The sequence below is a fragment of the Streptomyces sp. NPDC046215 genome (genome assembly GCF_040646215.1).
GTDB lineage: Bacteria > Actinomycetota > Actinomycetes > Streptomycetales > Streptomycetaceae > Streptomyces > Streptomyces stramineus.
Genome location: NZ_JBEYZW010000054.1, coordinates 1 through 48,803 on the forward strand (window position 1 = coordinate 1; position 48,803 = coordinate 48,803).

A 48,803-nucleotide genomic window follows, 5' to 3' on the forward strand; every position below is an offset into this window, starting at 1 on the left:
GCGGGGGGCTTTGCTCGGCCCCCACCCCCCCCAACCCAAACCCCGCCGGCAGGCTACGGCTGCAACCCCTTGCCCCGCAGCCACGACAGCGGCGCGACCGGCGCCCCGCCGCCCGGTCTGACCTCCATGTGCAGGTGCGGGCCCGTGACATTGCCCGTCGCGCCGACCCGGCCGATGACATCGCCCGCGTCGACCTTGCCGGAGGTGACGACCATCGACGACAGGTGGCAGAACCAGACCTCCGTCCCGTCGTCCAGCGTCAGCACGACGCGGTAGCCGTACGCGCCCGCCCACCCGGCCTGGGTGATCGTGCCGGCGCCGACCGCCTTGACGGGCGTACCGGTGGGTGCCGCGAAGTCCTGGCCCGTGTGGTTGGCGGACCACATGTTGCCGGACTGTCCGAAGCCGGCGGTCAGGGTGTACGAGCCCACGGGGAGGGCGAACGAGCCGGTGCTGCGGGAGCTCTTCCCCGACCCGGAGCCGCCGCTCTGCGCACCCGAAGCGGAACCGGAAGTCGAGGAACCGGAGGACGACGTGCCCGAGCCTTCGGCCGGCCCGTCCGCTCGGGCCCGCGCGGCGGCCTCCTTCTTCTCCGCCCGTTCCTCCGCCGCCTTCTCCCGCGCGGCCTCGGCGGCGTCGGCCGCGGCCTTCGCCTCGGCCGCCCGGTCCGCGGCGGCCTTCCGCTGGGCCGCCCCGGCCGCCGACGCCCTGGAGGCGCGCGCCTCGTCGTCGGCGGCGGTCTGCTGGTGCTCGGCCTGCTGGAGTATGCGGGCGCGGAGCGCCTCACCCGCGTTCGCGGTGCCGCGGGCCACGTCCTCGGCGGACAGGCCCGCCTGGGTCAGCGGCTGGCCGGCACCGGGCTGTGCGGCCCCGCCGGCCCGGCTGCCGGAAGCGGAGGTTCCGGGGCGGTCGGCCGTCGTGGAGCCCCCGCCGTCACCCGCGCGCTCGCCGTCACCCGCGAGGAGGGTGCCCACGCCGGGGAGCTGGGCGAGGTCGGGCATGGAGATCCGGGCCGTCGGACGGTCCTGTGCGGTCGCCATGCCGCCCGCGCCGACCGCCGCGATGACTCCGACGCCGAGGACCGCGCCGCTGCGGGCCATCGTGCCGCCGCGCTGCTTGACGACGCGGTGCCGGCCCCGCACCGGGAACGCTGAGTCCGTCGAGGGGTTCCACTCGGCGCGCCGGGACTGCCCGGTCGTGCCCGTCACCGCGGCGACCGGGGAATCCGGCAGGGCCGGGGCGTCCGTGGGGCGCGGAGCGTAAGGCCGCACGAAACCGGGCTCGTACGAGGACTCGTGGAACGGCCCGCCCGACGTCTCGTACCCATTGCCGTACCCGGTGCCGGACCCGTTCCCGGACGAGGTCTCGTGCGGTGCCCCGAACCGGGGCCCCGGCGCGGGCTCGTACAGAAACTCACGCGTCGTTTCATCGGTCGCTTCATACGAATCCCCAGGTGACGGCTCGTACGAAAACTCATACGAAGCCCCGTACGGACTCGCTTCACGGGCAGGCTCGTTGGACGCCACGGAGGCGCACTCCTTTCCTTCCTTCTCGCCTACCGGGTTAGCTGACGGGTTCGGAGCAAGGAAGGTCTCCTACGGGCCCGCGTGCGGCCCGATTCACCCCAAGGTGGTTGGTTCCCCGGTTCCCGGATGCTGCTGGTGGAGCAGGTCGTGCTGTGCCCGTGGGATTCGGCGAAGGCGCGCGGTGCCGCCTCTTACGACGGTTGTGACAACCGCGCTGCGTTATCGAACGTTAATAGACAGGCCGGGTGATTTCCAAGCCGAAAGCATGAATCCGCCGGGCTGTCGCCGAGACTTTGCAAAGAACCGCAGGTGATCGGGCGTCAGTTCGCTATTCGGCGCAATGCGCACGGTCAAGGGCGGCTACGGACGGTGCCGACGGCCTTTTGCGCGGCGGCGGTTGGTGCGGCGGTGGCGCCGGTCGCCGCCGACGAGGACGCCCCGGCGGCGGGGTGCGGGCCGTCGCCGTGACGAATCGCCAGCAGGGCCATGTCGTCCGCCGTCCGGCCGCCCGAGTGCCGGGCGACGTCCATGACCAGCACATCCAGGAGCGTCTCGGGGCTCCGGAACTGGCGTCCCGTCAGCCGGGTCCGCGGGTCGTAGAAGACTCCGTCCGCGTCCCTCGCCTCCGTGACCCCGTCCGTGAACAACAGCAGCGTCGACCCGGCGGGGAACTCCCACTCCTCCACCCGGTCCGGCCACATGCCCAGGTCCCCCATGCCCAGCGGCAGGGCGGGCACCGCGGGGTGCGCCTCGCCGATCCCACCGTCCGGGTGCAGCAGCAGGGGCGGCGGATGGCCGCGGTTGACCAGGCGCAGCACGGAGTCGTCCGGCGATATCTCGGCCAGCACGGCCGTGGTGAAGCCCTCGACCTGATCCAGGTTCGCGCGCCGCGCGCCCTCCCTCTGCAGCGCGCGCTCCAGCCGTACCGCGACCCGCTCCAGGCTGCCCTCCTGCTCAGCGGCCTCGCGGAACGCACCGAGCACCACGGCCACCGCTTCCACCGCCTCCAGCCCCTTGCCCCGAACGTCGCCCACGACCACCCGGACCCCGTAGGGCGTGTCCTGGACCCCGTAGAGATCGCCGCCGATCCGGGCGCCGGCCTGCGCCGCCACGTAGCGCGCCGCCACCCGCAGCCCGCCGATCCGGGCCGGTGGCGCCGGCAGCACGGCCCGCTGCGCCGTCTCCGCGATCCCTCGGGCGGAGGCGAGCTTCTGATCACTGTGGTGGGCGACGCGGTTGATGCCCAGCGCGAGCAGGGAGACGACCACGACGGTGAGGATCTCGCTGACGGCCTCCCCGGTGTCGGCCGTGCGCTGCCGGACCGCGAGCCCGGTGGCGGTGGCCACGGCGGCCAGGCCGGTGACGGCGGTGGCGCGCAGCGAGTGCAGGGTGGCCGCGACCAGCGGGGCGGCGGAGAGGAAGGGGGTGCCGGTGTAGTGGACGGGGGTGAGCAGGTCGAAGACGACACCGGCGACGATCAGGACCGTCGGCAGCCGCCGCCCCGTACGGACCACGGCGCGCACCCTCCGTGCGAGACGCGAATGACGCGGAAGACGCGAGTGGCGCGGGAGACGCGAGAGACCCGGCCGGCCCCTCGGCGCGCGCAGGCTCCGGCGCCGCCCCGGCCGGGACGCCCTCTCCCGGGGCCGCGCCGGCCCCTCTGGCTTCCCCACCGCGCTCTCTCCTGACCGGCCGTCCCGCACGTCACCCCATTCACCTTCGCGGGTGGGGTGCGCCGGGGCGAACGGTGCTGCGCCAAGCGGGGGAGCTCCGCACAGGACTTCGCGGGCAACTGCACGGACGACTGCGCACACGACTGTGGGGCGCACGTCGCGTGCGCCCCACAGTCAATTCTTCGTGCCTGACCCGGGCAGCGCCCCGGTCAGGCAGTACCGATCAGGCGGTACCGATCAGGCCGTGGAGGACCGGCGGCCACCGCCGGTGCCACCGCCGGCGCCGCCGCTGCGGCGCGGGCGCCCGACCGCGTTGCCGGGGCGGGTGCCACCGGCGCGGCGGGAGCCGCCACCGGCGTTGCCGCCGCCGAAGCCGCGGAAGCCGCCGCCGCCACTGCCGGAGCCACCGGCGGGCGCGCCGGAGCCGCCGCCCTCGGTGCGCGTGCGGCCGCGGCCGCCCCGGCTCCCGCGCGAGCCGCCGGACGCGCCCGAACCGGAACCCGAACCGGAACCGCGCGAGCGGGAGGACTTGCCGGCGCCCTGCGGCTGAGCCGGGGCCGGGGGCGTGATCACGACGGCGACGCCGCTGGGCTCCCGGGCACCGGTGATCCGGGCCAGCTCCGGGTCGGACGGGTACGTCTTGATGACGTTCGGGGTGATCTGGGCCGTGGCCATCATCCGGCTCATCTCACGCCGCTGCTCGGGCAGGACGAACGTGACGACCGTGCCGGACTCGCCGGCCCGGGCGGTACGGCCGCCGCGGTGCAGGTAGTCCTTGTGGTCCGTCGGCGGGTCGATGTTCACGACCAGGTCGAGACCGTCGATGTGGATGCCGCGCGCCGCGACGTTCGTGGCGACCAGCGCGGTGACCTGGTCGGTGCGGAACTGGTCCAGGGTGCGGTTGCGCTGCGGCTGGCTCTTGCCACCGTGCAGCGCGGCCGCCCGGACGCCCTCGGAGAGCAGCTTCTTCACCAGGCGGTCGGCGCCGCGCTTGGTGTCCACGAACATGATCACTCGGCCGGCGCGGGCGGCGACGCGGGTGACGGAGTCCTTCTTGTCCTGGTCTGTGACGTGGAACAGGTGGTGGTCCATCGTGGAGACCGCGCCCACGGACGCGTCGACGGAGTGCGTCACCGGGTCGGAGAGGAAGCGGCGCACGAGGCGGTCGACGTTGCGGTCGAGGGTCGCGGAGAACAGCATGCGCTGGCCGTCCGGGTCGACCTGGTCGAGCAGCTTGGTGACCTGCGGCAGGAAGCCCATGTCGGCCATCTGGTCGGCCTCGTCCAGGACCGTGATCCGCACGTCGCCGAGCTTGGCGTCACCGCGCTGGATGAGGTCGGCGAGGCGGCCGGGGGTGGCGACGAGCACCTCGGCGCCGCGCGCGAGGGTCTGCGCCTGGCGGCCGATGGACATGCCGCCGACGACCGTGGCGATCCGTAGGTTGACGGCGGTCGCGTACGGGCTGAGCGAGTCGGTGACCTGCTGGGCCAGCTCACGGGTGGGGACGAGGACCATGGCGAGCGGGCGCTTGGGCTCCGCCCGGCGGCCCGCGGTGCGGGAGAGCAGCGCCAGGCCGAAGGCCAGGGTCTTGCCGGAGCCCGTGCGGCCGCGGCCGAGGACGTCCCGGCCGGCGAGCGCGTTGGGCAGCGTCGCGGCCTGGATCGGGAACGGCTCGGTGACGCCCTCGCGGGTCAGCGTGGCGAGCAGGCCGTTCGGCATGTCCAGCGCGTCGAAGGTCTCGACGGGCGGGAGGGCCGGGGTGGTGCTGACCGGCATCTCGAACTCGCCCTGGAGCGGAGCGGCGGGGCGGCGGCCCTGGGCGGGCTGGCTCCGGCGGCCGGACTGACCGCCGCGCGAGCGGGGCGGGCGGGCGGAGCCGGCGTCGGAAGAGGTGGAGCGGGCGGAGCGAGTCATACGGGGACCTTCCCTCAATGGGGGGCACGCCCGACATGAGGACTTCGCATCGCGAGGCCGTCCGGGACGGACGGGCGGCGGAAAAGCCTGGGCGCGCTGGTGCGGGGCGACAATGGGGCCCGCACCCAGTGGTGCGGGCCCCATTGCGTGATACGTCATGCGGTGCCCGGAAAGTTCTTCAGTCCTGGGCCACGAGGGCCGGCGGGACCGTCAGAGGGACCGGGCGGGCATTCGATCGTCAGGCGGCGGTGATGTTCTCCGCCTGCAGGCCCTTCTGGCCCTGGGTGACGTCGAAGGAAACCTTCTGGCCCTCGAGGAGCTCACGGAAACCGTTCGAGGCGATGTTCGAGTAGTGGGCGAAGACGTCCGGGCCGCCGCCGTCCTGCTCGATGAAGCCGAAGCCCTTTTCCGAGTTGAACCACTTCACGGTGCCAGTAGCCATGTCTATCTCCTTGTGAATGGGATGGGCCCCACACCGGACAGACCGGCTAAAAACAAAAATGCGCCTTCGGCTACATAACCGTCAGGCGCACACGAGTTCATGGGTACCACAACTGCAACTCGAACGACCATAGCACAGGACGGCGGCCCCCGTAACCCCCTGCCCGCCGCTCTCTCCGTGCACTGCCGCCCCACGACGACCGGACGGCCCCGGCTCCGGCCCGCCCCGGCTCCGGACTGCCCCGGCTCCGGCCCGGCCCCTACAGCTCGACGCCCTGGGCCCGGGCGTGCCGGTCCGCCGCGACCTCCGCCTCCGCCTCGTCGAGATAGACCTCACAGACGAGCCTGCCGTCGGCGTTCATGTTGTGCTCCAGCTCCCACAGGCTCACCTCGCCGCCACCCGCCAGCAAGAACGCGTGCTCGTAGAACCGGCACCAGGTGGCGTCCCGCCCGGGTCCCCGGCGCCTCGGCTTGGTGATGAGCGCGATGTGGTGACCGAGCGCCCCCTGGAGGAGCTCGGCCACCACCTCGCCGGGCCCGTCCTCGTTCTCCGCGCGGCGCAGCAGGCGCCGGGCGTGATCGGGCGAGGCGTCGGAGATGTACTCCCGGCGGGGCCGGGTGGGCCCCATGGCGAGCAGCAGCTCCTCCGCCAGCCAGGCCGGCAGCTCCTCGGCCTCGCTGCCGGGCCCGATGCCGCCGCCGATGCGGTCGTGCACCCGGCGCTCCGCGCGGTCGAGGGCCTCCTCGTGGGCGTAGAGCTCGTAGAGCAGGCGGCCGTCCGCTCCGGTGTCGTGCTCCAGCTCGTACAGCAGCAGGCTGCTGCCGTCGGCGAGCAGGAAGATGTGCCGGTAGGTGTTGCAGCGCAGCGGCCGTGCCTCGTCGTTGCGCTGGCGGTACGAGCGGAGCTCGGCCTGGTGCATCAGCGCGGTGCGCAGCCGGTCGAGCACCTGCTCGTCGATGTCGAAGCCGTTCTGGGCCCGGCTCAGCAACTCCTCGACCTGTTCGGAGGGCGTGGCTCCTTCGTCGCCCCGGGGGTGCTGCTCCGTGTGCCGTGCGCGGCTGTCCCTGTCGCCGGTCCCGCCCTCACCCGCTCGCGAACTCTCCATGCCTTCCGGCCTCCCGCCCTCGCCCCGCCCACCCCGCGCACTTACCGTAGCGGCGCGAACACAGCAGTGGTGCGCGGTTTCGGCGAACTGGTCGGAGCACGCGGCCGGGCGGCACAGTGGGCGTACGACGCCCTACGCGCCCGGTATTTCTGAGTTCGCGTCAGGAGCGGGGTGGCCCTTCGGGCCATGGGCACGCGAGGGGCACGCCACGTTCACATCACCGCCGCGAAACGCCGGAGCGCCCCGCCCGGCAGGAACCGGACGGGGCGCTCGACCGCAGGTCAGAGGGGGTAACCCCGACCTGCGTCATATAGGCCGTGCGGGACTCGGAAAAGCCCTGTCCAGGCAGCGGGGGGTCAGGGGGTGTCGCGGTCTTCTTCGAGGCGTAGCCGGCCGTCGAGGATGTGGTGGGCCACGTCCAGCAGCAGCAGGTGGTGGCTGAAGGCGTGGGCCCGCATCCGGGCCAGTGCTTCATCGACACCGACGCCGCTGCGTACGGCGGCGGCACCGGCCGCCTGGTGGACCAGGGGCGGGTACCCCTGCGGGCCCGGCTCCGGTGCCGCTTGTTCCCACCCGATCAGGGCGGGGTGGGCGTCCAGGGCCAGGAGCGCGAGGACCCGGGCATAGGCATCGAGCCGGGCCCGGCTGTCGTCGCTGAGGGGGTTCGGGGTGGTGCGGTAGAGGTCCATAACGCCGACGGGAACGTCTCCGACCAGCAGGGGCACCGCGGTGACGCTGCGGATACCGAGCTCGGCGGCAGTCCTGACGAAGACGGGCCACCGCTCCGGCGGCTCACGCAGATCCATCTCCACGGTGCGCCGGAACAGGTATGCCTCGGTGCACGGGCCTTCCCCGGCCACCAGCTGGGCGTTCTCCAGCCGGTGGCTGCGCTCGTCAGCGGCGTACGCCACGCTCCTGATCCGGCCGGAGGTGATCAGGCAGACTCCGAGGCCATCGGCCCGCACATCCCCCGCGCACGCCGTGCACCCGACGGGCAGGGACACCGGGCTTCCGGCGGCACTGGCCGTATCCACGACGCGCCCCCAAGCCATGACGTTTTCCCGCGCGTCCATCACACAGCTCCTTCACCCGCCTGGACTGCCCCAGGCAGACGGCCCCGCCCGCTATTCCAGCGTACCCACGGGATGATCCTGCTGCGGGTACGAGCCACGACCTGAGGTCGGCCTGCCGCTACTGGTGCCTCTCATGTCACCCGTGCCGGCATTCCGCCCTCATGCCGAGCGCCAGCCGCCGCGTCGCCGTGAGCGGTACCGCACCTGATGGTCGAGGCTCAGTAGCCGGCCAGGAGCAGTGCGGCGTCGGTGACAGCGACGGTGAGTGCTGGGTCGAGGGCTTCGGTGCGGCGTCCGCCCGCGTCGGCGACGGGGCCGGCCGCGTCCGCCGGAGCCGCCGCCGACGGCCCTGGCAGCGCCGGCGAGGATCTGGCCGGCCTCGATGCCTTCCTGGTGGAGGTTGCGCGAGATCGCGGCGACGATCAGGGCTTTGCCGTTGTGCTCGGTACCGAGAATGACGACGGCGGGGCCTCGGTGAACGCGGGCGACCGTGTCGGCAGCCAGGCCGCGAGTTCCTCCGGGTCGTTGCCGGTGACGCGCTGGGCGACGACAGCCACGGCCGGACGGCCCAGCCTGGTCGGCGAGGAAAGCGGACTTGCTGCCGCAGTTCCTCGGCCCGCAGCTTCGACAGCTGTTCCCGGCCCGCGACGAGCGCCTGGAGTCGCTCGCGCGGGGCCTCGGGGCATCGGTGGGCCGGGCGCCGAGGAGGCCGGCGAGTTCGTTCAGCGGGGGATGTTCGGTGTCGAGGTGGTGGGGGGTGTCGGGGCCGGTACCCGGGACGCGCCCGGCAGTTGACGGAAGCACCGCCGCTCACGCGGAAGCCCGAAAGCATGGCTTCGCCCCGGCTGGAGAAGCCCAGCCGGGGCGAAAAGATGCAGGTCACCGACGGCGCGGTGACCTCATCGGGCGGTAGGCCGTGTGGGACTCGAACCCACAACCAATGGATTAAAAGTCCACTGCTCTGCCAATTGAGCTAACGGCCCGCACCCCGCAGCATAGCCCGGCCGACGGCGATATCCCGAGTCGTATACGCCGTTGTCCGTGGCGGTGGCCACAACGCAGCGGGGCCCGTACGGCACCGAAGTGCCGTACGGGCCCCAAATCACCTGCGGTGATCAGCCGTTGCGCTTCCAGCGCGGCTTGTCGTCGCGGCGGCCGAAGGAGCCGGTCGCGGTGCCACCGCCACGGTGGTCGTCACGACGGCCGGCCGGGCGGTCGCCGCCGGAGCGGTAGCCGCCGGTGGAGGGGCGGTCGTCGCGGCGGTCGCGGTTGAACGGACGGTCGCCGCCGCCGGAGCGGAAGCCGCCGCCGGTGGAGGGGCGGTCGTCACGGCGGAAGCCACCGGACGGACGGTCATCGCGACGGAAGCCACCACCCTGCGGGCGGTCATCGCGACGGTCGTCACGGCGGAAGCCACCGGAGGGACGGTCGTCACGACGGAAACCGCCACCCTGCGGGCGGTCGTCGCGGCGGAAGCCACCGGACGGACGGTCATCGCGACGGAAGCCACCGCCCTGGGGACGCTCGTCACGACGGTCGTCGCGACGGAAACCACCGGAGGGACGGTCGTCACGACGGAAACCGCCACCCTGCGGACGGTCGTCACGGCGGAAGCCACCGGACGGACGGTCATCGCGACGGAAGCCACCACCCTGCGGACGGTCATCGCGACGCTCGTCGCGACGGAAACCACCGGACGGACGGTCGTCACGACGGAAACCACCGGAGCGGTCGTCGCGGCGGTCGAAGTTGCCCCGGTCGTCGCGGCGCTCGTACGCGGGCGCGGTCTGGGCCGGCACGGACGCGGCGGCCTCGGCGGCGGCCTCCGCCTCCTTGATCTCAGTGGCGGCGGCCTCGGCGGCGGCGGCCACGGCGGCCTGCGGGTCCTCGCCGCGCTCACGGGCGGCGCGCGCCAGGAGGCGGTCGGCCTCCTCGCGGAGCTCGGTCGCGCGGCGCTGCACCTTCTCCAGCTCGCGGCCCAGGTCCTGCACGTCGCGCTCGGCCTGCTTGGCGGCGTTGGACGCCGACTCGGCCTGCACCTCGGTGAGCGAACGGGCGCCGGTGATCTTGGCGACGTCCTCGTCGAAGGCGCCGGCACCGCTGACGAGGTGGCGCGAGGCGTCGACGCCCGCGTCCTCCATCAGGCGGAAGATCTGCTTGCGCTGGTGCGGCAGGGCCAGGGAGACGACCGTGCCGGACTTGCCGGCGCGGGCCGTACGGCCGGAGCGGTGCAGGTAGTCCTTGTGGTCACCGGCCGGGTCGACGTTCAGGACCAGGTCGATGCCGTCGACGTGGATGCCGCGGGCGGCGACGTCGGTGGCGACGAGGACGTTGACGTAACCGCCCTTGAAGTCCTCCAGCACCCGGGTGCGCGCGCCCTGCGTCATGCCGCCGTGCAGCGCGTCGGCCTTCACACCGGCGTCGAGCAGCTGCTCGGCGACGCGGTCGGCGCCCAGCTGGGTGCGGACGAAGATGATCGTGCGGCCCTTGCGGGCGGCGATGGCGGCCGTGACCGGCGCCTTGTCCTTCGGCTTCACGACGAGGACGTGGTGGGTCATCGTGGTGACCGCGCCCTGGGCCGCGTCCACCTCGTGGGTGACGGGGTTGACCAGGTAGCGCTTGACGAGGGTGTCGATCTCGTTCTCCAGGGTGGCGGAGAACAGCAGGCGCTGGCCGCCGGCCGGCACCTGGTCGAGGATCTCGGTGACCTCGGGCAGGAAGCCCATGTCGGCCATCTGGTCGGCCTCGTCGAGGACGGTGACCTGGACCTTGTCGAGGGTGGCGGCACCGCGGTTGAGGATGTCGCGCAGGCGGCCCGGGGTGGCGACGAGGATGTCGACGCCGCGCTCCAGGGCGTAGATCTGGTTGCCCATCGACGTACCGCCGCAGACGACCTTCATCTTCAGGCCGAGCACGTCGCCGTACGGCTGGAGGGCGTCCGCGACCTGCATCGCGAGCTCACGGGTGGGGGTGAGGATCAGGCCGCGGGGGCGCTTCTTCTCGGTGTGGCCGCCGGCCAGCGTGGACAGCAGCGGCAGGCCGAAGGAGAGCGTCTTGCCGGAGCCGGTGCGGCCGCGGCCGAGGATGTCCTTGCCGGCCAGGGCGTCCGGGATGGTCGCGGCCTGGATCGGGAAGGGGGTGGTGACACCGTTCTGCGCGAGCTTGCGGACGATCGCGTCGTCCAGCCCGAGGTCACCGAAGGTGACCGTCGGCTCGGCCGGGGCCGCAGGGGCCTCGGGGGTCTCGACGGCGTCGGCGGTGGTGTCGGCAGCAGCCTCGACAACGATCTCGTCGTTCTCGGGCATGACGGTCTGCTCAGTGGAAATAGACATGCGAAATGCGAAACCTTCCGGAGTTTCGGCACGCGCCCAAGCTCCGTGTCGGCTTCACAAATGACCGCCTCGATGCGGTCAGCCACGGCAAGGTAAGGAACGCGCCACACGGCGCGCTTCTGTCAGGCGCCGGGCAAATGGGATCAAACGATCTACCACCATACTCACCTCCCCACGGGGAGCGCAAGTCGCCCCCGGATGGCCTGCGCCACACGCCCGGCTCACGCCCCGTCTCCGGCGGCCTGCGCCGCGCTTCCGGTGACTCACGCCGCATGGCCGGCGTGCGGCGCGGGCTGCGGGGACGGCGGGGGCGGGGAACTGGGCGGCGGCGTGGGGTCGGGCTGCGGCGCGGGGCTGCTCGGCGGCACCGGAGGCGCCTGGGAGGGGGCCGGCGGGTGCCCCGGCTGCGGGGCGGTGCCGGGCCCCCCGCCCGGCGGCTTCGGCTTGGCCCCCGGCTTGCCGGGCCGCGCGGCCCCCGGGGACGCCGCGGGCTCCCCGGAGGGCGAGGCGGAGGACGACGCGGCCGCCGCCCCCTTGGCCGCCGGGCTGCCGCTCGCGCCCCGCGCCGCCTTGGCGTCCGCCCGGCCGGGGATCCGGCCACCGCCCGGCGCCCGCAGCCCGCCGTCCGGCTCCGGCCCGGCCTCGCGCTGCTTGCCCGAGCCCGGTGACGGCGCCGGCCGCTCGGGATCGCTCACGCTCATGCACCCCCCGAGCGCCAGGGCCGCGACGGCCACGGCCGCGATCCGGGTGACGGCTGCGTGAGCTGAGGTGGGGCGCATGGACGGGACCGCCTTCGGATCGCATGGGACAGGCTTCCTGCCCAACTGGCCCCGCCCCACCCAGGACACGCGCGGCACGCCCTCACCCCCGCCGGACCCCTGCCCCGGCGCTCGCCCGCGGCGGGCGGCTCAGCCGTAGCCCAGGGCGTGCAGCCGCTCGTCGTCGATGCCGAAGTGGTGCGCCACCTCGTGAACAACCGTCACTTCGGTCTCGTGCACCGCCTCTTCCCGGGTGGTGCACATCCGCAGCGTGGGCCCCCGGTAGATCGTGATCCGGTCCGGCAGCACCCCGGCGTACCACTCGCCGCGCTCGGTCAGCGGCGTCCCCTCGTAGAGGCCGAGCAGCTCGGGGTCGTCCTGCGGCGGCTCGTCCTCCACGAACACGGCGACGTTGTCCATCAGCCGCGTCAGTTCCTGCGGGATCCGGTCCAGGGCCTCGGCGACCAGTTCCTCGAACGCCTCGCGCGTCATCTCCAGCACGCTCGCCATTGTCCGGCACGGCCGCGCCGGGCGCCCCACCTCGGCGACGGCTTTCCCGGCCGTCCCCGATCTTCGGGCGGCCTTCCTTCCCAAGGTCCGCCCCAGGGCCTCCCGGGGCCACCCGAGACCACCCGAGGCCGGCCTGGACCCCCGGGGATGCCCCGCGTACGACCCGCCCGCCGGGCCGCCGGGAAACCGTTTTGGCGTTACCTCCCCGCATCCCATATGCTTCTCACGTCCCCGAGGCGCCGCGAGGCGCCCAGGTGGGCCATCAGCCCTCATCGTCTAGTGGCCCAGGACGCCGCCCTTTCAAGGCGGTAGCACGGGTTCGAATCCCGTTGGGGGCACGCTTTACCGTGTGCGAGACTAGTGCTCGCACATAAGCAAGGTCCTGTGGAGCAGTTTGGAGTGCTCGCCACCCTGTCAAGGTGGAGGCCGCGGGTTCAAATCCCGTCAGGACCGCTGCGATCCCTCGTGGGTCGCGTGGCTGGGTAGCTCAGTTGGTACGAGCGTCCGCCTGAAAAGCGGAAGGTCGCCGGTTCGACCCCGGCCCCAGCCACCGTGACGGAAGGCCCCGATCCTCTTGGATCGGGGCCTTCCGCGTTGCCGCGCGGGACTCAGGAGCCCACCGGCCGCCCACCCGGATGGCGGTGGCGCCAGATCCAGAAGACCGCCGAGGACACCAGGGCCCATCCGGCGAGCACCAGGAACGGGAAGGCGTGCTGGTGCCCGCCGAAGTAGACGGCCGTGTGCTGGGCGTTCACGGACGCGCCCGGCGGCAGCCAGCGGCCGATGTGGCCGAGCAGCGAGGGCAGCATCTGCCAGGAGACGGCGCCGCCGGAGGACGGGTTGCCCAGCAGCACCATCAGCCCCCAGGTGGGGATCATGGCCCAGCGGCCGATGAGGGTGTTGAACATCGAGAAGACCATCCCCGACGCGAACATCGTCAGCGCCAGGATTCCCCAGGACTCGGCGAAGGGCAGCCGCAGCGCGCCCAGCAGCCAGTCCGCCACCGCGACGATCGTGAAGCCGCCGAGCACCGCGTAGCCGGCCGTGAACGCGATGCGCTCGGCCGGGTTCAGCGCCCGCGCGTGCACGCTGAGCTGGATGGCGCCGACGAAGCCGATGATGACCGCGGCGAGGGAGATATAGAACAGCGCGAGCCCGTGCGGGTCCCCCTCCTGGAGCGGCTTGATGTCCCGGACGGTGACCGGGACGCCGGTCTCCTTGCCCACGGCGGGTCCGGCCTGGGCGATCACCTGGGCCGTCTGGGCCCCGGCCGCGCCCACCACGTCCAGCCCGACGCCGGGCTTCGGACCGTCGCCCACCCGCAGCACGGCGAAGACCCGCTGGTCGTCGACGGCCTCCCGGGCGTGTGCGTACGTGTCGTAGTCGTGCAGCTCCAGCGAGGCGTTGAGGGCCTTCTCCATGCCCTCGATGAATTCCCGGCCCCGGGCGTCGTCCCGCGCGCCGACGACGGCAGTGGGGATGTGGTGGGGGGTGGGGTTGGCCATCGTGTAGGTGTACGAGCCGGCGAAGAGGCCCGCGGCGGCGGCGAGGATGAACATCAGGACGGTCGCCGGCAGGAAGGGCGAGTCCTTGAACGCGGCCCAGCCCCGGCGGCGGCCCTCGGTGGTGTCTTTCTGCTCAGGCGTTTTCTGTCGATCATCGGACATGATGCCAACCTAAATCACCTTTACGGGACAAACCCCTCCACGGGTGGGCGACAAATCATTCGTCAGTCTTTTCCGCGGGGTGAGATCCTGGACTCCGTATGTCCAGTCAGCCTGCCCCCGCCCTGCCCGCCCTCCTGGAGCGGCTCCCCGAGCTCATGCTGCGCGATCAGCAGCGGCTGGGCCGCCGACTCGACGGTGCGCGCCGCATCCGCAAACCCGAGGCCCGTTCGGCCGTCCTGGCCGAGATCGCGTCCGACGTCGACGCCGCCGAGCTGCGCGTCTCGGCGCGCCGCGCCGCCGTGCCCGCGATCACCTACCCCGAACAGCTGCCGGTCAGCCAGAAGAAGGACGACATCCTCGCGGCGATCCGCGACCACCAGGTCGTGATCGTCGCCGGTGAGACCGGCTCCGGAAAGACGACGCAGATCCCCAAGATCTGCCTGGAGCTCGGCCGGGGCGTGCGCGGCCTCATCGGCCACACCCAGCCGCGCCGGATCGCCGCCCGCACGGTCGCCGAGCGGGTGGCCGAGGAGCTGCGGACCCCGCTCGGCGAGGCCGTCGGCTGGAAGGTCCGCTTCACCGACCAGGTCGGCGGCGACACGCTCGTCAAGCTGATGACGGACGGCATCCTGCTCGCCGAGCTGCAGACCGACCGCGAACTGCGCCAGTACGACACGATCATCATCGACGAGGCCCACGAGCGCAGCCTCAACATCGACTTCATCCTGGGCTACCTGGCCCAGCTGCTGCCCCGCCGCCCCGACCTCAAGGTCGTCATCACCTCGGCGACGATCGACCCGGAGCGCTTCTCCCGGCACTTCGGCGACGCCCCGATCATCGAGGTCAGCGGGCGGACGTACCCGGTGGAGGTGCGGTACCGGCCGCTGCTGGAGGAGGATTCCGAGGACACCGACCGCGATCAGGTCACCGCGATCTGTGACGCGGTGGAGGAGCTCCAGCGCGAGGGCGACGGCGACATACTCGTCTTCCTCTCCGGCGAGCGGGAGATCCGCGACACCGCGGAGGCGCTGGAGAAGAAGTTCGTCCGCGGCGGCGCCGTCGGGCGGACCACCGAGATCCTGCCGCTGTACGCGCGGCTCTCGCACGCCGAGCAGCACCGGGTCTTCCAGCGGCACTCCGGCCGCCGGGTCGTGCTCGCGACGAACGTCGCGGAGACCTCCCTGACCGTGCCGGGCATCCGCTACGTGATCGACCCCGGCTTCGCCCGGATCTCCCGCTACAGCCACCGCACCAAGGTCCAGCGGCTGCCGATCGAGCCGGTCTCGCAGGCCAGCGCCAACCAGCGCAAGGGCCGCTGCGGCCGCACCAGCGACGGCATCTGCATCCGGCTGTACTCGGAGGACGACTTCCTGACCCGTCCGGAGTTCACGGACGCCGAGATCCTCCGGACGAACCTGGCGTCCGTCATCCTCCAGATGACCGCGGCCGGCCTCGGTGACATCGAGAAGTTCCCCTTCATCGACCCGCCGGACCGCCGCAACATCAAGGACGGCGTCGACCTCCTCCACGAGCTGGGGGCGATCGACCCGAAGCAGAAGGACGCGAAGAAGCGGCTCACCCCGCTGGGCCGCAAGCTCTCGCAGCTCCCGGTGGATCCCCGGCTGGCCCGGATGGTGCTGGAGGCCGACCGCAACGGCTGCGTCCGCGAGGTCATGGTGATCGCGGCCGCGCTCTCCATCCAGGACCCGCGCGAGCGGCCCTCGGAGAAGCAGGCGCAGGCCGATCAGCAGCACGCCCGGTTCAAGGACGAGACGAGCGACTTCCTCTCCTTCCTGAACATGTGGCGCTATGTGCGGGAGCAGCAGAAGGCGCTGTCCTCGTCGGCCTTCCGGCGGATGTGCAAGTCGGAGTTCCTCAATTACCTGCGCATACGCGAGTGGCAGGACATCTACTCGCAGCTGCGGACGGTCGCCAAGCAGATGGGCGTCCAGCTGTCGGAGGAGGACGCTCCCGAGGACCGCGTGCACCAGTCGCTGCTGGCGGGTCTGCTCTCGCACATCGGGCTGAAGGACACGGAGAAGAACGAGTACCTGGGGGCGCGGAGCGCGAAGTTCGCGATCTTCCCGGGGTCGGCGCTCTTCAAGAAGCAGCCGCGCTGGATCATGTCGGCGGAGCTGGTGGAGACCTCCCGGCTGTGGGCGCGGGTCAACGCCAAGGTCGAGCCGGAGTGGGTCGAGCCGCTCGCCGAGCACCTGGTGAAGCGGACGTACAGCGAGCCGCACTGGGAGCAGAAGCAGGCGGCCGTGATGGCCTACGAGCGGGTGACGCTGTACGGCGTGCCGATCGTGGCGCAGCGGAAGGTCAATTACGGGAGGATCGATCCGGAGACCAGCCGGGAGCTGTTCATTCGCAACGCCCTGGTCGAGGGTGACTGGCGGACGCACCACCAGTTCTTCCAGGACAACCGCAAGCTCCTGGGCGAGGTCGAGGAGCTGGAGCACCGGGCCCGCCGCCGGGACATCCTGGTGGACGACGAGACGCTCTTCGACTTCTACGACCAGCGGCTGCCCGAGCACGTGGTGTCGGGGGCGCATTTCGACTCGTGGTGGAAGCACAAGCGCCGTGAGGAGCCGGAGCTGCTCAATTTCGAGCACTCCATGCTCATCAACGAGAACGCCGAGGCGGTCACCAAGGACGACTACCCGGACTCCTGGCGGCAGGGCCGGCTGAAGTTCAAGGTGACGTACCAGTTCGAGCCGGGCGCGGACGCGGACGGGGTGACCGTCCACATCCCGCTCCAGGTGCTCAACCAGGTGACGTCCGAGGGCTTCGACTGGCAGATTCCCGGGCTGCGGGAAGAGGTGGTCACCGAGCTGATCCGGTCGCTGCCCAAGCCCATCCGGCGCAATTACGTGCCGGCGCCGAACTACGCGAAGGCGTTCCTGGAGCGGGCGGTGCCGCTGCAGGAGCCGCTGGCGGCCACGCTGACGCGGGAGCTCCAGCGGATGGTGGGCGTGCGGATGGAGCCGGAGGACTTCGACTTCGGCAAGGTCCCCGAGCACCTGAAGATCACCTTCCGGATCGTGGACGAGCGCAAGCGCAAGATCGCGGAGGACAAGGACCTCGAAGCGCTGCGGATCAGGCTCAAGCCGAAGACGCAGGCCGCGATCACCAAGGCGTTCGAGCAGGCGTCGGAGTCCGCGGGCGAGGGCTCCGGGCCGCGCGGCCCGGAGCAGCGCTCCGGGCTCACCGGGTGGACGATCGGATCGCTCCCGCGCACCTTCGAGACCCGCCGGGCGGGGCAGCCGGTCAAGGCGTACCCGGCGCTGGTGGACGAGGGCAGCTCGGTCGCGGTGCGGCTCTTCGACACCGAGGCGGAGCAGCGCGAGGCCATGTGGCGCGGCACCCGCCGCCTCATCCTGCTCAACCTTCCCTCCAACCCCGCGAAGTTCGCCCAGGACAAGCTCAGCAACCAGCAGAAGCTCGCCCTGTCGCGGAACCCCCACGGGTCCATCCCGGCGCTCTTCGAGGACTGCGTCTCCGGTGCCGCCGACAAGCTGATCGCGGCGCGCGGCGGGCCCGTGTGGGACGAAGAATCCTTCCGCAAGCTCTTCGACGCGGTTCGGGCCGACATCGTCGACGCGACGCTGGACACCATCCGCAAGGTCCAGGAGGTGCTGGCCGCCTGGCAGGCGTGCGAGCGCCGGCTGAAGGCCACGACCTCGATGGTGCTCGTCCCCTCCCTGACGGACATCAAGGAGCAGCTGGCCTCGCTGATCAGGCCCGGCTTCGTCACCGCGCACGGGGTGCGCCGGCTGCCGGACCTCCTGCGGTACCTGGTGGCCGTCGACCGGCGCCTGACGCAGCTGCCCACCAACGCCGAGCGGGACCGCTCCCGGATGGCGAAGGTGAAGGAGATGCAGGACGAGCACGCCTGGCTACTGGAGCAGTTCCCCAAGGGACGGCCGGTTCCCCAGGAGGCGCTGGACATCCGCTGGATGATCGAGGAGCTGCGGGTGAGCTACTTCGCCCACGCGCTGGGGACGGCCCATCCGGTGTCGGACAAGCGGATCGTGAAGGCCATCGACCAGTTGGTGCCGTAGCCTGCGGCGGGCCTGTTCGTTTGCCGCCTGCGGCGGCGAGCGCCGGACGGGCTGATGTGGCTGAGCTGGTCGAAGCCGGCGGGCGCGGGTTCGACTGCACCCCCTGACCTGCTGTAGAGTCTTGTTTCGCAGCCCCACGGAAGTGGGAAAGCGAAGCAAGGTCCTGTGGAGCAGTTTGGAGTGCTCGCCACCCTGTCAAGGTGGAGGCCGCGGGTTCAAATCCCGTCAGGACCGCATAGATTGAAGGCCCGGATCCCTTTCGAGGGATCCGGGCCTTTTTCATGTCCGCCCGCGTCCGTCTGCGTCAGTCTGTGTTCGCCTGTGTCGGCGACCTTGACGGGGACACGTGCCAGGGGTACCCAGACAGTGGAGGTGTTGCGCTCCATGACGACGACCACCCGGACCGAGCGGAAGCGGGCCGAGAGCATCCGGCACGAGACGAGGGCCCTGCTGCGCGCCCACCTCTCGGCGGCCTCGGGCTACCGCCACCTGACCCGACACTGCGCGGTGTGCCACCGCCTCCTGAGGCTGGCCCAGGAGGCCGCCGTGCGGCCCCCGGGGGACCCGGAGGCCGGCCGGGACGAAAGTCCCCCCGCCCGGTGACCAACGGCCGCTGCTCCCGCGGCAGTCGGGTGCCAGGCTGGAGAGTGCCGCGGAGGCATGACTTCCCTACCGTATGCACACAGCGAGTGACAAGCAGGTTGCGCTGTGATGGGAGTCACCGAAAGAGTTTCCCGAGTGATGGAACTTACCCCCTTCCTACAACGGGTCAATTTAATATGTGCAATTGCACTCTGCCCGAAAGGGCGCGGCGGGGACGCCGGGCCGTCCGGCCGGCTGCTGCCGTTCAGGGCCGCCCGAGGCCGATCGGGGCCGTTCGGGCATAAAAAGATCGCGCTGGACCCGGCGGAGTCCAGCGCGATCGACGACTGACCCAAGTCGGTGGGCACGGAACCTGTTGGGGCAGGCCCCCTGTCGCTTGTAGCCAGGGTGGAGCTTTGGGGGTGGGCGTCAGTTCCGGGTTGGGGGCCCCGGGAACGCCCGGTTGAGCGCTATGCGGTTGTTATGCCTCGCTACGCTGCTGCGGGATGCCCGCCAGCAGGGCGCGGACCTCCGCTTCGCGGTAACGGCGGTGTCCTCCGAGCGTGCGGATGGACGTGAGCTTGCCAGCCTTGGCCCAGCGGGTGACCGTCTTGGGGTCCACGCGGAACATCGTGGCAACCTCAGCCGGGGTCAGCAGCGGCTCGGCATCAGGGGTGCGAGCGGTCATGAGCGGCCTCCTCGGGAGAACCGGACTTGGAGTCGGTTCTTTCCTCTAAATTCTGCACCTTGACCCACGTTGCCCGAAATGGCGGACGCGGGCCGAGTCGGTTATAGGACGAACGGCTTGTCCTCGGCACTACAACTACACCATCCGTCCAGCCACGTCGGCCAAACCGATGGAATTGCCCTCTCAGGTGTTCAACCTCGACGGAACCCGATGGACCATGCCATAGCGGACAGTCACGCCGCCGTGACGATCAGTCACAGCGGGATCAGGGGTCCCCAGACCCGTCGAAGAGTGCAATACCGATCTATCCACCCTTAGTTGGACGGAAGGAGTCCTTCCCGGACTCCTTGTCCTATTTTGCCACGAGGGTGGGCGATGGGCGCAAGACCTGACGTAAGTGCGTTAGGTCACGGTTGCCGCAATGGCCCGGATCGGGACCTAGGTCCTGTCACCTCCGCCACAGGGACCCCGTTCAACACGCAAACCCCGTTATGGGACTTCAGTTCGCATACTGGCGGTTCCGCACGGCGGTCCAACGTTCCGTCAACCGCTCGTACGCCTCGCCGGCCCGGACGCCGTCGCCCTCGCGCAGCGCGGCCAGTCCCTCCGCCGTGTCGCCGGCGGAATGGTCCTCGGCGAGATCCGCCTCGGGCACCATGTGCACCAGACCGCCGTAGTCCAGCTCCACCAGGGAGCGCGGATGGAACTCCTCCAGCCACCGGCCCACGTCCACCAGGCCGTCGATCAGCGGCCCCTCGTCGATCGCGTCCTTCAGCGTGCGCAGCCCCCGCGCCACCCGCCGCCGCGCCTGCACCATCGGGGTGCGGTAGCGCAGGACGAGCTGCTCGCCGCCCAGCGGCTGGGGGTCGGCGGCCTTGCCGTACTCGCGCTCCTCGTCGGAGAAGAGGACGAACCAGCGCAGCGGGACCTGCCAGGTCGCCGTGCGGATCCACGGGCGGGCGTCGGGGTTGCGCTCCTGCCACAGCTCGTAGTCGGCCTCCGCCTGGCGGCGCACCACCGGGGGCAGCGCCGCGTCGAGGACGGGCGCGGGCAGGCTCTCGGCCAGCGCTTCCAGGGCGAGCCAGCCGCGCAGCCGGGTCCGCCAGGGGCAGACGCACACCACGCCGTCCACGACCGCGACGAAGGCGTCACCGCTCTCGTGCACCGGGACCGGCACCGGCGGCGTGGGCAGCAGGTCGGCGAGCGAGCGGCGGAGCTCCTCCTGGACGCCGGGGAGGCGCTCACGGCGGGCGTAGCGGGTCCAGTAGCCGCGTTCCGGTTCGGGGAAGGCGGCCAGGGGCTCATAGACCCGTAGATACGCCGCGTACGGGACAGTCACCGATGACGCCGATCCCACGCTCGCTCCCTCAAAACGGAGGACACCCCGGGGAGTTGTCACCCCCTCCCCTTACTGTCCAAATCGTCCCATGGCGTCGCACCTCGGGAGAGTGATCCTCGGCACCACACCGATCCACCGGGCCGGCAGGTCTTACCCTCTTGCCAACCGGCCCTCCACCACCCCCGGAGGGCGACCTCCGCGACCTATGGAGTCACCACCGTGACTGACGTACGTCCCACCGACGACGCTGACGGCGTGCTGCACACCTTGTTCCGATCGGACCAGGGCGGCCACGAGCAGGTCGTGCTCTGCCAGGACCGCGAGAGCGGCCTCAAGGCCGTCATCGCCATCCACTCCTCCGCCCTGGGCCCGGCCCTCGGCGGCACCCGCTTCTACCCGTACGCCTCCGAGGAGGCCGCGGTGCGCGACGCGCTCAACCTTTCGCGCGGCATGTCGTACAAGAACGCCCTGGCGGGGCTCGATCACGGTGGCGGAAAGGCCGTGATCATCGGTAACCCCGATGAGATCAAGAGCGAGCAACTGCTGCTCGCGTACGGTCGTTTCGTGGCCTCTCTGGGCGGGCGCTATGTCACCGCGTGCGACGTCGGCACGTACGTGCAGGACATGGACGTCGTCGCCCGGGAGAACCGCTGGACCACCGGCCGCTCGCCCGAGCACGGCGGCGCGGGCGACTCCTCGGTCCTCACCGCCTTCGGCGTCTTCCAGGGCATGCGCGCCGCCGCGCAGACCCAGTGGGGCGAGCCGACCCTGCGCGGGCGCCGGGTCGGCGTCGCGGGGGTCGGGAAGGTCGGCCACCACCTCGTCGAGCACCTGGTCGAGGACGGCGCGGAGGTCGTGATCACCGATGTGCGCACCGAGGCGGTGGAGCGGATCATCGCCCGGCACCCCCAGGTGACCTCGGTGACCGACGCGGACGTGCTGATCCGCACCCCGCTGGACGTCTACGCGCCGTGCGCCCTCGGCGGGGCCCTCCACGACGAGAGCGTGGCCGCCCTCACCGCGACGGTCGTCTGCGGCGCGGCCAACAACCAGCTCGCGCACCCCGGTGTCGAGAAGGACCTGGCCGAGCGCGGCATCCTCTACGCCCCGGACTACGTGGTGAACGCGGGCGGCGTGATCCAGGTCGCCGACGAGCTGCACGGCTTCGACTTCGACCGGGCCAAGGCCAAGGCGACTCAGATCTTCGACACGACGCTGGCCATATTCGACCGTGCCAAGGCCGACGGCATCCCGCCGGCCGCCGCGGCCGACCGGATCGCCGAGCAGCGCATGGCGGAGGCCAGAGCCGCGGCGGCCCGTCCGGCCGACTGACCCGGCGGCGGCCCGGCCCGGGCGTGCCGCACGCGCCGTGGGCCCGGTCGTACGCTCGGTATCCGCACAGCGGTCTCTACAGGACCGCCACGGCGGGTGGTGAGGGAGAGATCGCTCACCACCCGTCGGCGGGTCGGCGCTCAAGACACGTTAAAATCGCAGCTGACCAGCGGGGACGGGGCTCTTCGCGGGTTGTGCTGCGTGCCACGTCATGCGGGCGACGTACCGTATGGGCGCGGAAGCAGGTACCGTTGAAGCCCTACAGGCCGGACACCTCCCCGAGGGTCCGCTCTGACTCATGAACGTGAACGCGTGTCAAGACTCTGGGGCCGTCGAGCCCCGTCACTGAGGGGGTCGAGCCATGGGGCGCGGCCGGGCCAAGGCCAAGCAGACAAAGGTCGCCCGCCAGCTGAAGTACAACAGCGGCGGGACCGACCTCTCACGTCTGGCCAATGAGCTGGGCGCATCGCCGACGACGAAGCAGCCGCCGAACAGCGAGCCGCTCGACAAGGACGATGAGCTGGACGACGATCCGTACGCTCAGTACGCCGATCGTTACAACGATGAGGACGAGGACGACCAAGCGTCCGACCACTCCTCGACATATCGTCGCCGCGCTTGACGCCGTAACTCCCACCGACCCGGTCCAGGGCCCCGCCCCGGACCGGGTTCTGTGCTGCCCGGAGGCGCTCAGCCGGCGTGGTGGTCACCGGTCAACGTCACGGCCTCGGCGCGGTCGCCGCGCTCGGTGATCTCACCCGCGACCCAGGAGTCCACGCCCCGGTCGGCGAGGGTCGCCAGCGCCACGTCCACGGATTCCTGCGGCACGACCGCGATCATGCCGACGCCCATGTTGAGCGTCTTCTCCAGCTCCGTCCGCTCGACGCCGCCCAGCCGGCCGACCAGGTCGAAGACCGCGTCCGGGGTCCAGGTCGAGCGGTCGACGCTCGCGTGCAGCCCGGCCGGCATGACCCGGGCCAGGTTGTTGGCGAGCCCGCCGCCGGTGATGTGCGAGAAGGCGTGCACCTCGGCCGTCCGGGTGAGCGCCAGACAGTCCAGCGAGTAGATCTTGGTGGGCTCCAGCAGCTCCTCGCCGAGGGTGCGGCCGAACTCCGGAACGTCCCGGTCCAGCGCCCAGCCGGCCCGGTCGAAGAGCACATGGCGGACCAGCGAGTACCCGTTCGAGTGAAGTCCGGACGAGGCCATCGCGATGACCGCGTCCCCCGCGCGGATGCGCTCCGCGCCCAGCACCCGGTCGGCCTCGACCACGCCCGTGCCGGCCCCGGCCACGTCGAAGTCGTCCGCGCCGAGCAGCCCCGGGTGCTCGGCGGTCTCACCGCCGACCAGGGCGCAGCCGGCCAGGACGCAGCCCTCGGCGATGCCCTTGACGATGGCGGCGACCCGCTCGGGGTGGACCTTGCCGACACAGATGTAATCGGTCATGAACAGCGGCTCGGCGCCGCAGACCACGAGGTCGTCCACGACCATGCCGACCAGGTCGTGGCCGATGGTGTCGTAGACCCCCATCCGGCGGGCGATGTCGACCTTCGTGCCGACGCCGTCCGTGGCGGAGGCCAGCAGCGGGCGCTCGTAGCGCTTGAGCGCGCTCGCGTCGAAGAGCCCGGCGAAGCCGCCGAGGCCGCCGACGACCTCCGGACGGGTGGCCTTCTTCACCCACTTCTTCATGAGCTCGACGGCGAGATCGCCGGCTTCGATGTCGACGCCCGCGCTTGCGTAGCTGGCACCTGTGGTCTCAGACATGTGTTTGAGATCTTTCGTGTCGTTCGGTACTACGGGAAGCGATTACGGGCGGCGGAGCGCGTCGGCGGCGTCCGTGCCGCCGGCCAGCTCGGTCTCCAGCAGCTGCTTGCCCAGCAGCTCGGGGTCGGGCAGCGGCATGGGGTACTCGCCGTCGAAGCAGGCACGGCACAGGTTCGGCTTGGCGATGGTGGTCGCCTCGATCATGCCGTCGATGGAGATGTACGCGAGCGAGTCCGCGCCCAGCGACTTGCCGATCTCCTCGACCGACATGCCGTTGGCGATCAGCTCGGCGCGGGTGGCGAAGTCGATGCCGAAGAAGCAGGGCCACTTCACGGGCGGGGAGGAGATCCGGATGTGGACCTCGGCCGCGCCGGCCTCGCGGAGCATCCGCACGAGGGCGCGCTGGGTGTTGCCGCGGACGATGGAGTCGTCCACGACGACCAGGCGCTTGCCCTGGATGACGTCCTTGAGGGGGTTGAGCTTGAGACGGATGCCCAGCTGGCGGATGGTCTGGCTCGGCTGGATGAACGTCCGGCCGACGTAGGCGTTCTTCACCAGGCCGGTGCCGTAGGGGATGCCGCTGGCCTCCGCGTAGCCGACGGCGGCCGGGGTGCCGGACTCCGGGGTCGGTATCACCAGGTCGGCCTCGACGGGGGCCTCGGCGGCGAGCTTGCGGCCCATCTCCACACGGGAGAGGTAGACGTTGCGGCCGGCGATGTCGGTGTCGGGGCGGGCCAGGTAGACGTACTCGAAGACGCAGCCCTTGGGCCTCGCCTCGGCGAAGCGGGAGGTCCGCAAGCCGTTCTCGTCGATGGCGATCAGCTCGCCGGGCTCGATCTCCCGGACGAAGGAGGCGCCGCAGATGTCCAGGGCGGCGGTCTCGGAGGCCACCACCCAGCCGCGCTCCAGCCGGCCGAGGACCAGCGGGCGGATGCCCTGGGGGTCCCGGGCGGCGTAGAGGGTGTGCTCGTCCATGAAGACGAGGGAGAAGGCGCCCTGGACGTCGGGGAGGACCTTGGTGGCCGCCGCCTCGATCGCGAGGGGCTTGCCGTCCTCGTCGGTCTGGCCCGCGAGCAGGGCCGTGACGAGGTCGGTGTCGTTGGTCGCCGCGACCTGGGTGGCCCGGCCGTTCTCCCGGGGGAGGGCGGCGACCATCTCGGCCAGCTCGGCGGTGTTGACCAGGTTGCCGTTGTGGCCCAGGGCGATCGAGCCGTTGGCCGTCGCCCGGAAGGTCGGCTGCGCGTTCTCCCACACCGAGGCTCCGGTGGTGGAGTAGCGGGCGTGACCGACCGCGATGTGGCCCTGGAGAGAGCTGAGGGAGGTTTCGTCGAAGACCTGGGAGACCAGTCCCATGTCCTTGAAAACGAGGATCTGGGAGCCGTTGCTCACCGCGATGCCCGCGGACTCCTGTCCACGGTGCTGCAGCGCATACAGCCCGAAATAGGTGAGTTTGGCGACCTCTTCACCCGGAGCCCAGACACCGAAGACGCCGCAAGCGTCCTGGGGGCCCTTCTCACCGGGGAGCAGGTCGTGGTTGAGTCGTCCGTCACCACGAGGCACATCTCCGAGTCTATTGCAGGAATGAGGTTCATCCGAACCGGGGACGGCGCGAATGCCTCACACCACGGACAGCCACTCGGCGGGCACAGCGGATCACCTTCTACCGGCTTTTCCGGTGTTTCTCCGTGGCTTTTGCTCGCTTTCCCGGAGTTTTCCGGGCGAGGTGCTCCCGGGGCCTTTCGGAAAGCGCTGATCAGCCCAGCAGGGGAAGCTCTGCGGAAAGGTCCGCGCGCTCTCCGCTCGCGGTGACGGAACCCTCTTCGACGGCCCCGGCCCAGCCCTGCCGGCCGGTGGCGAGACGGAGCCAGGTGAGGGCGTCGGTCTCGACCACGTTGGGCGGGGTGCCGCGGGTGTGCCGGGGGCCCGCGACGCACTGGACCACCGCGAACGGCGGGATCCGGACCTCCACCGAACCGCCCGGCGTCTTGGCCGCGAGCGCGTCGGCCAGCACCCGGACAGCGGTGGCCAGAACCTGCCGGTCGAACGGGATCGCGACGCCCAGCGCGGCCGCCAGGTCGTCGGTGTGCACGGCGAGTTCGACACATCGGGTGACCAGGATGTCGTCCAGCCGGATCGCCCCGACCCGGGCCGCGAGCAGCCGTTCGCCGGGGGCCGGGACGACGGTCCGCGCGAAGCGCTCCGCGACCGGTCCGTAGAGCTCGGCCGGCGCGGAACGGGCGGCGAGCTCGTGCGTGATCTCGTCCATCCGCCCGGCCAGGGCCGCCGTGGCGAACGGCCATTGCGCGAGGGTGACTTCCTGCCGGGCGGGGGCGGGCTCCGCCAGGGTGGCGGCGGCGTGGTCGACGACGAGGGCGATGTGGGCGGCCAGCTCGCGGACCGTCCAGTCCCCGAGCCGGGTCGGCAGCGTCAGCTGCGCGTCGGTCAGCCCCTCCGCCACCGCGCGCACGTGCCCGAACTGGGCGAGGACGGCGGCGCGGGTCTTGGCGGGGTCGTAGCGGCGGGCGCGGGGGGTGCGCTGGGCGGGAGGCATGCCTTGACCCTAGGCGGTTCGGCCTTGCGGCGGTGCACCACCGCTGCGCGGCGGTGTCCTCAAACGCCGGACGGGCTGGTGCGGCTGAGCTCAGCCACTACCAGCCCGTCCTGGGGCACCTCCCGGCGGACACGGCCTAGTTCGCGGCACTGACGGCAGGCTCGCCCACCACGAAGTGCTGCCGGCTCGCCGGGACCCCGACGCCGCGCCAGGTGAAGGGAACCCCGCGCGCCGCCAGCACGTCGGGGCGGTCCATGAGCTGGAAGTGCACGTGCGGCTCGGTGGAGTTGCCGGTGTTCCCGCAGCGGGCGATCTCCTGCCCGGCGCGCACCCGGTCGCCCGCGCGGACGGTGAGCGAGCCCCTTTGCAGGTGCGCGTACATCGCGTAGGTGCCGTTGCCCAGGTCGAGGACCAGGTGGTTGCCGAGGAGCCGCCCGGGGCCGGCGATCTCCCGGAACTGTCCTTCGATCAGGATCAGGAGGAGGGCGGGGACGGAGTTGCGGGTGAAGGTGTGGTCGCGCAGCCGGTCACCGGCGTGCACGACCGTGGCGTCGGCCACCGCGAGCACCGGCTGTCCGAAGGCCGGGAAGGCGGTGCTGCGCCGGGCGAGCGGCCACCAGCCGAAGGCGGGGCGCGGGGTGTCCTCGGGGTCGGCGACGAGGTCGATGGCGTAGGTCTGCCCGTAGGCGTGGGTGCCGTGGCTGGGGGTCTTGGTGGCCGGGCTGTTGAGCGCGTACCAGCGGCCGGTCACGGGCGGGTCGACCTCGACCGGAGTGCGCGGCTCCGCCGGTGCTGCCGCGGCGGCGGCCTTGTCGGTGGCGGGTTCCGGGCGGCGGAAGCGGGCCGTGGCGGCACCGACGATCCCGCTCGACAGGCCCGGGCCGACGACCCACCAGAAGGAGATGTCGGTGATGAAGTAGTCGCAGATGAGAGCCGCCACGAAGACGACCGCGAGGGCGCGGCTCAGGGCATTCAGCAGTTTCGGCATGAACACGTTCTCTCCTGACAGGTGCGGGGTCGCCCGTGTTTGCGGGCCTCAGGGCCGGGCGGCGGTGAGCATCACCAGCAGCGGCACGACGCGGCCCGCGGGGACCTCGTAGCGCCCCCGGCCCACGGTGTGCAGCCAGCCGGCGGCGGTCAGCTGCCGCAGGTGGTGGTAGATCTGGCCGGTCGTGCCGAGGTCCGCGAGACCGGCCAGGTCCGCGGCCGTGCGGTGGCCGTCGAGGATCTCGCGGAGCAGCCGCAGCCGGACGGGCTGGCCGAGCGCGGCGAAGGCGTCGGCGGTGTCCGACCAGTCCTCGGCGAGGACGGCGTCGGTGAGCTGCCCGAACTGCCAGTCGTACTGGGCGCCGTCCGGCAGCCGCACCGCGCCCGTGAAGAGCACGCCGCCGTTCCCGGCGGCCGGTCCGGCCTCGGCGAGACGGGACTTGAACCCCTCCAGCGCCCAGAAATCACCCCCGTCCGCCGGGTCGGCCCGCTCCTCGGGCCGGGCCGGGCCCGCCGCCTCTTCCAGTGCCGCGAGGCGGCGTTCCAGCTCCGCCACGCGTTCTTCGAGCTCCATGCTTTGAACTTACGTAATTACGTAATCCCTCGCAAGGGGGTACGTGAAAAAGCCGGAGGCGGCCCGCCCCGGTGGGGTGGGCCGCCTCCGGCGGACGCGCGGGCGGCTCAGGCGAGCAGCGCCGGGATCGTGGCCTCGTGGGCCTCGCGCAGCTCGGCCAGCGGGAGCGTGAACTGCCCCTGGACGTCGATGACTTCGCCGTCGACGACACCGATGCGGGTCGCGGGCAGGCCGCGCGCGCCGCACATGTCCGTGAACCGCAGTTCCTCGCTGCGGGGCACGGCGACGACCGCCCGGCCCGCGGACTCGGAGAACAGGAACACGAAGGGGTCCAGGCCGTCGGGGACGACGATCCGGGCGCCCTTGCCGCCGCGCAGGCACGACTCGGCGAGGGCCTGGATCAGGCCGCCGTCGGAGAGGTCGTGCGCCGCGTCGACCATGCCGTCGCGCGAGGCGGCGATGAGGATCTCCGCGAGCAGCTTCTCGCGCCCGAGGTCCACGGCCGGCGGGAGCCCGCCGAGGTGGTCGTGGACCACCTGCGACCAGGCCGAACCACCCAGTTCTTCCTTGGTGTCACCCAGCAGGTAGAGCAGGTGGCCCTCGTCGGAGAAGGCCATCGGCGTCCGCCGGTTGACGTCGTCGATCACGCCGAGCACGGCGACCACGGGCGTCGGGTGGATGGCGTTCTCGCCGGTCTGGTTGTACAGCGAGACGTTGCCGCCGGTGACCGGGGTGCCCAGCTCCAGGCAGCCGTCCGCGAGGCCGCGGGTGGCCTCGGCGAACTGCCACATGACGGCCGGGTCCTCGGGCGAGCCGAAGTTCAGGCAGTTGGAGATGGCGAGCGGGCGGGCGCCGGTGGCGGCCACGTTGCGGTACGACTCCACGAGGGCCAGCTGCGCGCCCGTGTACGGGTCGAGCTTGGTATAGCGGCCGTTGCCGTCGGTGGCGATCGCGACGCCGAGGTGGGTGTCCTCGTCGATGCGGATCATGCCGGAGTCCTCCGGCTGCGCGAGGACGGTGTTGCCCTGCACGAACCGGTCGTACTGGTCGGTGATCCAGGACTTGGACGCCTGGTTCGGGGAGGCGACCACCTTCAGGACCTGCTCGCGCAGCTCCTCGCCGGTCGCCGGGCGGGGCAGCTTCGCCGCGTCGTCGGCCTGGAGGGCGTCCTGCCAGTCGGGGCGGGCGTACGGGCGCTCGTAGACCGGGCCCTCGTGGGCGACCGTGCGCGGGGGCACGTCCACGATCTGCTCGCCGTGCCAGAAGATCTCCAGCCGCTCGCCGTCGGTGACTTCACCGATGACGGTGGCGATGACGTCCCACTTCTCGCAGATCTCCATGAAGCGCTCGACCTTGCCGGGCTCCACGACCGCGCACATGCGTTCCTGCGACTCGCTCATGAGGATTTCCTCGGGCGAGAGCGAGGAGTCGCGCAGCGGCACGGTGTCCAGCTCGACGCGCATGCCGCCCGAACCGGCACTGGCCAGCTCGCTGGTGGCGCAGGAGAGGCCGGCGCCGCCGAGGTCCTGGATGCCGTCGACGAGGTCCTCGCGGAAGATCTCCAGGGTGCACTCGATGAGGAGCTTCTCCTGGAAGGGGTCGCCGACCTGGACGGCCGGGCGCTTGGCGGGCCCGGTGGAGTCGAAGGTCTCCGAGGCGAGGACGGACACGCCGCCGATGCCGTCGCCGCCGGTGCGGGCGCCGTAGAGGATGACCTTGTTGCCGGCGCCGGACGCCTTGGCGAGGTGGATGTCCTCGTGCTTCATCACACCGACGCACAGGGCGTTGACCAGCGGGTTGCCCTGGTAGCAGGCGTCGAAGACGACCTCGCCGCCGATGTTGGACAGGCCCAGGCAGTTGCCGTAGCCGCCGATGCCCGCGACGACGCCCGGCAGGACGCGCTTGGTGTCGGGGTGGTCGGCGGCGCCGAAGCGCAGCGGGTCCATCACCGCGACCGGGCGGGCGCCCATGGCGAGGATGTCGCGGACGATGCCGCCGATGCCGGTGGCGGCACCCTGGTACGGCTCGATGTACGAGGGGTGGTTGTGCGACTCGACCTTGAAGGTGACCGCGTAGCCCTGGCCGACGTCGACGACACCGGCGTTCTCGCCGATGCCGACGAGCAGCGCGTCGTTCTCGGGGACCTTCTCGCCGAACTGCCGCAGGTGGACCTTGCTGCTCTTGTACGAGCAGTGCTCGGACCACATGACGGAGTACATGGCGAGCTCGGCGCCGGTGGGGCGGCGGCCGAGGATCTCGCGGATCCGCGCGTATTCGTCCGGCTTCAGGCCGAGTTCGGCCCAGGGCTGGCCGGTGTCGGGCGTTTCGCCCGCGTGCTTGACGGTGTCGAGAGTCATGCGTTGACCAGCTTCTTCAAGATCGAGGTGAAGAATCCGAGCCCGTCCGTCCGGCCGGTGCCGACCAGCGGCTCGACGGCGTGCTCCGGGTGCGGCATGAGGCCGACGACATTGCCCGCCTCGTTGGTGATGCCGGCGATGTCCCGCAGCGAGCCGTTGGGGTTCACGTCGACGTAGCGGAACGCGACCCGGCCCTCGGCCTCCAGCATGTCCAGGGTGCGCTCGTCGGCGACGTACCGGCCGTCGATGTTCTTCAGCGGGACGGAGATCTCCTGGCCCGCTTCGTAGTCGGACGTCCAGGCGGTGTCCGCGTTCTCCACCCGCAGCTTCTGGTCGCGGCAGATGAAGTGCAGGTGGTTGTTGCGCAGCATCGCGCCGGGCAGCAGGTGGGTCTCGGTGAGCACCTGGAAGCCGTTGCAGATGCCGAGGACGGGCAGGCCCTCGCGCGCCCCCTCGACGACCTTCTCCATGACCGGCGAGAAGCGGGAAATGGCCCCCGCGCGCAGGTAGTCGCCGTAGGAGAAGCCACCGGGCAGGATCACGGCGTCGACCTGCTTGAGGTCCTTGTCGCGGTGCCACAGCGGTACGGGTTCGAGCCCGGCGATGCGGACGGCGCGGGCGGAGTCGCGGTCGTCCAGGGTGCCGGGGAAGGTGATGACTCCTACGCGAGCGGTCACTGTGCTTCTCCGTCGACCTTCACGGTGAAGTCCTCGATCACGGTGTTGGCGAGAAACGTTTCCGCCATCTCGTGGATGCGGGCGAGGGCGGCCTCGTCGACCGGGCCCTCCACCTCGAGTTCAAAGCGCTTGCCCTGACGGACGTCGGCGATCCCCTCAAAGCCCAGGCGTGGCAGCGCGCGCTGCACCGCCTGGCCCTGCGGGTCGAGGATCTCCGGCTTGAGCATGACGTCGACTACGACGCGTGCCACTGGCACTCCCGGTGGTGTGGTGCGTGAGCTGAAGCGGTGGCGCCAGCCTACAGCTCCCAAAAATCTACGCGCATAGATATGCTGGGCCTTCTGTCACGTTTACGCATCGACGCGGAAGATTTCGAGGAAAATTCCGGGAAAAACGCTCGGCCCCGATTGCCAAGGGCCACGCTGACAGAATTAACTGGGCTTCACTTCGCATTGCCTTTTGTTGTACAAATGAATAACCATTGCTCCGGAACTACCGGAACCACCACATCTCCGCAGATCACCGCGGCGATGCCTGCCGAAAGGGCCGATATTCGTGGCACAGCGCGTAGTGGTCACACTCTCCGACGACATCGACGGCGGGGAAGCCGCGGAGACGGTCACCTTCGGTCTCGACGGCAAGTCGTACGAGATCGACCTCAACACTGCCAATGCGAAGAAACTGCGGGTCGCTCTGGCGCCTTACCTGGAGGCCGGCCGCAAGCAGTCCCGCTCGGGGCGGGCCTACCGCCGCACCTCCGTCGCCGCCGACCCCTCGGCGGTCCGCGCCTGGGCCCGCTCGCACGGCATGGACGTGCCCCCGCGCGGCCGGATCCCCAAGCGGGTCTACGAGGCGTTCAACGCCGCCGAGTGACCGGAGTTGCCAAGCACCCTTGGTGATCAGCTAGAGTTTGGATCACGCCGAGGGGAACGGACGGGAAACCGGCCGGGAGCTTCGGGGTCTTGCGGGTGTAGCTCAGTAGTAGAGCGCCCCCTTTCCAAGGGGGAGGCGCAGTGTGCGATTCCTGTCACCCGCTCCGATCGTCAGCCGGTCCACACCTGTGTGGACCGGGCCTGAAGATCCACGCGGGTGTAGCTCAGTAGTAGAGCGCCCTCTTTCCAAGAGGGAGGCGCAGTGTGCGATTCCTGTCACCCGCTCCGATCGTCAGCCGGTCCACAGCTCTGTGGACCGGGCCTGAAGATCCACGCGGGTGTAGCTCAGTAGTAGAGCGCCCCCTTTCCAAGGGGGAGGCGCAGTGTGCGATTCCTGTCACCCGCTCTCATCACGTACCGGACCACGTCAGTGGATCAGGTAGAGTGATGTGCGCGCCGCCGGTGCTCCTCGATTTCGGGAAGCTCTCGGCCGGAAGCATGCGGACGTAGCTCAGTTGGTAGAGCACCACCTTGCCAAGGTGGATGTCGCGAGTTCGAGTCTCGTCGTCCGCTCAGAGAACGAAGGCCCCGGTCATCACGACCGGGGCCTTCGTCGTATCCCGTGGCATGTCCCCCCGGCTCCCGGCTGATGACATCCGTCATGTGAAGTCATGACAGCGCGCACTGCCTTCGCCGCCGGTCCGCCGACAAGCTTGAGGCATGGACATCGGGGACAGTGTGATCGACGTCACGGGGCTGCGGCGACGCTACGGGCCTTCGGGCGACAAGGGGTTCGAAGCGGTGCGGGGCGTCTCCTTCACCGTGCGGCGGGGTGAGCTGTTCGCCCTGCTGGGCACGAACGGGGCGGGCAAGACCTCCACGGTCGAGCTGCTGGAAGGCCTGGCCCGGCCGACCGGCGGGCAGGTGCGGGTGCTGGGCCACGACCCGTACACGGAACGCCGCGCGGTCCGGCCGCGGGTCGGGGTGATGCTCCAGGAGGGCGGCTTCCCCTCGGACCTCACGGTGGCGGAGACCGTCCGGATGTGGGCGGGCTGCACCACCGGTGCCCGGCCCGTCGCGGAGGCGCTCGCCCTCGTGGAGCTCTCCGACCGCAGCGGCGTGCGCGTCAAGCAGCTCTCCGGCGGGGAGCGGCGGCGGCTGGACCTCGCGCTGGCGCTGCTCGGCCGGCCCGAGGTGCTCTTCCTCGACGAGCCGACGACCGGGCTCGACCCGGAGGCGCGGCACAACACCTGGGACCTGGTGCGCCGGCTGCGGGCGGAGGGCACCACGGTGCTGCTGACCACGCACTACCTGGAGGAGGCCGAGGCGCTCGCCGACCGGCTGGCCATCATGCGCGACGGGGAGATCGTCTCCGCCGGGGCGCCCGGCGAGGTGATCGGCGCCTACCCGGCCCGGATCCGCTTCGTGATGCCGGTGGGCTGGTTCGTCGGCGACCTGCCGCCGCTCGCCGAGCTGGGGGTGACGCGGCACGAGGAGACCGACGGCCGGATCGAGCTCCAGACCCACGAGCTGCAGCGGACCCTGACCGGGCTGCTCCTCTGGGCGCGCGAGAGGGGCGTGGAGCTGGAAGGGCTGGACGCCCGGACCGCCTCGCTGGAAGAGGCGTTCCTGGCGATAGCGGGCGGACGGGGCGGCACGGACGCCGGGAGCGGCGCGCGCGTCGGCTCCGGCACGGGAAGGGGCAAGTGATGGCGACGACCATGTCCGCGGGGCCGCGGATGCTGTCGCTGGGCCGGGCGGAGCTGATTCTCCTCCGGCGCAACAAGATGGCGCTCTACATGACGCTGCTGATGCCCATGATGATGGTGTTGGTGATGCGCGAGACGGTCGGGAAGTTTCCGATCGACAAGTCCGGCATGTCGGTCAACGAGGTGTCGATGACCGGGGCGTTCGGGTTCATCCTGCTCTTCGCCGTCTACCAGAACCTCGTCAGCGCCTTCGTGGCCCGGCGCGAGGAGCTCGTCCTCAAGCGGCTGCGGACCGGGGAGGCGGGCGACGCGGAGATCCTCGCCGGTACGGCGCTGCCGTCGGTGGCCGTGGCGCTCGTCCAGTGCGTGCTGCTGCTCGTGGCGGGCGTCGCCTGGCTGGACCTGCGCTCGGTGGCCCGGCCCGAACTGGTCCTGGCCGGCCTGGTGCTGGGCGTCGTGCTGTCCGTCCTGCTGGCCGCGGTCACCACGGCCTGGGCGAAGACCGTCGAGAGCGCGCAGCTGGTGACGACCCCCCTGGTGCTCGTCTCGCTGCTGGGGTCGGGAATGCTGGCCCCGTTGGAGATCATGCCGGACCCGGTCGCGGACGTCTGCCGGCTGCTGCCGCTGACCCCGGTGATCGAGCTGGTCCGCGGCGGCTGGCTGGGCGGGATGAGCCTGCACGAGGCGCTGGGCGCCATCGGTACGGGTGTGGCCTGGACCATCGTCGCCGGGTACGCCGTGCAGCGCTGGTTCCGGTGGGAGCCTCGACGGTAGGGCCGCGGCGGTGAGCCGGGCCGGCGGCGGGTGACGGGGATGCGGGGGAGCGGGCACATGGGGATGTGGACACGGGTGCGCGGCTGGCGCGGGCGGAGCGGGGTCGCGCGGGTCGACAGCTACACGCGGTGGAGCCTGTACCTCCTGCCGTGGTTCTTCATCCTCATCGACATCCCGCCCATGCTCTCCGGCGGCGGGAACCCGTTCCTGGTGGGCGCGGTGCTGGGCTCCAGCGTCGTGCAGGCCGTGGTCAGCGTGCGGCTCGTCGACCGGACGCTGGACCACCGGCTCGGCCGGGGGCCCGCGCCCTGGCGGCGGCTCGCCTGGTGCGCGGTGCTGTACCTGGTGACCGTGGCCGGCGCGGTGGCGCTGGGCGCGGTGTCGGGGTCCGAGGCCCTCACCGGGGTGCCCTATCTGCTGATGGGCAGCGGGCTGTCCGTCCTCGGCTCGTACAGCGTGCTCGTCCGCGTCCGGCTGTACCTGCCCGTCTGCACCGGGGTCGGAGCGGTGCTGGGCGGGGCGTCGGCCCTGCTCACGCGGGAGCCGGTGCTGATCCCGGTGGCCGTGATCGTGGCCGTGGCCCTGGCCGTGTGGAACATGCTCGTCGTGCGCACCTCGGCCTGGATGCTCTCCGTCATGTGGGAGCTGGAGGCGGCCCGCGGGGCGCAGGCGCGGCTGGCCGTCGCGGAGGAGCGGCTGCGGTTCGGCCGGGACATGCACGACGTCCTGGGCCGGAACCTCGCGGTGATCGCGCTCAAGAGCGAGCTGGCCGTGCAGCTGGCGCGGCGGGGGTCGCCGGGCGCGGCGGCGGAGATGGCGGAGGTGCAGCGCGTCGCGCAGGAGTCCCAGCGGGAGGTGCGCGACGTCGTCCGCGGCTACCGCGAGGCCGACCTGCACACCGAACTGGTGGGGGCGCGGAGCGTGCTGACCGCGGCGGGCATCGACTGCCGCATCGACGACGCGGCGGGGGACGCGCTGCCGCGGCCCGTGCAGTCGGCGCTGGCCTGGGTGGTCCGGGAGGCCACCACGAACGTGCTGCGGCACGCGGACGCGGGGCGCTGTGCCTTGCGGATGCGGGTTGTGGACGGGGTGGCGGTGCTCGTCGTGGAGAACGACGGGGTGCCGGCGCTCCCCCGGGCGGAGGCCCCGGGGAGCGGCGGCTCGGGCCTGGCGGGCCTAGGCGAACGGCTCGCCGCCCTGGGCGGCACGCTGACGACGGAACGCCGGCCGCCGGCGGCGTTCCGCCTGACGGCGAGGGTGCCGCTGAGGGGGGCCGGGGCGGGGGCCCCGGCCGAAGACACCCGGCCCGGCCCGGGCCGATCGGGGGACGGTCCGGGCCGGGTGGGGGACGGTCCGGGCCGGGTGGGAGCCGACGAGGTCTTGACGGTGGCCGCCGGGGGCGAGGCGGGGAGCACCGACGGCGGTGCTGTGACCGGGAGGCCGGGCGAGTCGGGGGCTGCCGAAGTCATCGCGGCGACCGCCGAAGGCGAAGCGGGGTCCGTCGGGCGCGGCAGCGGTGTGAGCGCCGGCCCGGGCGGGGCGGGGGTCGGCGGGACTTCGGCGGCGATCGTCGCGGGTGAGCCCGTGGCCGTCGGCGGCAACGTTGCCGGTACGGGCAGCGACCCGGGCACGGAAGCCGCAGGCAGCACACGCCGAAGTGTGGGGGCCGACGCCCCGGCCGGAGTCGGCGCGGCTGCCGTCGGCGGCGCGGCTGCCGTCGGCGGCGCGGCTGCCGTCGGCAGGACTGGCGGCACCGGGGCCGACCCCGGCAGGGCAGCCCTCTCCGGAGGCGACGGCAGGCCCCCCGCAGGCCGGCCGCCGCGCAGCGGGATCATGGACGGTGGCGGCCCGGCACGGGTGGAGCCGCTCGGGGATCGGGAACGACTGGCTTCGCGTGGAGCCGCGAAGGACGGGGCATGACAGCCGAGCACCAGCACCTCGACGACGCGGCCACCGCTCCCCCGCCCATCCGCGTCATGCTCGCCGACGACGAGCACCTGATCCGTGGCGCGCTCGCCGCGCTGCTCGGGCTGGAGGACGACCTGCTCGTCGTCGCCGAGGCCGCCTCGGGGCCCGAGGCGCTCGCCGTGGCGCGGGCGCACCGGCCGGACGTCGCCGTCCTGGACCTCCAAATGCCCGGGGCGGACGGTGTGATGGTGGCCACAGCGCTGCGCGCCGAGCTGCCCGCCTGCCGCACCATGATCGTGACGGGGCACGGCCGGCCCGGGCACCTGAAGCGCGCGCTGGAGGCCGGGGTGCGCGGATTCGTGCCCAAGACCGTCTCCGCGCAGCGGCTCGCCGAGATCATCCGCACGGTGCACGGCGGAAGCCGCTACGTGGACCCGGAGTTGGCGGCCGACGCGATCAGCGCCGGGGACTCCCCGCTGACCGCCCGGGAGGCGGAGCTGCTGGAGCTGGCCGAGGCCGGCGCCCCCATAGCGGAGATCGCGGAGCGCGCCTCGCTGACGCCGGGAACGGTCCGCAACTACCTCTCGGCGGCGGTGGCGAAGCTGGGCGCGGAGAACCGTCACTCGGCAGCGCGCATCGCACGCGCTCAGGGTTGGCTATAGTGGTGTCCGCACCGCACGAGAGCGCGGAGCGATGCGGACGTAGCTCAGTTGGTAGAGCACCACCTTGCCAAGGTGGATGTCGCGAGTTCGAGTCTCGTCGTCCGCTCAGAGAACGAAGGCCCCGGTCATCACGACCGGGGCCTTCGTCGTGTCCGGAGGTTGTCCAAAGGTCGTGTCCGGAGCCGCTCAGTCCTGCGGGAAGCTCAGGCGGAAGCGGGCGCCGCCGGTCTCCGCCCGCTCCGCGGTCAGCTCCGCGCCGTGGGCGCGGGCGATCTGGCGGGCCATGGCGAGCCCGAGCCCGGAGCCGGGGAGGGCGCGGGCCTGGCGGGAGCGGTAGAAGCGGTCGAAGACGTAGGGCAGGTCCTCGGCCGCGATGCCGGGGCCGTGGTCGCGGACGGTCAGGTCGAGGCCGCGGTCCGTGCGCTCCAGGCGCACCTCGACCATGGCGCCGGGCGGGCTGAACTTGGCGGCGTTGTCGAGCAGGTTGGACAGCAGCCGCGCGAGGCGGGCGGGAACGCCGGGGACGGTGAGGTCTCCGGGCGGTCCGAGGTCGGTGGTGAAGAGAGTGTTCGGCCAGTGGCCGCGGGCATCGGTGACGCACCGGCCGGCCAGCAGGTCGAGGCGGACCTGCTCCACGAACTGCTGCGGCTCCTCGTCCCGGGCGAGCTCGATGAGGTCGTTGACCAGGCCCGTGACTTCCCGGAGCTGGCGGCCGAGGGCCGCGGAGGCCCGCTCGCGCTGGGCGGGCGTCAGCCGTTCGGCGCGGGCCAGGAGCTCGGCGTTGGTGCGGAGCGCGGTCAGCGGGGTGCGCAGCTCGTGGGAGGCGTCGGCGACGAGGCGCCGCTGGGCGGCGACGGCCTCCTCCAGCTCGCCGAGCATCGTGTTGAAGCTGGCCGCGAGGCTGGTGATCTCGTCCTGGCGGCGGGCACCTCCGTTCTCGTAGTGGGGCATCTCGATGCGGTGGGCGGGGTCGCGGGTGGCGGCGATGCGTTCGGCGGTGGCCGTGAGCCGGGTCACCGGGCGCAGGGACGTCCGGGAGGTGAAGTAGCCGAGGCCCGCCGCGAGGAGGACCCCGGCGCCGCCGACGGCGCCGAGGAGCAGGCCCGCCTGGCGCACGCCCTGGTCGACGGTGTCCGAGCGGGCCGCCACCTGTAGGGCCCGGCCGTCCCGCAGGTGCATGGTGAACATCCGCATGGGCCGGCCGTCGAGGACGATGTCGCTGGAGAACTCGCCGAGCGTGCCCGCCGCGACCCGGCGGGTGGCACCGGTGACGGGCAGCACCAGGCCCTTCTGCCCCGGCGCTGCGGGGTCGGCGCGGACGATCTGCGCGCACGCGGGCGCGGCGAGCCAGTTGCACTCGCCGTACAGGACGCCGGTCTGGCCGCGGCTCTGCTGGTTCATGATCTTGGCCTGCTGCTTGAGCTGGAGGTCGAGCTGCCGGACGAGTTCATAGCGGATGACGACGTAGGCGGCGGCGAGGACGCCGATCGCCACGACGGCGACGGCCGCGGAGGTGACGAGCGCCAGCCGGGCCCGCAGGGTCCTGCGGCCGAGGAGGCGGCGGCGCAGCGCGGCCGCCCGGGCGGCGCTCACCGTTCCGCCAGGCGGTAGCCGATGCCGTGCACCGTGTGGACGAGGCGGGGCGCGCCGCCCGCCTCCAGCTTGCGCCGCAGGTAGCCGATGTAGACAGCCAGGGAATTGGAGTCCGGGCCGAAGTCGGTGCCCCAGACCTGCTCCTGGATCACCTCGCGGGGCAGCACCTGCCCCGGGTGCCGCAGCAACACCTCCAGCAGGGCGAACTCGGTGCGGGTGAACTCCAGCGGGGCCCCGGCGCGCACCCCGGTGCGGGTCACCGTGTCGACGGTGAGGTCGCCGAACGTCAGCTCGGTGGGTTCCTCGGCGGGCTCCGCGGGGGCCGCCCGGCGCAGGAGGGCGCGCAGCCGGGCGAGGAGCTCGTCCAGCGCGAAGGGTTTGACGAGGTAGTCGTCGGCGCCCGCGTCCAGGCCCGCGACCCGGTCGGCGACGGCGTCGCGCGCGGTGAGCACGAGGACGGGCGTGCGGTCGCCGAGGCCGCGCAGCCGGCGGCAGACGGCGAGGCCGTCGAGCACGGGCATGGCGAGGTCGAGGACGATCGCGGCGGGCGGATCGGCGGCGACGCAGGAGAGAGCTTCGAGGCCGTCGGCGGCGGACCGTACCGCGTACCCCTCGACGCACAGTCCGTCGACGACGGCGGCCCGCACTTCGGGGTCGTCGTCGACGACGAGGACGGTCGGCTCGGCCATGGCGCCTCCGGCGGGGTGCGGTCGTGACGGCCCAGCCTGTCAGAGCGACTCTGAGACGCCTCTTAAGGCCGGTCCGGCGGGGCCTTCGGCCTGCGCCGGTGCCGCCTGCGGGCCTGTCGGTGCCGCCTGCGGCGGCGGGCGCCCTGCGGGCGTGTGCTCAAGCTCCCCCGGCTACCTCCCCCAGCTACCGCTGGGGGTGCCCCCAGGAGGTGCCCCCGGACGGGCTGGAAGACACGCCCTGGGCGCGCCACTCCGGCGAAAGCCACGCGCCGCGGCCCGGACCGCCCCGGGCGGCGCCCGACGCGCCCCCGGCGGCGACGACCGGGGCGCCCCCGGCCCGGCCACCCCGCCGGTGCCGTCGGCGTCCGTCTTAGATCGCTCTTAGAGCACCCCGCCACGCTGCGGGCCATGGCAGTGACTTCTTCAGCACACGACACCCTTTCGGTGGTCGTCGGCGCGGGTGGTACCGGCGGCCATATCTATCCCGGGCTGGCGGTCGCGGACGCGCTCCGGCGGGCCGTGCCGGACGCGGTGATCAGCTTCATCGGGACCGAGCGCGGTCTGGAGACGCGGCTGATCCCCGAGGCCGGGTACCGGCTGCACACGGTCGACATGATCCCCTTCGACCCCTCGCTCGGCTCGCGGCGCTTCCTGCTCCCCGCCGATCTGCTGCGGTCCGGCATGCAGGCGCGGCGGGTGATCGAGGAGCAGGGGGCCCAGGTCGTCGTCGGCATGGGCGGCTACCCGAGCGCGCCCGCCGTGCTCGGGGCACGCCTGGCCGGGCGGCCCTCGCTCGTCCACGAGTCCAACGCGGTGCCCGGCCGCGCGAACCGGTTCGCGACCGCCCTGACGCCGCACGTGGCACTCGCCTTCGAGCGCAGCCGCGAGCACCTGGCGGCGCGGGCCGGGGCGCGGGCCGAGACCGTGGGGATGCCGCTGGCCGGGGCGGTCGCGGAGCTGGACCCGCTGTCCCGGGCGGCGCTCCGGCAGGAGGCGCGGCGGTCCTTCGGGGTGCCGGAGGGGGCCCGCGTCGTGCTGTTCAACGGCGGGAGCCTGGGCGCGGCGCGGCTGACGGAGGCGGCGCAGCAGCTCGCCGAGCGGTGGCGGGGGCGCCCGGACGTGCATCTGGTGATCAAGACCGGTCCGGCGGCGCTGGGCGCGGTGCGGGCCCGGCTGTCCGCCGGTGGCTGCGACCGCGTCGCCACGGCCGTCGGCTACCTGGACCGGATGGACCTCGCCTACGCGGCCGCCGACGTGGTGGTGTGCCGGGCCGGTTCGGCGACGGTCGCGGAGCTGGCGACCGTCCGGATGCCGGCGGTGCTCGTCCCGTACCCGCACGCGCCCCACGACCACCAGACGCACAACGCCCGGGTGCTCTCCGACCCGGGCGCCGGGCTGCTGCTGCCCGACGAGCAGACGACCGGGGACCGGCTCGCCGGGCTGCTCGAACCGCTGCTCGCCGAGCCGGCCCGGCTGGCGGCGATGTCCGCCGCCGCGGACCCGGGCACGCACGCCCGTGCCGCCGACCTGATGGCGTCGTGGGTGCTGCGGCTGGCGGGGCGCGCCCGCTCCCGCGTCGCGGCCTGACCACCGATCCCCCCTTCCCGAGAGGACTCCCCCATGCTCAACTCCACCTGGCACGGCCGTACCGTCCTGGTCACCGGCGCCGAGGGATTCATCGGCTCGACGCTCGTGGACCTGCTGGTCGAGCGCGGCGCCCGCGTCCGTGTGCTCGTCCACTACAAGCCGTACGCCGAACGCGGCTACCTGGCCCGCTACTTCGGCCCGGACTCCCCCGTAGAGGTGCTCGCCGGTGACGTCCGGGACGCCGGCCGCGTCATGGACGCGGTCGCCGGGTGCGACACCGTCTTCCACCTGGCAGCGCTGATCGGCATCCCGTACAGCTACGCCTCGCCCGAGGCGTACGTGCAGACCAATGTGGCCGGTACGGAGAACGTCGCCGCGGCCTGCCGCCGCCACGGCGTGCGGCGCATGGTGCACACCTCGACCAGCGAGGTGTACGGGACGGCGCTGACCGCCCCGATCAGCGAGGACCACCCGCTGCAGCCGCAGTCGCCGTACTCCGCCTCGAAGATCGGCGCGGACATGCTGGCGCTGTCCTACGCGCACTCCTTCGAGCTGCCGGTGACGGTCGTCCGGCCCTTCAACACTTACGGGCCGCGGCAGTCGGCGCGCGCCGTGATCCCCACGATCCTCGCGCAGCTGCACTCCGGGGCCGAGGAGATCCGGCTCGGCTCGACCTCGCCGACCCGTGACTTCACTTACGTCACGGACACCGCCGAGGGCTTCCTGGCGCTCGCCGACTGCGACCGGGCCGTCGGGCACGCCGTCAACCTGGGCACCGGCCGGGAGATCTCCGTCGGCGATCTCGCGCAGTCGCTGATCCGGGCGTCCGGCCGGGACGCGAAGGTCGTCGTGGACCCCTCCCGGCTGCGGCCCGCGGGCAGCGAGGTGGAGCGGCTGCTGTCGGACAACACCCGGGCCCGGGAGTGGGCCGGGTGGCGGCCGGCGGTCGAGCTGGAGGACGGGCTGGCCCGGACCTCGGAGTGGGTCCGGGACCACCTGCACCTCTTCGCGGCGGACCGCTACCAGGTGTGAGGGCCGCTACGACCAGCTCATGCCCGTGAGCCGCTCGTACGCCTCGATGTACTTCGCCCGCGTCCGCTCGACGACCTCGGCGGGCAGCTCCGGCGGCGGGAGTTCGCCGTCGCGGTCCCAGGCGGCGGCCGGGGAGCGCAGCCAGTCGCGGACGAACTGCTTGTCGAAGGAGGGCTGCGGGCGGCCCGGCTCCCACTGGTCGACGGGCCAGAAGCGCGAGGAGTCGGGGGTCAGCACCTCGTCGGCGAGGACCAGCTCGCCGTCGGCGAAGCCGAACTCGAACTTGGTGTCGGCGAGGAGGATGCCCCGGTCGCGGGCGATGTCCCGGGCCCGGCCGTAGACGGCGAGGGTGGTCTGGCGGAGCCGGGCGGCGACGTCCGCGCCCACCTGCCGGGCCACCTCCTCGTAGGCGACGTTCTCGTCGTGCTCGCCGACCGCGGCCTTGGTGGCCGGGGTGAAGATCGGGGAGGGCAGCTCGGAGCCGTCGGACAGGCCCTCGGGGAGGGCGAGGCCGCAGACGGTGCGGGTCTGCTCGTACTCGGCCAGGCCGGAGCCCGTCAGGTAGCCGCGGGCCACGCACTCCACCGGGACCATCTCCAGGGGCCGGCAGACCAGGGTGCGGCCCGCCCAGTCGGCGGGGGCCCCGGCGGGCAGCTCGGAGGAGATGACGTGGTGCGGCACGAGGTCGGTGAGGCGCTCGAACCACCACAGGGACAGCTGGGTGAGGACCCGGCCCTTGTCGGGGATCTCCGTGGGCAGCACCCAGTCGTAGGCCGACATGCGGTCGGAGGCGACCATCACGAGCCGGCCGTCCGCGTCCTGGTAGAGATCGCGGACCTTGCCCGTGTGCAGGTGCACTAGACCGGGCACCTCGACCGGTTCGGGCTTCTCTACGAATCCGGACACGCGTCCTCCTGGTGGTTTGTCCAAGCACCACGATTCTGCCGTACGAGGGCGCGGCGGGCTCCGGGAGGGCCCCGGAAAAGCCGCCGCGACCCGCTCAGCACCGTTTGCAGATGCGATCGAGAAGGTTGGCGGTGGCCCGCTGGACCCGGGTGTCCACATGGTCGGGCCGGTCCAGGGCCGGCGTCCAGGCGAAGGTGCCGGCCGCGAAGACCAGGGCGCCGCTGGGCGCCCGGTAGAGCGAGGTCTCCTGGTGGCGCCGGGTGCCGTCGCCGTCCTCGTACGGGGAGTGGGCCAGCAGGATGCGGCGGGTGTGCTCGGGCAGGGCCGTCCGGGGGTAGTAGCGGTCGGCCTCGCCCGCGACCAGGCCCGGCAGCTCGTCGCCCTCGCCCGCGCCGGTGGCGTCCCACAGCCAGTGCCCGGCATTGCGGACGATCATGGGGGCGGGCTTCGGCACTCGGCCCGCGTACTGGATGCCCAGCAGCTGCTGCTCGGCGGGCGAGACGTCGCGCCACAGGGCCGAGCGCCCCGGGCCGCGGCGCTTGCGGCAGCTCAGCAGGTGGTCCGGGCCGGCCGGCGAGGGGGCCAGCTCGCACTGCCAGTACATGGTGTTGGCCGACAGGAACACCAGCGACGTGCCCGCGTCGCGGGCCAGCTCCGCCGAGCGGCGCATGCCCGCCGACCAGTACTCGTCGTGGCCGGGGAAGACCAGGCCCCGGTAGCGGGAGGGGTCGACGCGGCCCGCGTGCAGATCGCGGGTGTCGGCGTAGGCGAGGTCGTAGCCGTACCGCTCGGCCCAGCGGATGAAGTCGTAGGAGTGGCCCACGTGCAGCGGCAGGCCCGCGCCCGCGAAGGGGCGGTCGAAGGAGACGGTGGTGGCCGCCTCGTCCTCCCCCAGGAGCCGGCCCTCCTCGTCCCAGGCGTGGTAGAAGCTCGCGCCCGTGCGGCCGTCCTCGGGGTAGAGGTTGTACGCCTGCCAGGTGACGTCGGGCAGGACGAGCAGCAGATCGGCGGGGTGGGTGTCGCGGACGAGGAAGGGGATGTGGCTGCGGTAGCCGTCGGCGGTGGTCAGGACGGCCACATAGGCGCCCAGGCTCCAGTAGCTGGGGATCTGCAGCCGCCAGGAGAGCCACCAGTGGTGGCAGGAGACCGTGCGGCCGACGGTCAGCGGGGCGGGCTGGACGATGCCGGACAGCCGGGGGCTGGTGGTCATCTTCGCGGCGCCGTCGCCCGCGTAGTGGCCGATGCGGTAGATGTCCACGCCGAACTGCTGCGGCGGGTCCACGGTGATGCGGAAATCTATCGCCTCGCCGGGGGCGACGGCGCTGTCGGACGCGAAGCCCTTGATCTGCCGGTGGACGTCGTCGGCGGTGCGGGGGCCGGCGGTGCGCGGCGCCGGGAGGCGGGCCCCGGCCCGCTCCGCGGCGGGGTCGACGTACCAGGGGACCATGCGGCCGGTGCCGTCGAAGTAGGACTCGCTGCCGCGCAGCCAGGGCAGCGGGCCCTGGCCGAAGGGGTCCGAGACGCCGTGCGCGAGCGCACCCGACTCCCAGCGGCGGTTTTGGTCCATCCCCATTGCGCTCCCTCCCCTAGGCCCCCGACGCGTGCTCTTCTCGGTTCGCTGACGGCCCGGCGGCGCGGTGTTCCGCGCGGCCCGCACCGCCTCACACCAGGCGGACCGGCTTCTCGGGGCGGACCCCGACCTCGCCCAGCCAGACCCGCAGCGGCTCGCCGTCGCCGTCCTCGATCAGGCTCAGGACGGTGCGGGCCAGATCGGCGCGGCGGGCCCCGCCGATGAGCAGGGCCGGCCCGTCGAGCCAGTCCAGGCCGGGGGCGGCCCCGGCGGTGTCCACGGCCGCGCAGCAGACCATGGCCGTCACGTGGTCGGTGAGCAGCTCCCGGCCGCTGCGGGGCGGCTGCAGGGGGAACAGCGGGGCGAGCCCGTCGACCCGGGGGTCGCCGGCCGCGCCGAAGGCGCCGCGCCGGGCGGCGAGCTCCTCGCGGGCCGCCTCCCGGGCGACCTCGGCGCTCAGCCGCACTTCCAGGGCCTCGGCGACGCCGCTGCCCGCCGGGCCGGCGAGGCGGGCGAGGACCCGGGCCACGGTGGGCGCGGCGGCGAACGCCCCGGGCGGGAGGTCACCGGGGGTGGCGCCGTGCGCCGGGACGGGCTCGGGGACGGCGCCCGGGATGGTGACGGGCACCGCGCCGGGCACGGGCTCGGGGATGTCGTCCAGGACGCGGTGCAGGCGGGCGGCCTCCAGCCGCCACTTGCGGTCCACGACCTCCTCCGGGTACTCGCTCCAGGCGACCGGGGACCAGTCGGGCCCGGTCTCGGCGGAGCCGCCGTGGAAGAGCCGGGCGGCCAGCAGGGAGGCGGCCTCGTCGATCGCGCCGGGCTCTTCCAGCAGATCGCAGGCGGGGCGCTCGCCCAGCCGGGTCGTGAAGCCCTCCGCGAGGCGGTCGCGGCGGGAGAGCTCGGTGAGGGCGGAGACGACTCCGGCGTCCAGCCGGGAGGGCCAGCGGCCCATGCGCCAGGCGGGCAGCGCCACGCGGTTCAGCAGGCGGTCCCAGCCGGCGTAGGCGAGGCCGACCTGCTCCTGGGCGACGATCCGCAGGCCGTAATCGACGCCCTGGGCGCGCTCGGAGGCGGCCGCGGCCACCCCGCGCTCCATCTCCGCGGCGTGGTCGCGGCAGGAGTGCAGCAGCAGGCGGGCGACGACGCCGACGAAAGCCAGGGCCGGCCGCCCCGCGGCGACGGCCACGGCGGCGTCCAGCCCTCGGACGAAGCGGCGGGCCGCCGCTATGTCGGGGTGGGCGGACGGGCCGGTGCCGGCGACGACCGGGGCGAGGAGGGCCCGCAGCTCGGCGACGCGCATCCACCACAGGAACGGCGAGCCGATCACCAGGACCGGCGCGGCCCCGGTGCGCCGCAGCCGGCGCCGGGCGCCCAGCGGGGAGCGGTGCGCGGGGTGGGTGCGGTCCTCAAGCCAGCTGTCGCAGTCGGGGGTCAGGGCCATCGCGGAGGGCGGCGGGACGTCCAGCCGCTCGGCGAGGTCGCGCACGAGGCGGTAGAGGTCGGGGGCCGTCTCCTCGGGGATCGGGACGGTGGGGCTCAGGGCGGGCCGGGCCCGGACGACGACGGCGGTGACGGCCGCCGCGAGCGCCAGGGCGAGGACCGCGGCGCCGGTGACGGCCCAGCGGGCGGTGTCCCAGCCGCCGCCGCCCGGGATGCGCCCCATGGCGATGCCCGACAGCAGGACGACCGCCGCTGCCGCGGGCAGCAGGGCGACGGCCAGCGCGGTGCTGCGGACGCGCAGCACCGCGAGGGCTTGGGAGCGTGCGACGCGCACGCCTGCTTCCGGACCTGCCACGAGACCGATCACCCCCTGTTGCCAGTGTGTGCTCTGCCGAGGAGTGCGACAGCGGAGGCAGCGCGCTCGCGTTGCCTTCCCCCCACTGTGGCACCGGGCTCTGACATCGCAATGCCGGTGGGCCAGTTGCCGGATGCGCGGCAGTCGGCTTGCGCCGCACCCTAGTTGGGGGTGGGGCGCGCGTCAGCAAGTTGGCCCACCGGTCACTCGATGGAATGGCTTTGGGTAAAGGCTGCCCCGGAAAGGGGCCGTTCACTGCTCTCCGGCCGGACACACGACCGGCCCGTACTCGCGAGTACGGGCCGGTCCGGGAAGGCGTGCAGGTCAGGCCCCTCGGCCGGTCAGCTCGCGGAAGCCGCGGCCCGCGCCGCGATGTCCGTGCGGTGGTGCGAGCCGGCCAGGCGGACGCGGGCGACGCCCTCGTACGCGCGGTCGCGGGCCGTGGCGAGGTCGGGGCCGGTCGCCGTGACGGACAGCACCCGGCCGCCGGCGCTGACGACGCGGCCCTCGCCGTCGTGGGCGGTGCCCGCGTGCAGGACGTACGCCTCCTCCGGCGCGCCCGGGCCCTCGGGAAGGCCCTCGATCACATCGCCGGTGCGCGGGGTACCGGGGTAGTTGTGCGAGGCGATGACGACCGTGACGGCGGCGCCGTCGCTCCAGCGCAGCGGCGGCACGGAGGCCAGGGTGCCCTTGGCGGCGGCGAGCAGCAGCCCGCCCAGGGGCGTCTTGAGACGGGCCAGGACGACCTGCGTCTCGGGGTCGCCGAAGCGGGCGTTGAACTCGATGACCCGCACGCCGCGCGAGGTGATCGCGAGCCCGGCGTAGAGCAGGCCGGAGAAGGGCGTGCCCCGGCGGCGCAGCTCGTCGACGGTGGGCTGCAGGACGCTCTCCTGCACCTCCTGCACCAGCTTGGGGTCGGCCCACGGCAGCGGGGAGTAGGCGCCCATGCCGCCGGTGTTCGGGCCCTCGTCGCCGTCGAGGGCCCGCTTGAAGTCCTGGGCCGGCTGGAGCGGGAGGACCGTTTCGCCGTCGGTGATCGCGAAGAGGGAGACCTCGGGGCCGTCCAGGAACTCCTCGATGACCACGCGGCCGCAGGCCAGGGCGTGCTCGCGGGCGGTGGCGAGATCGGGGGTGACGACGACGCCCTTGCCTGCGGCCAGCCCGTCGTCCTTGACGACGTAGGGGGCGCCGAAGGCGTCGAGCGCCTCGTCGATCTCGGCGGGGGTGGTGCAGACGTAGGCGCGGGCGGTGGGGACGTTCGCGGCGGCCATGACGTCCTTGGCGAACGCCTTGGACCCCTCCAGCTCCGCGGCCTCCGCCGACGGGCCGAAGACGGGGATGCCGCGCTCGCGGACGGCGTCGGCGACGCCCGCGACGAGCGGGGCCTCCGGGCCGACGACCACGAGATCGGCCCCCAGCGACACGGCCAGCGCGGTGACGGCGGTGCCGTCGAGGGCGTCGACCGGGTGCACCTCGGCGACCTCGGCGATCCCCGCGTTGCCGGGGGCGCAGTACAGGGCGGTGACGTCGGGATCGAGGGACAGTGAGCGGCACAGGGCGTGTTCGCGGGCGCCGCCGCCGATGACGAGGACCTTCACACCGGTCACCCTATGGCCTCGTCGACAGATCGATTCCCGCGGACCGCGCGGTGGGCGCCGTAACGTCACTGCACGTCACTGTTTCCGGCCTCCGACCCCCGTGCGCGGCAACGGCCCCCATCCGGCGGGCACTCTTTCGAGTGACTGCGAAAGGAGCCCTATACCGGATTCCGCTGCGCTTACGGGCGGAAAACCGCGGATCTTGTGTCCAAGACCGACCGTTCGGCGGTAGGAAGGTGGCTCGCGATCCGCAGCGGCAGAGGGAGTGCACGGGTGAGCCAGCCGGAGATGCAGCCCGAGGGGCTCCCCCGCGAGCAGGGCGGGAGGCACCGAGGCGACCTGCGCGCCCGTACGTTCCCGCTCGGTGACTGGGGGGAACCCGCGGAGCGTCTCGATGAGCTGTACCGATGGGTGGAGAACGGCGCGCTGTATTTGGTCGACTGGTATCTCGCGGACCGCGCCTGGAAGCGGCGCTGGGCCCGGGCGCTGCGCATCGGGGCGGCGGTGTGCGCCGTCGTGGGCGCCGCGCTGCCGCTGCTGCAGTTGACGAACGTGGTGGGCACCGGGTCCGCGTGGGGGTTCCTGGTGCTGCTCGGGGCGGTGGCCTGTGTGGCCTGTGACCGGTATTTCGGGCTGACCTCGGGCTGGATGAGGGCGGTCGCGACGGCGCAGGCCGTGCAGCGGCGGCTGGAGGCGCTCCAGTTCGACTGGGCGTCGGAGTGTGTCCGTGAGGTCCTCGGCCCGACGGAGGGCACGGCCAGCGAGGCGGCGGAGCGGTGCCTGAGCGTGCTGCGCCGCTTCTCCGAGGACGTCTCCGAGCTCGTCCGGGCGGAGACGGCCGACTGGATGGTGGAGTTCCGGGCGGGGCCCACGCCGCTGGTGACGCAGTCGCTGGTGTCCTGGGGTCCCCGCGGGGAGGGCGGCGGCCCGCTGCCGCGCTTCCTGCCGCCGGGCACCCGGCCCAACATGCCGCGGCAGCGTCCGCCGGAGCCGCCTCGCTAGCCGCTCGGGCTTACCGTTGCCGCCTGCGGCGGCGAGCGCCCTGCGCTGACGCTGCCGCTTACCGGCCGGAGCGTATCCGGTAGGTCTTCGGCTGCGGGCCGTCGTTGCCGCCTGCGGCGGCGAGCGCCCTGCGGGCGCGTCCTCAAGCGCCGGACGGGCTGGTTAGTGGCTGAGCTCAGCCACTAACCAGC

Annotated in this window: 38 protein-coding genes, 10 tRNA genes and 1 riboswitch; of the genes, 21 read left to right on the plus strand and 27 right to left on the minus strand. The window is 72.5% G+C overall.

The window, feature by feature from the left end:
- Positions 1-53: 53 nt before the first annotated feature.
- From ABZ951_RS22365 to ABZ951_RS22410, 10 genes are all read right to left on the minus strand, one after another.
- A complete protein-coding gene (locus tag ABZ951_RS22365) occupies positions 54-1,232 on the minus strand; it encodes a M23 family metallopeptidase (RefSeq protein WP_344094814.1) in 1,179 nt (392 codons plus the stop codon).
- Positions 1,233-1,537: 305 nt separating this feature from the next.
- Positions 1,538-1,707, minus strand: a riboswitch (cyclic di-AMP (ydaO/yuaA leader).
- Positions 1,708-1,876: 169 nt separating this feature from the next.
- Positions 1,877-3,040, minus strand: a complete 1,164-nt coding sequence (locus ABZ951_RS22370) for a PP2C family protein-serine/threonine phosphatase (protein ID WP_344094804.1) — start codon at positions 3,038-3,040, stop codon at positions 1,877-1,879.
- A 396-nt stretch (positions 3,041-3,436) separates the two neighbouring features.
- Positions 3,437-5,113, minus strand: coding sequence for a DEAD/DEAH box helicase (locus ABZ951_RS22375; RefSeq protein ID WP_361280529.1), 1,677 nt, complete (start codon positions 5,111-5,113; stop codon positions 3,437-3,439).
- A gap of 238 nt (positions 5,114-5,351) precedes the next feature.
- Positions 5,352-5,555, minus strand: coding sequence for a cold-shock protein (locus ABZ951_RS22380; protein ID WP_344097957.1), 204 nt, complete (start codon positions 5,553-5,555; stop codon positions 5,352-5,354).
- Positions 5,556-5,814: 259 nt separating this feature from the next.
- Positions 5,815-6,660 carry a DUF6227 family protein gene (locus tag ABZ951_RS22385; RefSeq protein ID WP_344097955.1) on the minus strand — a complete coding sequence of 282 codons (846 nt, stop codon included), beginning with the start codon at positions 6,658-6,660 and terminating at the stop codon, positions 5,815-5,817.
- Positions 6,661-7,016: 356 nt separating this feature from the next.
- Entirely contained in the window at positions 7,017-7,733 is a 717-nt protein-coding gene (locus ABZ951_RS22390; protein ID WP_344097954.1) for a GAF and ANTAR domain-containing protein, read from the minus strand.
- A gap of 910 nt (positions 7,734-8,643) precedes the next feature.
- Positions 8,644-8,716: transfer RNA gene (locus ABZ951_RS22395), tRNA-Lys, on the minus strand.
- A gap of 132 nt (positions 8,717-8,848) precedes the next feature.
- Complete coding sequence (locus ABZ951_RS22400; RefSeq protein ID WP_344097952.1) at positions 8,849-11,065, minus strand: DEAD/DEAH box helicase; 2,217 nt, start codon at positions 11,063-11,065, stop codon at positions 8,849-8,851.
- A 263-nt stretch (positions 11,066-11,328) separates the two neighbouring features.
- A complete protein-coding gene (locus ABZ951_RS22405; RefSeq protein WP_361280532.1) occupies positions 11,329-11,844 on the minus strand; it encodes a hypothetical protein in 516 nt (171 codons plus the stop codon).
- A gap of 129 nt (positions 11,845-11,973) precedes the next feature.
- A complete protein-coding gene (locus ABZ951_RS22410; RefSeq protein WP_344093267.1) occupies positions 11,974-12,324 on the minus strand; it encodes a metallopeptidase family protein in 351 nt (116 codons plus the stop codon).
- Positions 12,325-12,598: 274 nt separating this feature from the next.
- Here ABZ951_RS22410 and ABZ951_RS22415 point away from each other — a divergent pair.
- The 3 genes from ABZ951_RS22415 to ABZ951_RS22425 all read left to right on the plus strand — a co-directional run bounded on the left by ABZ951_RS22415 (position 12,599) and on the right by ABZ951_RS22425 (position 12,883).
- Positions 12,599-12,671: transfer RNA gene (locus ABZ951_RS22415), tRNA-Glu, on the plus strand.
- Between the two features lie 40 nt (positions 12,672-12,711).
- Positions 12,712-12,786 (plus strand) — tRNA-Asp (locus ABZ951_RS22420).
- A gap of 23 nt (positions 12,787-12,809) precedes the next feature.
- Positions 12,810-12,883, plus strand: a tRNA-Phe gene (locus tag ABZ951_RS22425).
- Between the two features lie 58 nt (positions 12,884-12,941).
- Here ABZ951_RS22425 and ABZ951_RS22430 read toward each other — a convergent pair.
- Complete coding sequence (locus tag ABZ951_RS22430; protein ID WP_344093269.1) at positions 12,942-14,000, minus strand: ABC transporter permease; 1,059 nt, start codon at positions 13,998-14,000, stop codon at positions 12,942-12,944.
- A gap of 98 nt (positions 14,001-14,098) precedes the next feature.
- On the opposite strand from ABZ951_RS22430, the gene hrpA reads away from it, so the two are divergent.
- From hrpA to ABZ951_RS22445, 3 genes are all read left to right on the plus strand, one after another.
- The gene (gene hrpA / locus ABZ951_RS22435) at positions 14,099-18,064 is read left to right on the plus strand and encodes an ATP-dependent RNA helicase HrpA (protein ID WP_344093271.1); all 3,966 of its coding nucleotides are present in this window, start codon (positions 14,099-14,101) and stop codon (positions 18,062-18,064) included.
- 159 nt (positions 18,065-18,223) lie between these two features.
- A tRNA-Asp gene (locus ABZ951_RS22440) sits at positions 18,224-18,298 on the plus strand.
- Between the two features lie 150 nt (positions 18,299-18,448).
- On the plus strand, positions 18,449-18,667 hold the full coding sequence (locus ABZ951_RS22445) for a DUF6274 family protein (RefSeq protein WP_344093273.1): 219 nt from the start codon (positions 18,449-18,451) through the stop codon (positions 18,665-18,667).
- Between the two features lie 460 nt (positions 18,668-19,127).
- On the opposite strand, the gene bldC is transcribed toward ABZ951_RS22445, so the two are convergent.
- Complete coding sequence (gene bldC / locus ABZ951_RS22450) at positions 19,128-19,334, minus strand: developmental transcriptional regulator BldC (protein WP_003949541.1); 207 nt, start codon at positions 19,332-19,334, stop codon at positions 19,128-19,130.
- A gap of 499 nt (positions 19,335-19,833) precedes the next feature.
- The gene (locus ABZ951_RS22455; protein WP_344093276.1) at positions 19,834-20,691 is read right to left on the minus strand and encodes a hypothetical protein; all 858 of its coding nucleotides are present in this window, start codon (positions 20,689-20,691) and stop codon (positions 19,834-19,836) included.
- Positions 20,692-20,892: 201 nt separating this feature from the next.
- On the opposite strand from ABZ951_RS22455, the gene ABZ951_RS22460 reads away from it, so the two are divergent.
- Positions 20,893-22,005, plus strand: coding sequence for a Glu/Leu/Phe/Val dehydrogenase dimerization domain-containing protein (locus ABZ951_RS22460; protein ID WP_344093278.1), 1,113 nt, complete (start codon positions 20,893-20,895; stop codon positions 22,003-22,005).
- A 361-nt stretch (positions 22,006-22,366) separates the two neighbouring features.
- Positions 22,367-22,627 carry a DUF3073 domain-containing protein gene (locus ABZ951_RS22465; protein WP_344093280.1) on the plus strand — a complete coding sequence of 87 codons (261 nt, stop codon included), beginning with the start codon at positions 22,367-22,369 and terminating at the stop codon, positions 22,625-22,627.
- Between the two features lie 68 nt (positions 22,628-22,695).
- Here ABZ951_RS22465 and purM read toward each other — a convergent pair whose 3' ends face one another.
- From purM to purS, 8 genes are all read right to left on the minus strand, one after another.
- Entirely contained in the window at positions 22,696-23,766 is a 1,071-nt protein-coding gene (purM, locus tag ABZ951_RS22470) for a phosphoribosylformylglycinamidine cyclo-ligase (RefSeq protein WP_344093282.1), read from the minus strand.
- A gap of 42 nt (positions 23,767-23,808) precedes the next feature.
- Entirely contained in the window at positions 23,809-25,326 is a 1,518-nt protein-coding gene (gene purF, locus ABZ951_RS22475) for an amidophosphoribosyltransferase (RefSeq protein ID WP_344093284.1), read from the minus strand.
- 193 nt (positions 25,327-25,519) lie between these two features.
- Positions 25,520-26,317 (minus strand): sterol carrier family protein, encoded by a 798-nt coding sequence (locus ABZ951_RS22480; protein WP_344093286.1) that lies wholly within the window; start codon positions 26,315-26,317, stop codon positions 25,520-25,522.
- A 136-nt stretch (positions 26,318-26,453) separates the two neighbouring features.
- Entirely contained in the window at positions 26,454-27,305 is an 852-nt protein-coding gene (locus ABZ951_RS22485) for a M23 family metallopeptidase (protein WP_344093288.1), read from the minus strand.
- Positions 27,306-27,353: 48 nt separating this feature from the next.
- Complete coding sequence (locus tag ABZ951_RS22490) at positions 27,354-27,878, minus strand: winged helix-turn-helix domain-containing protein (protein WP_344093290.1); 525 nt, start codon at positions 27,876-27,878, stop codon at positions 27,354-27,356.
- 107 nt (positions 27,879-27,985) lie between these two features.
- Entirely contained in the window at positions 27,986-30,235 is a 2,250-nt protein-coding gene (gene purL, locus ABZ951_RS22495) for a phosphoribosylformylglycinamidine synthase subunit PurL (RefSeq protein WP_344093292.1), read from the minus strand.
- Positions 30,232-30,912, minus strand: coding sequence for a phosphoribosylformylglycinamidine synthase subunit PurQ (gene purQ, locus ABZ951_RS22500; protein ID WP_344093294.1), 681 nt, complete (start codon positions 30,910-30,912; stop codon positions 30,232-30,234). The genes purL and purQ overlap by 4 nt, the downstream gene beginning before the upstream one ends.
- Complete coding sequence (gene purS, locus ABZ951_RS22505; RefSeq protein WP_095579577.1) at positions 30,909-31,163, minus strand: phosphoribosylformylglycinamidine synthase subunit PurS; 255 nt, start codon at positions 31,161-31,163, stop codon at positions 30,909-30,911. The genes purQ and purS overlap by 4 nt, the downstream gene beginning before the upstream one ends.
- A 304-nt stretch (positions 31,164-31,467) precedes the next feature.
- Here purS and ABZ951_RS22510 point away from each other — a divergent pair, with 304 nt between their 5' ends.
- The 10 genes from ABZ951_RS22510 to ABZ951_RS22555 all read left to right on the plus strand — a co-directional run bounded on the left by ABZ951_RS22510 (position 31,468) and on the right by ABZ951_RS22555 (position 36,943).
- A complete protein-coding gene (locus ABZ951_RS22510) occupies positions 31,468-31,785 on the plus strand; it encodes an Lsr2 family protein (protein WP_344093300.1) in 318 nt (105 codons plus the stop codon).
- A gap of 91 nt (positions 31,786-31,876) precedes the next feature.
- Positions 31,877-31,948: transfer RNA gene (locus tag ABZ951_RS22515), tRNA-Gly, on the plus strand.
- Between the two features lie 49 nt (positions 31,949-31,997).
- A tRNA-Gly gene (locus ABZ951_RS22520) sits at positions 31,998-32,069 on the plus strand.
- Between the two features lie 49 nt (positions 32,070-32,118).
- A tRNA-Gly gene (locus ABZ951_RS22525) sits at positions 32,119-32,190 on the plus strand.
- Positions 32,191-32,284: 94 nt separating this feature from the next.
- Positions 32,285-32,357 (plus strand) — tRNA-Gly (locus ABZ951_RS22530).
- A 147-nt stretch (positions 32,358-32,504) separates the two neighbouring features.
- On the plus strand, positions 32,505-33,494 hold the full coding sequence (locus ABZ951_RS22535; protein ID WP_344093303.1) for an ABC transporter ATP-binding protein: 990 nt from the start codon (positions 32,505-32,507) through the stop codon (positions 33,492-33,494).
- Entirely contained in the window at positions 33,494-34,267 is a 774-nt protein-coding gene (locus tag ABZ951_RS22540) for an ABC transporter permease (protein ID WP_344093305.1), read from the plus strand. Before ABZ951_RS22535 ends, ABZ951_RS22540 begins: the two co-directional genes overlap by 1 nt.
- 57 nt (positions 34,268-34,324) lie before the next feature.
- Positions 34,325-36,187: a histidine kinase gene (locus ABZ951_RS22545; protein WP_344093308.1), complete on the plus strand. Its 1,863-nt coding sequence runs from the start codon at positions 34,325-34,327 to the stop codon at positions 36,185-36,187.
- A complete protein-coding gene (locus ABZ951_RS22550) occupies positions 36,184-36,837 on the plus strand; it encodes a response regulator transcription factor (protein ID WP_344093310.1) in 654 nt (217 codons plus the stop codon). The genes ABZ951_RS22545 and ABZ951_RS22550 overlap by 4 nt, the downstream gene beginning before the upstream one ends.
- Positions 36,838-36,870: 33 nt before the next feature.
- Positions 36,871-36,943: transfer RNA gene (locus tag ABZ951_RS22555), tRNA-Gly, on the plus strand.
- A gap of 80 nt (positions 36,944-37,023) precedes the next feature.
- Here the strand turns inward: ABZ951_RS22555 and ABZ951_RS22560 are convergent.
- Complete coding sequence (locus ABZ951_RS22560; RefSeq protein WP_344093312.1) at positions 37,024-38,430, minus strand: HAMP domain-containing sensor histidine kinase; 1,407 nt, start codon at positions 38,428-38,430, stop codon at positions 37,024-37,026.
- Complete coding sequence (locus ABZ951_RS22565; RefSeq protein ID WP_344093315.1) at positions 38,427-39,119, minus strand: response regulator transcription factor; 693 nt, start codon at positions 39,117-39,119, stop codon at positions 38,427-38,429. The genes ABZ951_RS22560 and ABZ951_RS22565 overlap by 4 nt, the downstream gene beginning before the upstream one ends.
- 408 nt (positions 39,120-39,527) lie before the next feature.
- Here ABZ951_RS22565 and ABZ951_RS22570 point away from each other — a divergent pair, with 408 nt between their 5' ends.
- Positions 39,528-40,706, plus strand: coding sequence for a UDP-N-acetylglucosamine--N-acetylmuramyl-(pentapeptide) pyrophosphoryl-undecaprenol N-acetylglucosamine transferase (locus ABZ951_RS22570; RefSeq protein ID WP_344093317.1), 1,179 nt, complete (start codon positions 39,528-39,530; stop codon positions 40,704-40,706).
- Positions 40,707-40,739: 33 nt separating this feature from the next.
- Positions 40,740-41,738, plus strand: a complete 999-nt coding sequence (locus tag ABZ951_RS22575; protein ID WP_344093320.1) for an SDR family NAD(P)-dependent oxidoreductase — start codon at positions 40,740-40,742, stop codon at positions 41,736-41,738.
- A gap of 6 nt (positions 41,739-41,744) precedes the next feature.
- Here ABZ951_RS22575 and ABZ951_RS22580 read toward each other — a convergent pair whose 3' ends face one another.
- The 4 genes from ABZ951_RS22580 to purD all read right to left on the minus strand — a co-directional run bounded on the left by ABZ951_RS22580 (position 41,745) and on the right by purD (position 47,610).
- Positions 41,745-42,644 (minus strand): phosphoribosylaminoimidazolesuccinocarboxamide synthase, encoded by a 900-nt coding sequence (locus ABZ951_RS22580; protein ID WP_344093322.1) that lies wholly within the window; start codon positions 42,642-42,644, stop codon positions 41,745-41,747.
- 94 nt (positions 42,645-42,738) lie between these two features.
- The gene (locus ABZ951_RS22585) at positions 42,739-44,217 is read right to left on the minus strand and encodes a N,N-dimethylformamidase beta subunit family domain-containing protein (RefSeq protein ID WP_344093324.1); all 1,479 of its coding nucleotides are present in this window, start codon (positions 44,215-44,217) and stop codon (positions 42,739-42,741) included.
- Between the two features lie 88 nt (positions 44,218-44,305).
- On the minus strand, positions 44,306-45,991 hold the full coding sequence (locus ABZ951_RS22590; protein ID WP_361280540.1) for a hypothetical protein: 1,686 nt from the start codon (positions 45,989-45,991) through the stop codon (positions 44,306-44,308).
- 362 nt (positions 45,992-46,353) lie between these two features.
- Entirely contained in the window at positions 46,354-47,610 is a 1,257-nt protein-coding gene (gene purD, locus ABZ951_RS22595; RefSeq protein ID WP_344093345.1) for a phosphoribosylamine--glycine ligase, read from the minus strand.
- A 273-nt stretch (positions 47,611-47,883) separates the two neighbouring features.
- Between purD and ABZ951_RS22600 the strand changes: the two genes are divergently transcribed.
- Positions 47,884-48,612, plus strand: a complete 729-nt coding sequence (locus ABZ951_RS22600; RefSeq protein ID WP_344093328.1) for an SLATT domain-containing protein — start codon at positions 47,884-47,886, stop codon at positions 48,610-48,612.
- Positions 48,613-48,803 lie beyond the last annotated feature (191 nt).

Coding starts and splice junctions, on each gene's coding strand:
- ABZ951_RS22385 (WP_344097955.1), bottom strand. CDS start 6,660: ATGGAGAGTTCGCGAGCGGGTGAGGGCGGGACCGGCGACAGGGACAGC.
- purM (WP_344093282.1), bottom strand. CDS start 23,766: ATGTCTGAGACCACAGGTGCCAGCTACGCAAGCGCGGGCGTCGACATC.
- ABZ951_RS22380 (WP_344097957.1), bottom strand. CDS start 5,555: ATGGCTACTGGCACCGTGAAGTGGTTCAACTCGGAAAAGGGCTTCGGC.
- ABZ951_RS22575 (WP_344093320.1), top strand. CDS start 40,740: ATGCTCAACTCCACCTGGCACGGCCGTACCGTCCTGGTCACCGGCGCC.
- ABZ951_RS22535 (WP_344093303.1), top strand. CDS start 32,505: ATGGACATCGGGGACAGTGTGATCGACGTCACGGGGCTGCGGCGACGC.
- ABZ951_RS22485 (WP_344093288.1), bottom strand. CDS start 27,305: ATGCCGAAACTGCTGAATGCCCTGAGCCGCGCCCTCGCGGTCGTCTTC.
- ABZ951_RS22570 (WP_344093317.1), top strand. CDS start 39,528: ATGGCAGTGACTTCTTCAGCACACGACACCCTTTCGGTGGTCGTCGGC.
- ABZ951_RS22550 (WP_344093310.1), top strand. CDS start 36,184: ATGACAGCCGAGCACCAGCACCTCGACGACGCGGCCACCGCTCCCCCG.
- ABZ951_RS22585 (WP_344093324.1), bottom strand. CDS start 44,217: ATGGGGATGGACCAAAACCGCCGCTGGGAGTCGGGTGCGCTCGCGCAC.
- ABZ951_RS22375 (WP_361280529.1), bottom strand. CDS start 5,113: ATGACTCGCTCCGCCCGCTCCACCTCTTCCGACGCCGGCTCCGCCCGC.
- ABZ951_RS22400 (WP_344097952.1), bottom strand. CDS start 11,065: ATGTCTATTTCCACTGAGCAGACCGTCATGCCCGAGAACGACGAGATC.
- ABZ951_RS22465 (WP_344093280.1), top strand. CDS start 22,367: ATGGGGCGCGGCCGGGCCAAGGCCAAGCAGACAAAGGTCGCCCGCCAG.
- ABZ951_RS22445 (WP_344093273.1), top strand. CDS start 18,449: ATGACGACGACCACCCGGACCGAGCGGAAGCGGGCCGAGAGCATCCGG.
- ABZ951_RS22545 (WP_344093308.1), top strand. CDS start 34,325: ATGGGGATGTGGACACGGGTGCGCGGCTGGCGCGGGCGGAGCGGGGTC.
- ABZ951_RS22565 (WP_344093315.1), bottom strand. CDS start 39,119: ATGGCCGAGCCGACCGTCCTCGTCGTCGACGACGACCCCGAAGTGCGG.
- ABZ951_RS22430 (WP_344093269.1), bottom strand. CDS start 14,000: ATGTCCGATGATCGACAGAAAACGCCTGAGCAGAAAGACACCACCGAG.
- ABZ951_RS22480 (WP_344093286.1), bottom strand. CDS start 26,317: ATGCCTCCCGCCCAGCGCACCCCCCGCGCCCGCCGCTACGACCCCGCC.
- ABZ951_RS22405 (WP_361280532.1), bottom strand. CDS start 11,844: ATGCGCCCCACCTCAGCTCACGCAGCCGTCACCCGGATCGCGGCCGTG.
- ABZ951_RS22390 (WP_344097954.1), bottom strand. CDS start 7,733: ATGGACGCGCGGGAAAACGTCATGGCTTGGGGGCGCGTCGTGGATACG.
- ABZ951_RS22490 (WP_344093290.1), bottom strand. CDS start 27,878: ATGGAGCTCGAAGAACGCGTGGCGGAGCTGGAACGCCGCCTCGCGGCA.
- purL (WP_344093292.1), bottom strand. CDS start 30,235: ATGACTCTCGACACCGTCAAGCACGCGGGCGAAACGCCCGACACCGGC.
- bldC (WP_003949541.1), bottom strand. CDS start 19,334: ATGACCGCTCGCACCCCTGATGCCGAGCCGCTGCTGACCCCGGCTGAG.
- ABZ951_RS22540 (WP_344093305.1), top strand. CDS start 33,494: ATGGCGACGACCATGTCCGCGGGGCCGCGGATGCTGTCGCTGGGCCGG.
- hrpA (WP_344093271.1), top strand. CDS start 14,099: ATGTCCAGTCAGCCTGCCCCCGCCCTGCCCGCCCTCCTGGAGCGGCTC.